This is a genomic window from Citrobacter sp. Ce104, from assembly GCF_030334595.1.
GTDB classification, from domain to species: Bacteria; Pseudomonadota; Gammaproteobacteria; order Enterobacterales; family Enterobacteriaceae; genus Citrobacter; species Citrobacter europaeus.
The window spans coordinates 343,582-401,252 of record NZ_JAOWDP010000064.1 but is presented as its reverse complement, the minus strand read 5'-3'; the positions used below and the strand labels follow the sequence as shown (position 1 = coordinate 401,252).

The 57,671-nt window shown below is 52.2% G+C and carries 51 protein-coding genes and 1 pseudogene (2 of these 52 only partly in view); 31 read left to right on the top strand and 21 right to left on the bottom strand.

Features of this window, described 5'->3' with window-relative positions:
* From glnS to OGW16_RS12570, 3 genes are all read left to right on the top strand, one after another.
* A protein-coding gene (glnS, locus tag OGW16_RS12580; protein WP_043015584.1) for a glutamine--tRNA ligase crosses the window boundary here: on the top strand, positions 1-1,187 show its 3' portion. Its footprint begins 481 nt before the window's first position; 1,187 of the gene's 1,668 nt are visible here — the last part of the coding sequence; its start codon lies off the left edge, out of view; it ends in the stop codon at positions 1,185-1,187.
* A 560-nt stretch (positions 1,188-1,747) separates the two neighbouring features.
* The gene (chiP, locus tag OGW16_RS12575) at positions 1,748-3,154 is read left to right on the top strand and encodes a chitoporin ChiP (protein WP_047412667.1); all 1,407 of its coding nucleotides are present in this window, start codon (positions 1,748-1,750) and stop codon (positions 3,152-3,154) included.
* Positions 3,155-3,203: 49 nt separating this feature from the next.
* Positions 3,204-3,536 carry a ChiQ/YbfN family lipoprotein gene (locus OGW16_RS12570; RefSeq protein WP_047412664.1) on the top strand — a complete coding sequence of 111 codons (333 nt, stop codon included), beginning with the start codon at positions 3,204-3,206 and terminating at the stop codon, positions 3,534-3,536.
* A 51-nt stretch (positions 3,537-3,587) separates the two neighbouring features.
* On the opposite strand, the gene OGW16_RS12565 is transcribed toward OGW16_RS12570, so the two are convergent.
* The 9 genes from OGW16_RS12565 to ybfF form a co-directional block, all read right to left on the bottom strand.
* Positions 3,588-4,883: an MFS transporter gene (locus OGW16_RS12565; protein WP_043015587.1), complete on the bottom strand. Its 1,296-nt coding sequence runs from the start codon at positions 4,881-4,883 to the stop codon at positions 3,588-3,590.
* 53 nt (positions 4,884-4,936) lie between these two features.
* Positions 4,937-6,076 (bottom strand): tricarballylate utilization 4Fe-4S protein TcuB, encoded by a 1,140-nt coding sequence (gene tcuB, locus OGW16_RS12560; protein ID WP_181230637.1) that lies wholly within the window; start codon positions 6,074-6,076, stop codon positions 4,937-4,939.
* Complete coding sequence (gene tcuA, locus OGW16_RS12555) at positions 6,063-7,466, bottom strand: FAD-dependent tricarballylate dehydrogenase TcuA (RefSeq protein WP_075144990.1); 1,404 nt, start codon at positions 7,464-7,466, stop codon at positions 6,063-6,065. The genes tcuB and tcuA overlap by 14 nt, the downstream gene beginning before the upstream one ends.
* 97 nt (positions 7,467-7,563) lie before the next feature.
* Positions 7,564-8,490 (bottom strand): tricarballylate utilization LysR family transcriptional regulator TcuR, encoded by a 927-nt coding sequence (gene tcuR, locus OGW16_RS12550; protein WP_043015590.1) that lies wholly within the window; start codon positions 8,488-8,490, stop codon positions 7,564-7,566.
* Between the two features lie 128 nt (positions 8,491-8,618).
* The gene (gene fur, locus OGW16_RS12545; RefSeq protein WP_003022836.1) at positions 8,619-9,065 is read right to left on the bottom strand and encodes a ferric iron uptake transcriptional regulator; all 447 of its coding nucleotides are present in this window, start codon (positions 9,063-9,065) and stop codon (positions 8,619-8,621) included.
* The gene (locus OGW16_RS12540) at positions 9,058-9,144 is read right to left on the bottom strand and encodes a ryhB-regulated fur leader peptide (protein ID WP_049259739.1); all 87 of its coding nucleotides are present in this window, start codon (positions 9,142-9,144) and stop codon (positions 9,058-9,060) included. Before OGW16_RS12540 ends, fur begins: the two co-directional genes overlap by 8 nt.
* Before the next feature lie 210 nt (positions 9,145-9,354).
* Positions 9,355-9,885: a flavodoxin FldA gene (fldA, locus tag OGW16_RS12535; RefSeq protein WP_003022839.1), complete on the bottom strand. Its 531-nt coding sequence runs from the start codon at positions 9,883-9,885 to the stop codon at positions 9,355-9,357.
* A 155-nt stretch (positions 9,886-10,040) separates the two neighbouring features.
* Positions 10,041-10,328, bottom strand: coding sequence for a LexA regulated protein (gene ybfE, locus OGW16_RS12530; RefSeq protein WP_043015591.1), 288 nt, complete (start codon positions 10,326-10,328; stop codon positions 10,041-10,043).
* 128 nt (positions 10,329-10,456) lie between these two features.
* Complete coding sequence (ybfF, locus tag OGW16_RS12525) at positions 10,457-11,230, bottom strand: esterase (RefSeq protein WP_043017865.1); 774 nt, start codon at positions 11,228-11,230, stop codon at positions 10,457-10,459.
* 193 nt (positions 11,231-11,423) lie between these two features.
* Here ybfF and seqA point away from each other — a divergent pair, with 193 nt between their 5' ends.
* Together seqA and pgm are read left to right on the top strand one after the other, a co-directional pair.
* The gene (gene seqA, locus OGW16_RS12520; RefSeq protein ID WP_016152261.1) at positions 11,424-11,966 is read left to right on the top strand and encodes a replication initiation negative regulator SeqA; all 543 of its coding nucleotides are present in this window, start codon (positions 11,424-11,426) and stop codon (positions 11,964-11,966) included.
* Between the two features lie 24 nt (positions 11,967-11,990).
* Positions 11,991-13,631, top strand: a complete 1,641-nt coding sequence (pgm, locus tag OGW16_RS12515) for a phosphoglucomutase (alpha-D-glucose-1,6-bisphosphate-dependent) (RefSeq protein ID WP_016152262.1) — start codon at positions 11,991-11,993, stop codon at positions 13,629-13,631.
* Positions 13,632-13,730: 99 nt separating this feature from the next.
* Here the strand turns inward: pgm and kdpE are convergent, their stop codons facing one another.
* Genes kdpE through kdpF form a run of 6 tightly spaced genes read right to left on the bottom strand, consistent with a single transcriptional unit; the run spans position 13,731 to position 21,512 of the window.
* Positions 13,731-14,408 carry a two-component system response regulator KdpE gene (kdpE, locus tag OGW16_RS12510; protein WP_043015594.1) on the bottom strand — a complete coding sequence of 226 codons (678 nt, stop codon included), beginning with the start codon at positions 14,406-14,408 and terminating at the stop codon, positions 13,731-13,733.
* Positions 14,405-17,089, bottom strand: coding sequence for a two-component system sensor histidine kinase KdpD (gene kdpD / locus OGW16_RS12505; RefSeq protein ID WP_286518494.1), 2,685 nt, complete (start codon positions 17,087-17,089; stop codon positions 14,405-14,407). The genes kdpE and kdpD overlap by 4 nt, the downstream gene beginning before the upstream one ends.
* A gap of 10 nt (positions 17,090-17,099) precedes the next feature.
* Complete coding sequence (gene kdpC, locus OGW16_RS12500; protein ID WP_075144987.1) at positions 17,100-17,666, bottom strand: potassium-transporting ATPase subunit KdpC; 567 nt, start codon at positions 17,664-17,666, stop codon at positions 17,100-17,102.
* An 8-nt stretch (positions 17,667-17,674) separates the two neighbouring features.
* Positions 17,675-19,723, bottom strand: a complete 2,049-nt coding sequence (gene kdpB, locus OGW16_RS12495; protein ID WP_286518493.1) for a potassium-transporting ATPase subunit KdpB — start codon at positions 19,721-19,723, stop codon at positions 17,675-17,677.
* A gap of 20 nt (positions 19,724-19,743) precedes the next feature.
* Positions 19,744-21,423, bottom strand: a complete 1,680-nt coding sequence (gene kdpA, locus OGW16_RS12490) for a potassium-transporting ATPase subunit KdpA (protein ID WP_043015598.1) — start codon at positions 21,421-21,423, stop codon at positions 19,744-19,746.
* Positions 21,423-21,512, bottom strand: coding sequence for a K(+)-transporting ATPase subunit F (gene kdpF / locus OGW16_RS12485; RefSeq protein ID WP_072033319.1), 90 nt, complete (start codon positions 21,510-21,512; stop codon positions 21,423-21,425). The genes kdpA and kdpF overlap by 1 nt, the downstream gene beginning before the upstream one ends.
* Before the next feature lie 308 nt (positions 21,513-21,820).
* On the opposite strand from kdpF, the gene OGW16_RS12480 reads away from it, so the two are divergent.
* Entirely contained in the window at positions 21,821-22,027 is a 207-nt protein-coding gene (locus tag OGW16_RS12480) for a YbfA family protein (RefSeq protein ID WP_043015600.1), read from the top strand.
* A gap of 55 nt (positions 22,028-22,082) precedes the next feature.
* Here the strand turns inward: OGW16_RS12480 and OGW16_RS12475 are convergent, their stop codons facing one another.
* Positions 22,083-22,745 carry a LuxR C-terminal-related transcriptional regulator gene (locus tag OGW16_RS12475; protein WP_200000313.1) on the bottom strand — a complete coding sequence of 221 codons (663 nt, stop codon included), beginning with the start codon at positions 22,743-22,745 and terminating at the stop codon, positions 22,083-22,085.
* Positions 22,746-23,078: 333 nt separating this feature from the next.
* Here OGW16_RS12475 and OGW16_RS12470 point away from each other — a divergent pair, with 333 nt between their 5' ends.
* The 8 genes and pseudogenes from OGW16_RS12470 (at position 23,079) to OGW16_RS12435 (ending at position 34,021) form a co-directional block, all read left to right on the top strand.
* Positions 23,079-25,679, top strand: coding sequence for a BapA/Bap/LapF family prefix-like domain-containing protein (locus OGW16_RS12470; protein WP_193144658.1), 2,601 nt, complete (start codon positions 23,079-23,081; stop codon positions 25,677-25,679).
* Between the two features lie 83 nt (positions 25,680-25,762).
* Positions 25,763-27,214 (top strand): TolC family protein, encoded by a 1,452-nt coding sequence (locus tag OGW16_RS12465; protein WP_199994150.1) that lies wholly within the window; start codon positions 25,763-25,765, stop codon positions 27,212-27,214.
* Between the two features lie 13 nt (positions 27,215-27,227).
* The gene (locus OGW16_RS12460) at positions 27,228-29,396 is read left to right on the top strand and encodes a type I secretion system permease/ATPase (RefSeq protein ID WP_250134136.1); all 2,169 of its coding nucleotides are present in this window, start codon (positions 27,228-27,230) and stop codon (positions 29,394-29,396) included.
* Positions 29,393-30,679 carry a beta-barrel domain-containing protein gene (locus tag OGW16_RS12455; protein WP_286518492.1) on the top strand — a complete coding sequence of 429 codons (1,287 nt, stop codon included), beginning with the start codon at positions 29,393-29,395 and terminating at the stop codon, positions 30,677-30,679. The genes OGW16_RS12460 and OGW16_RS12455 overlap by 4 nt, the downstream gene beginning before the upstream one ends.
* Before the next feature lie 34 nt (positions 30,680-30,713).
* Positions 30,714-31,175, top strand: coding sequence for a phage tail assembly chaperone (locus OGW16_RS12450; RefSeq protein WP_043015605.1), 462 nt, complete (start codon positions 30,714-30,716; stop codon positions 31,173-31,175).
* A gap of 205 nt (positions 31,176-31,380) precedes the next feature.
* Positions 31,381-31,506 (top strand): annotated as a pseudogene (locus tag OGW16_RS12445) (DUF1722 domain-containing protein); the annotation flags it as partial.
* Positions 31,507-31,527: 21 nt separating this feature from the next.
* Positions 31,528-32,946, top strand: coding sequence for a deoxyribodipyrimidine photo-lyase (gene phrB / locus OGW16_RS12440; protein WP_286518491.1), 1,419 nt, complete (start codon positions 31,528-31,530; stop codon positions 32,944-32,946).
* 160 nt (positions 32,947-33,106) lie between these two features.
* Positions 33,107-34,021, top strand: coding sequence for an Rpn family recombination-promoting nuclease/putative transposase (locus tag OGW16_RS12435; protein WP_286518490.1), 915 nt, complete (start codon positions 33,107-33,109; stop codon positions 34,019-34,021).
* A gap of 50 nt (positions 34,022-34,071) precedes the next feature.
* On the opposite strand, the gene dtpD is transcribed toward OGW16_RS12435, so the two are convergent.
* On the bottom strand, positions 34,072-35,553 hold the full coding sequence (gene dtpD, locus OGW16_RS12430; RefSeq protein ID WP_043015608.1) for a dipeptide permease DtpD: 1,482 nt from the start codon (positions 35,551-35,553) through the stop codon (positions 34,072-34,074).
* Between the two features lie 289 nt (positions 35,554-35,842).
* Between dtpD and ybgI the strand changes: the two genes are divergently transcribed.
* Genes ybgI through nei form a run of 8 tightly spaced genes read left to right on the top strand, consistent with a single transcriptional unit; the run spans position 35,843 to position 42,134 of the window.
* Positions 35,843-36,586, top strand: a complete 744-nt coding sequence (gene ybgI / locus OGW16_RS12425; protein WP_043015609.1) for a radiation resistance protein YbgI — start codon at positions 35,843-35,845, stop codon at positions 36,584-36,586.
* A gap of 15 nt (positions 36,587-36,601) precedes the next feature.
* Positions 36,602-37,258, top strand: coding sequence for a 5-oxoprolinase subunit PxpB (gene pxpB, locus OGW16_RS12420; RefSeq protein ID WP_075144979.1), 657 nt, complete (start codon positions 36,602-36,604; stop codon positions 37,256-37,258).
* Positions 37,252-38,184: a 5-oxoprolinase subunit PxpC gene (pxpC, locus tag OGW16_RS12415; RefSeq protein ID WP_047412630.1), complete on the top strand. Its 933-nt coding sequence runs from the start codon at positions 37,252-37,254 to the stop codon at positions 38,182-38,184. Before pxpB ends, pxpC begins: the two co-directional genes overlap by 7 nt.
* Positions 38,174-38,908: a 5-oxoprolinase subunit PxpA gene (gene pxpA, locus OGW16_RS12410; RefSeq protein ID WP_286518489.1), complete on the top strand. Its 735-nt coding sequence runs from the start codon at positions 38,174-38,176 to the stop codon at positions 38,906-38,908. The genes pxpC and pxpA overlap by 11 nt, the downstream gene beginning before the upstream one ends.
* Positions 38,909-38,959: 51 nt before the next feature.
* Positions 38,960-39,682 (top strand): DUF969 domain-containing protein, encoded by a 723-nt coding sequence (locus tag OGW16_RS12405; protein WP_075144978.1) that lies wholly within the window; start codon positions 38,960-38,962, stop codon positions 39,680-39,682.
* The gene (locus OGW16_RS12400) at positions 39,679-40,674 is read left to right on the top strand and encodes a DUF979 domain-containing protein (RefSeq protein ID WP_043015614.1); all 996 of its coding nucleotides are present in this window, start codon (positions 39,679-39,681) and stop codon (positions 40,672-40,674) included. Before OGW16_RS12405 ends, OGW16_RS12400 begins: the two co-directional genes overlap by 4 nt.
* 9 nt (positions 40,675-40,683) lie before the next feature.
* Positions 40,684-41,328: a pyroglutamyl-peptidase I gene (pcp, locus tag OGW16_RS12395; protein WP_047412626.1), complete on the top strand. Its 645-nt coding sequence runs from the start codon at positions 40,684-40,686 to the stop codon at positions 41,326-41,328.
* A gap of 14 nt (positions 41,329-41,342) precedes the next feature.
* On the top strand, positions 41,343-42,134 hold the full coding sequence (gene nei, locus OGW16_RS12390; protein WP_047412624.1) for an endonuclease VIII: 792 nt from the start codon (positions 41,343-41,345) through the stop codon (positions 42,132-42,134).
* 2 nt (positions 42,135-42,136) lie between these two features.
* Here the strand turns inward: nei and OGW16_RS12385 are convergent, their stop codons facing one another.
* A complete protein-coding gene (locus tag OGW16_RS12385; RefSeq protein ID WP_043015617.1) occupies positions 42,137-42,985 on the bottom strand; it encodes an AraC family transcriptional regulator in 849 nt (282 codons plus the stop codon).
* Positions 42,986-43,176: 191 nt separating this feature from the next.
* On the opposite strand from OGW16_RS12385, the gene OGW16_RS12380 reads away from it, so the two are divergent.
* From OGW16_RS12380 to OGW16_RS12365, 4 genes are all read left to right on the top strand, one after another.
* Complete coding sequence (locus OGW16_RS12380) at positions 43,177-44,958, top strand: DUF2264 domain-containing protein (RefSeq protein ID WP_172862833.1); 1,782 nt, start codon at positions 43,177-43,179, stop codon at positions 44,956-44,958.
* Positions 44,959-44,982: 24 nt separating this feature from the next.
* Positions 44,983-46,248 (top strand): oligosaccharide MFS transporter, encoded by a 1,266-nt coding sequence (locus tag OGW16_RS12375; protein ID WP_047412621.1) that lies wholly within the window; start codon positions 44,983-44,985, stop codon positions 46,246-46,248.
* A gap of 21 nt (positions 46,249-46,269) precedes the next feature.
* Positions 46,270-47,460 carry a glycoside hydrolase family 88 protein gene (locus tag OGW16_RS12370; RefSeq protein WP_043015619.1) on the top strand — a complete coding sequence of 397 codons (1,191 nt, stop codon included), beginning with the start codon at positions 46,270-46,272 and terminating at the stop codon, positions 47,458-47,460.
* Positions 47,461-47,540: 80 nt separating this feature from the next.
* Positions 47,541-48,329: an oligogalacturonate-specific porin KdgM family protein gene (locus tag OGW16_RS12365; protein WP_172862834.1), complete on the top strand. Its 789-nt coding sequence runs from the start codon at positions 47,541-47,543 to the stop codon at positions 48,327-48,329.
* A gap of 7 nt (positions 48,330-48,336) precedes the next feature.
* Here the strand turns inward: OGW16_RS12365 and OGW16_RS12360 are convergent, their stop codons facing one another.
* From OGW16_RS12360 to OGW16_RS26465, 3 genes are all read right to left on the bottom strand, one after another.
* The gene (locus OGW16_RS12360; RefSeq protein WP_172862835.1) at positions 48,337-49,386 is read right to left on the bottom strand and encodes an AbrB family transcriptional regulator; all 1,050 of its coding nucleotides are present in this window, start codon (positions 49,384-49,386) and stop codon (positions 48,337-48,339) included.
* Positions 49,387-49,561: 175 nt separating this feature from the next.
* On the bottom strand, positions 49,562-50,845 hold the full coding sequence (locus tag OGW16_RS12355; protein WP_043015622.1) for a citrate synthase: 1,284 nt from the start codon (positions 50,843-50,845) through the stop codon (positions 49,562-49,564).
* A 206-nt stretch (positions 50,846-51,051) separates the two neighbouring features.
* A complete protein-coding gene (locus tag OGW16_RS26465) occupies positions 51,052-51,105 on the bottom strand; it encodes a hypothetical protein (RefSeq protein WP_418135082.1) in 54 nt (17 codons plus the stop codon).
* A gap of 437 nt (positions 51,106-51,542) precedes the next feature.
* Here OGW16_RS26465 and sdhC point away from each other — a divergent pair, with 437 nt between their 5' ends.
* From sdhC to sucA, 5 genes are all read left to right on the top strand, one after another.
* Positions 51,543-51,947, top strand: coding sequence for a succinate dehydrogenase cytochrome b556 subunit (sdhC, locus tag OGW16_RS12350; RefSeq protein ID WP_047412583.1), 405 nt, complete (start codon positions 51,543-51,545; stop codon positions 51,945-51,947).
* The gene (gene sdhD, locus OGW16_RS12345) at positions 51,941-52,288 is read left to right on the top strand and encodes a succinate dehydrogenase membrane anchor subunit (protein ID WP_005122550.1); all 348 of its coding nucleotides are present in this window, start codon (positions 51,941-51,943) and stop codon (positions 52,286-52,288) included. Before sdhC ends, sdhD begins: the two co-directional genes overlap by 7 nt.
* The gene (sdhA, locus tag OGW16_RS12340; RefSeq protein WP_003831409.1) at positions 52,288-54,054 is read left to right on the top strand and encodes a succinate dehydrogenase flavoprotein subunit; all 1,767 of its coding nucleotides are present in this window, start codon (positions 52,288-52,290) and stop codon (positions 54,052-54,054) included. Before sdhD ends, sdhA begins: the two co-directional genes overlap by 1 nt.
* 15 nt (positions 54,055-54,069) lie before the next feature.
* Positions 54,070-54,786 carry a succinate dehydrogenase iron-sulfur subunit SdhB gene (gene sdhB / locus OGW16_RS12335; protein ID WP_032948848.1) on the top strand — a complete coding sequence of 239 codons (717 nt, stop codon included), beginning with the start codon at positions 54,070-54,072 and terminating at the stop codon, positions 54,784-54,786.
* 388 nt (positions 54,787-55,174) lie between these two features.
* A protein-coding gene (sucA, locus tag OGW16_RS12330) for a 2-oxoglutarate dehydrogenase E1 component (RefSeq protein ID WP_043015623.1) crosses the window boundary here: on the top strand, positions 55,175-57,671 show its 5' portion. The gene runs 305 nt beyond the window's last position; only the first 2,497 of its 2,802 coding nucleotides appear in the window; it begins with the start codon at positions 55,175-55,177; its stop codon lies off the right edge, out of view.

Sequence of the window (57,671 nt, the reverse complement as noted above, 5' to 3'; positions counted from 1 at the left end):
TGCGTACCGGGGGTTTTGAAGAAGGTAAAGCCTGCCTGCGCGCGAAAATCGATATGGCTTCGCCGTTTATCGTAATGCGCGATCCGGTGCTGTATCGTATTAAATTCGCCGAACACCACCAGACCGGCAACAAGTGGTGCATCTACCCGATGTACGACTTTACCCACTGCATCAGCGATGCGCTGGAAGGCATTACGCATTCACTGTGTACGCTGGAGTTCCAGGATAACCGTCGTCTGTACGACTGGGTGCTGGACAACATCACTATTCCGGTTCATCCGCGCCAGTACGAATTCTCGCGCCTGAATCTGGAATACACCGTGATGTCCAAGCGCAAGCTGAATCTGCTGGTGACTGACAAGCACGTTGAAGGCTGGGACGATCCGCGTATGCCAACGATCTCTGGTCTGCGTCGTCGTGGTTACACCGCCGCCGCTATCCGTGAGTTTTGCAAACGTATTGGCGTGACCAAGCAGGACAACACCATTGAGATCGCTTCTCTGGAATCCTGTATTCGCGAAGATCTGAATGAAAACGCCCCGCGCGCGATGGCGGTTATCGATCCGGTGAAACTGGTTATCGAAAACTACCCGCAGGGCGAGAGCGAACTGGTCACCATGCCTAACCATCCGAATAAACCGGAAATGGGCAGCCGTGAAGTGCCGTTCAGCGGTGAAATTTGGATCGATCGCGCAGACTTCCGTGAAGAAGCCAACAAGCAGTACAAGCGTCTGGTGATGGGCAAAGAAGTACGTCTGCGTAACGCTTACGTGATCAAGGCCGAGCGTGTAGAGAAAGATGCGGAAGGGAATATCACCACCATTTTCTGCACTTACGATGCGGACACTCTGAGCAAAGATCCAGCCGATGGTCGTAAAGTAAAAGGCGTTATTCATTGGGTAAGCGCGTCCCATGCGCTGCCGATTGAAATCCGTCTGTACGACCGCCTGTTTAGCGTACCAAATCCAGGTGCGGCGGAAGATTTCCTGTCCGTCATCAACCCGGAGTCGCTGGTCATTAAACACGGCTACGGCGAGCCATCACTGCAGGCCGCGGTTGCAGGCAAGGCGTTCCAGTTTGAACGTGAAGGCTACTTCTGCCTCGACAGCCGCTATGCAACGGCTGACAAGCTGGTGTTTAACCGCACCGTTGGTCTGCGTGATACGTGGGCTAAAGTGGGCGAATAAGCTGCCTCATATCCTGTCTAAACGCCGCTTCATGCGGCGTTTTTTTTCGCAAAAAAACCGTGCGCCAGGCTCCGTTTGCGGAGCGAATTAATTACATGCCTGTAATAATGGATTGGCTGAATGTTTTTGCGTTTAAATAACTTACCTCAATATGAAATGGGCTGAAACCGATTTCATCTCCATGGAAAACAAGCCTTTTTTTCATTTTCTCAACGCTTTTTTATCTCCCAATGAAAATGTAACAGAAAGCAATGAAATATGTGCGGTTGCTCATACTATTACATACTCGTTACAGAAAGAGATTGATAATTCGCGTCGCGAAAAATAGTCTATTCATTGTAGTCACTGAGGTTTTCTTAGCGCTACTTTTTTAATTTTTGTTTTTTCGCTGACCGCTTTTATCGGCAGCATTTAATACCCAATGGATTTCGAGTTGCATCAAGGCGGCGACGCAGCGAATTCCCGGGAGCGTACATCAGTACGTGACTGGGATGAGCGAGGAAAGCCAACGCAGATACGGCTTGAAAGACGAAGGGTTATACGTCAAAGAGGATTAACATATGCGTACGTTTAGTGGCAAACGTAGTACGCTGGCGCTGGCTATCGCCGGTATCACAGCAATGTCGGGTTTTGTTGTTGCTCCCCAGGTACACGCCGAAGGTTTCATTGATGATTCCACTTTAACCGGCGGCATCTATTACTGGCAGCGTGAGCGTGACCGTAAAGATGTGACCGATCATGACAAATACAAAACCAACCTTTCTCACTCCACCTGGAACGCTAACCTCGACTTCCAGTCCGGTTATGCGGCCGATATGTTTGGTATTGATATCGCAGCATTCACCGCTATTGAAATGAACGAAAGTAGCGAAAGCGGCCATCCAAACGAAATCGCATTCTCTTCAAAAAATAAAGGCTATGACGAAGATTACTCCGGCGATAAAAGCGGAATTAGTCTTTATAAAGCAGCAGCCAAATTTAAATACGGCCCAACCTGGGCGCGTGCCGGTTACATTCAACCAACCGGACAGACTCTGTTGGCTCCGCACTGGAGCTTTATGCCAGGGACCTATCAGGGTGCTGAAGCCGGCGCCAACTTCGACTATGGTGATGCGGGTGCACTGAGCTTCTCCTATATGTGGGCCAACGAATATAAAGCACCGTGGCACACCGAAGTCGATAAATTCTATCAGGCTGATAAAAAGACCAGCGTAGATTACCTGCACTCAATCGGCGCGAAATATGACTTCAAAAATAACCTGTTGCTGGAAGCGGCATTTGGTCAGTCTGAAGGCTACGTCGATCAGTACTTCGCAAAAGCCAGCTACAAATTCGATTTAGGCGGTAACCCGTTTACCACCAGCTACCAGTTCTACGGCGCGCGTGACAAAGTTGATGACCGCACCGTGAACGATATTTATGACGGTACGGCCTGGCTGCAGGCGTTGACCTTCGGCTACAAAGTGGCGGAAGTGGTTGACCTGCGTCTGGAAGGGACCTGGGTTAAAGCGGACGGGCAGCAGGGTTACTTCCTGCAACGTATGACGCCGACCTACGCCTCATCCAACGGTCGCCTTGATGTCTGGTGGGATAACCGTTCCGACTTCAACGCCAACGGAGAAAAGGCAGTCTTCTTCGGCGCAATGTATGACCTGAAGAACTGGAACCTGCCGGGCTGGGCAGTGGGCGCGTCCTACGTTTACGCATGGGATGCCAAACCTTCTACCTGGCAGCTCAACCCGGATGCGTACTACGACAAAAACCGGACTATCGAAGAGTCTTCTTACAGCCTGGATGCGGTTTATACCCTGCAGGACGGTCGTGCGAAGGGCACCATGTTTAAACTGCACTTCACCCAGTACGACAACCATTCAGATATTCCGAGCTGGGGCGGTGGTTACGGCAACATCTTCCAGGATGAGCGTGACGTGAAATTCATCGTTATTGCTCCGTTCACCATCTTCTAATGCCAACAGCGGCAGGCCTGGCGCCTGCCGCATCGTTGAGGAAAGTGCTATGAAAAAACTGATACTCATCGCCGTTATGGCATCAGGGCTGGTGGCTTGTGCACAATCCCCTGCGCCGAAAGAAGACAGCCGTCTGAAAGAAGCCTACAGCGCGTGTATTAATACCGCGCAAGGATCGCCGGAGAAAATAGAAGCCTGCCAAAGCGTGTTGAATGTGCTGAAGAAAGAAAAGCAGCACCAGCAGTTTGCCAATGAAGAAAGCGTACGCGTACTGGATTATCAGCAGTGTATCCAGGCCACGCGCACGGGTAACGATCAGTCTGTTAATGCTGATTGCAACAAAGTCTGGCAGGAAATTCGTAGCAAGAATACTGCGCAGTAAATCGAAAAATTAAAATACAACGGGCGGAGAATTTTTCCGCCCGTTTGCTTTTCAGAGCTTATGTTCCACCGGCTGATAACCCCGACTCAGCCGCACAAACAGCATTGCCGTGGCGGCGAGTCCGCAAAGTGCCGCGCACATCAGCCACCATCCCGGTGAGCTTTTATCCCCGGTGAGCTGAACCAGCGCCGTGGATATGACCGGCGTTAGGCCGCCAAAAATCGCCGTGGCAAGACTGAATGCCAGTGAAAAGCCCACCGTACGCACATAGACCGGCATCACCTCGGTGAGTGCGGCTACCATTGCCCCGTTATACATCCCAAAAAAGAACGAGAACCAAAGCAGGACCAACGTCATGCGCGTAAAATCTGGCGCGGCGGTGAGCCAGTGCATTACCGGCCAGGTGGTGATCAGCGCGAGTACGGTAATCCCCATCAACACTGGACGACGACCAATTCGGTCAGAAATTGCCCCGCCAATCGGCAGCCAGATAAAGTTAGAAATACCGACCAGCATGGTGACTACCAGGCTGTCGCGCGCGCTCAGGTGGAGTACAGCCCTGCCGTAGGTCGGGGTGTAGACGGTAATGAAATAGAACGTTGTAGTGGTCATCGCCACCAGCAGCGTACCCGCAGCAATGAGGCGCCAGTTTTTGATGATAGTGGTGAAAATTTCCCTGGTGTCGGGCCGATGTGTTCGTTGTAAAAATGCGTCGGTCTCCTGAAGCGAACGGCGCAGGACGAAGATCAAAGGAATAATCATGCAACCAATAAAGAAAGGAATGCGCCAACCCCATTCAGAGATCTCATCGTGCCCCAGCGTGGCGTTCAGGCCGTAACCAATCAATGCCGCTACCACAATCGCGACCTGTTGGCTGGCGGACTGCCAGCTTGTGTAAAAGCCTTTATTGCCAGGCGTGGCGATTTCAGACAGATAAACCGAGACGCCGCCCAGCTCCACGCCCGCAGAGAAGCCCTGTAATAATCGACCGACTAATACCAGCACAGGAGCCAGCAGGCCAATACTTTGATAACCGGGAACCAGGGCAATCAGCAGGGTACCGCAGCCCATAATCGCCAGCGTCACCATCAGTCCTTTGCGGCGACCAATTCTGTCGATGTAAGCGCCCAGCACGATTGCCCCAACCGGTCGCATTAAGAAACCCGAGCCGAATACCGCAAAGGTCAACATGAGCCCGGCAAATTCACTCTCCGCAGGAAAGAAAGTCCTGGCGATATAGGTGGCGTAAAAACCGAACAGAAAAAAGTCGAACTGTTCGAGAAAATTACCGCTGGTTACCCGCAGTATTGCGCCGAAAGTTCCGGCGCGCGATGGTTGTTGTGTCATTGGGTTTGCTCCACTGTCTTATCATAATATTTATAGAGGTAAGAGTTTGCGGGTTAGTCGCCTGTGACCCCCGCCTGTTTGCCGCGCCGTTTCTCAATCGCCCACTTGAGTAAGGCTGCGCAGCGGTAAAATCCATGGGCAAATTTTCCGTAAGGAATGGTCAGAAAAAGCGCCATGACCACACCAAGATGAATGGCCAGTAAAATAGCCATCCATGAAGTGTCTCTTCCCGCCAGCAGCGCCAGACCGGTCAGACTGGTCAGCAGCAGCAGCAAAATAAAACCGCGATCCATCGGTTTCTGCCTTGCGTCGCCATGTAGCGGTGAGCGCTTGAGATTGAGCCATAGCAAGCCAGCCGGGCCGACAACCAGGCCAATGCCACCCAACGTGCCCAGCATCACCGGAACGCTGAAGAACGGATAGGGCGCTTCTATGCCTGCAAAGTAGTGATAGCCCGTTGCGACCACGGTGGCGGCAAAGCAGAGCATAAAACCGTAGAAGGTGAAGTGATGGAAACGGCGGCGCATCAGGGTGAAGGCATCATCCGCTTCGTTACACCCTTTGCCGTGGCCACCATCGAGATATTTCAGCGTCAGCGCATCGTGTGAGGCTTCAGCAATCTCGGCGGAACGCGGCATACCCGGAGAGATCTCGCGCCAGAAGCGGATCACGCCCGCCATCAGCAAACCGATCGCCAGAATAAAGACCGAACCAAACATCCAGGCCAGCAGGTTATGCGGGAAAATTTGATAGAAATCCCCAGCCAGCGGAGGATGGAATAGTGAACCTTTCAAACCGATGGCGAGGAGTAAAAACAGGATCAGACCGAAAACCAGCGCCAGCGTCACGGTGACGCCTGCGCGACGATAAAGCGCGCCAAAGGAGGCGGGTTGCGCGTAGTGCTGATAGGTTTCGAGCCGGACTTCCGCCATCGCTTTCGGTACGTTGATGGCAAATTCATGAGGTGGGGCATACTGACACGCGTGCAGGCAAGCGCCGCAGTTATGGCACAAGTTTGCCAGATAATTGATATCCGCTTTACCGAATTCCAGGCGTTGCGTCATGGCCGGGAACACGGCGCAAAATCCTTCACAATAGCGACAGGCGTTGCAGACCTGCATCACGCGTTCAACTTCCGCTTCCGGTTCAGTGATAATTTGCGCTTCGATAATCAGTTTCTCAAGCTGCCTCATGACGAGTCTCCTTACGTGCGGCCAGCGCGGCTTCTTTTCCGGCAATACGGCCAAAGGTTGTGCCGATTGACATGCCCACACCTGCGGTGTAGCCCTTGCCCAGCACGTTGCCTGCCATCATCTCTCCGGCGACGAACAGGTTACGGCTTGGCTGCCCGGCAAAGTGAACGGCAGCGCGCTCGTTCACTTTTAACCCGAGATAGGTGAAGGTGATCCCTGGTCGCAGGGCATAGCCGTAGTATGGCGGTTGGTCCAGCGGCCGTGCCCAGTGCGTTTTCGCGGGTAGCAAATCTTTGGTGGCGCAGTTATCCAGAACGGTATGGTCGAACTGGCCGGGCTGGCAGGCGTTGTTGTACTCCGTCACGGTGTGGGTAAAGCGTTCACCATTCAGCCCCAACTGATGAGCCAGTTCTGCCAGCGTATTGGCCTGTGCGCCAGGAAAGACCGGAGGCATGAAGTGGCCGATGGCTTTACTGTCGATGATGGAGTAACCAATCTGCCCTGGCTGTTGAGCGACCAGACGTCCCCAGATGGCGTAGCGTTTCGGCCAGAAATCTTCGCCTTCATCATAAAAACGCTCAGCGTCACGGTTGACGACTATGCCGAGCGAAACACAGTCCACGCGTGTACAAATCCCGCCGTCATATAATGGCGCTCTGGCGTCAATGGCTACGCAGTGTGACTGGGAGGGTTCGCCGATAATGTCGGCTCCGGCATCCATCATAAATTTGAGCAGTACGCCCTGGTTAAAGCGCGTACCGCGAATCAGGAAGTTATCCGCAGGCCACTCGCCGCGCTCGTTCTCTCCCCACGCTTCTCGCAGCCATTCGCGGTTAGACTCAAACCCGCCCGCGGCAAGCACGCAGGATTTCGCTGTGATACGCTCGTTGCCTGACAGCGCCGCCACGAACTCGCCGTTGTGCAGTTCAAGCGCCTGCACCGGTGTGTTATAGCGAATTTGTACGCCCAGCTTTTCTGCGCTGCGATAATAGGCATTCACGAGAGCTTTACCGCCCCCCATAAAAAAAGCGTTGGTTCGCGCCACGTGTAAAGCGCCAGAGAGTGGAGGCTGAAAATTGACGCCGTGCTGGCGCATCCAGTCGCGGCAATGTGATGAGGTACGGATCACCAGACGCGCCAGGGCTTCGTTGGTATTTCCTTCTGTGACGCGCTGCAGGTCTTGCCAGAACTCCTCTTCCGGATAGCTTTCTACCAGCACATCCTGCGGCGCATCATGCATACAGCGCAGATTACGCGTGTGTTGAGAATTTCCCCCACGCCATTCCCGGGGAGCCGCTTCGAGTAGTAAAACGGAAGCGCCTTGCTCCCGGGCGGTAAGGGCAGCGCATAAGGCAGCATTGCCACCGCCAATCACCAGAACATCAACCATCGTATACTCCATTACCATTTAACTAATTGTTAAATTTGTAATTGAAATGTATACGTACGGCTTGTGCGGGCGCTATGACGTAGTGCTAAAGAGGGCTTTAGTTATTGTAAAGGATGGCACCTGGCCAGCTTCCTGCTTCTACCAGTTGATGCATCACTTTCGTCAGTACCACGCGGGCAGCGAGGCCCGCCGGGGTGAGCTCATCGTCAGAGAGGCTCACCAGAAAGTTGGGGCGGCTAAGTATCGGATTATGGACGCCGATCACTCTTAGCGTCTCTTTATCGAGATGGGAAATCGCCGCTCCGGGTTGAAGAGTGGCGCCAATGCCACTGCGCACGGCGCGCATCAGCAGCGCCAGACCATCAATTTCTGTAGCGATCTCAATGTTCAGCGCGTGTTCCTGACTAATTGCCTCCAGCCTGCCGCGCAGACCGTGGCCTGGGCTTGGCATTATCAATGGAATACTCGCCAGTTGGGCAGGCGCAATATTGTCATCGGCAATATCAGCCAGTAGGGCATGGGTCCCAATCAAAAACAGCCGTTCTTCGAGAATCGGTCTGGCACTCCAGCGCAGGATCTTTTCTTTTTGAAACACCACAGCCAGATCAATCTGGCGGGTATTAATCATCCGTTCCAGATTACCAGAGAGACTTTCCACCACGTGCAGGCGAACATCGCTATAGCTTTCCCGCATGGCGTGAATAAAAGGCATACCGAGAACGGAAGCGGTACTGGGAGCCATACCGACGCTGACGTGCCCGGAAAGCCGGGACTCTCGTGCGGCGAGGATCGCATCGTCTGCGTGACGGAGCGCCAGCTGCGCCTGGGAGTAAAAAGCCAGTCCGGCGCTGGTCGGCGTCACGCCTCGCGAGGTGCGCTGCAGCAGGCGAATAGCGAGTTCGTTTTCCAGACGCGACATTTGCTGGCTGAGTGCCGAAACCCCGATATTGAGATCGAGCGCCGCGCTACCCATGCTGCCGGTTTCTACAATGCGCACAAAATAGCGTAGCTGGCGAAGTTCCATTTCGACTCTCCGGAAGGGGCAATTGATTTTTACATTAAAGCAACACAGGAGCGGAGGGAAGGGTAAAAGGGCAGGTAACGCCCATAAAAAAAGCCAACCGGAGGGTTGGCTTTTCAGAAAGCATTACATTATTTGCCGTCGTGGGCGTGCTCATCTTCGCGGCAATCGCCTTCGGCGCAGTGACCGTAAAGATAGAGGCTATGGTTAGTTAAGCGAATGCCATGTTTAGCCGCAATCTCACGCTGGCGGGCTTCGATGGAATCATCGCTGAACTCGACCACTTTGCCGCAGTCAAGGCAGATGAGGTGATCGTGATGATGCTGTTGAGTCAGTTCGAAGACGGATTTACCACCTTCAAAATTATGGCGGGTCACGATACCGGCATCATCAAACTGGTTCAGCACGCGATACACGGTCGCCAGACCAATTTCTTCACCCATATCGATCAGGCGTTTGTATAAGTCTTCCGCACTGACGTGATGGTTATCCGGTTCCTGAAGAACTTCCAGAATTTTTAAACGAGGAAGCGTTACTTTCAGGCCAGCCTTCTTTAATGCGGTATTGTTGTCAGTCATGCGGAATCTGTCCTGTAGCTAAACGATTCACTTCATTAACAGAAGTGACAGAAATTGCACTTGAGATAATGCGATTCATTATAGAACTGCCATGGCTAAATGAAAACTGCAAGTCTCTGGCATATATTGTTAATCAAAACGTGGTATCGCCGACAAACACACTGTGCAACACCCGATTGGCATCCAGCCATTGTACAGGGTCAGACGAAAAAGTTACAAATTTGTAGCAATTATTTTGATTGGTTTTATCTATTGATGCGGCGCAGATGGAAATCTGCGCCGCACGAAATCAGGCATTGATGATTTCGTCGAGGTGCAGCTCTTCAGAGATCTGCTTAACCCATTTTTCTACGCGCTCAGCGGTCAGTTCAGGCTGGCGATCTTCATCGATAGCCAGACCGACAAAGTGGTCGTCGTCAGCCAGACCTTTGGACGCTTCAAAGTGATAACCCGCTGTCGGCCAGTGACCAACGATGGTTGCGCCGCGCGGTTCGATGATGTCGCGAATTGTGCCTAACGCATCGCAGAAATATTCTGCGTAATCTTCCTGGTCGCCGCAGCCGAACAATGCAACCAGTTTGCCGTTAAAATCAATGTCTTCGAGGGTAGGGAAGAAATCGTCCCAGTCACACTGCGCTTCACCGTAGTACCAGGTTGGGATGCCGAGCAGCAGTATGTCATACCCTTCGAGGTCTTCTTTGCTGCTTTTTGCAATGTCATGAACATCGGCAACGTCTTTACCAAGCTGTTTTTGAATCATTTTTGCGATGTTTTCGGTGTTACCGGTGTCGCTGCCGAAAAAGATGCCAGTGATTGCCATGAGTAAAATAACCTCTTGAAACTTATTGAAATGGTGGTGGCGCATTGCCCACGGATAAGGGCAATCATAGCAGAACAGTCTGGCATGCGGAAACAGCAAACACGCAGGACTGCACTCTGTGCTACACGATTTATGATTTAGAGCAGAAATTCAGACTAAGCCTGACCGCGCAATGCGCTGAGTTGGGCCATCAGCATCTCTTCGATGAGTTCACTGCGACTCATATTGCGCGCCTCGGCCAGCTCGTTCAGAGCGTCAACGGCATCAGCGTTCAGTTTCAGTTCGACACGCTTAAGCCCGCGAACTTTATCGCGTTTAAGCTGATTACGTTTGTTAATACGTAACTGTTCATCACGCGAGAGCGGATTAGTTTTGGGTCGTCCCGGGCGACGCTCCTGCGCGAACAGATCTAATGTCGTACGGTCCGTTTGTTCTTTGGCCATGATCTTGGTGACTTCGGGGAAACAATCAGCCAGGCGTCTGCCCGGATGGATAGCGCGCCATAATACATCAGCAGGGGGGACACGCCAACGCCCACGCGCGTAATCGCGCGCAGACGCTGAGTTTTTAATCAGTTAGCCTGCTCGTCCAGATAACGACGGATGGCGCGCAGCACCGCCTCCGGTTTTTCTGCATGCACCCAATGACCCGCGCCAGCAATAACGTGCGCCCGAGCCTGCGGGAATTGCGCCAGCAGCTGTTCGCGATACGCTTCGGTAACATACGGTGAGTTGCCGCCAGGGATAAACAGCGCCGGGTGCTCCCACGGCGGAATGGTCTCCCAACCGACGATATGGGGATATTGATCCCACAGCACGGGAACGTTAAAACGCCACTCGCCGTCGACAAATGATTTCAGCAGAAATTGGATTACGCCTTCTTCTTGCAGATGTTGACGCATGACGCTCGCCGCCTGCTGACGCGAAGTGGCCTGCGCATCGGTTACAGCATTGATTGCCGCAAAAATCTCATCGTGACGGCGCACATGATAGTCAACGGGGGCGATGTCGATAGCGACCAGCCGTTCGACACGCTCTGGAGCCAGCGCGGTTAACGCCATGACGGCTTTTCCCCCCATCGAGTGACCAATAAAGATCGCTTTATCTATCTGCCGATCGTCCAGCGTATCCAGCAGATCTTGCGCCATGGCCGGATAATTCATCTCAGGCGAGCGAGGGGAGAGTCCATGGTTTCGCATATCAACCTGGATGATATCGTGATCGGCTACCAGGGAGCGCGCCAGGATCCCCAGGTTATCCAGACTGCCAAACAGGCCGTGAACCAGGACGATGGGAGAATTATTGTGCAGGTTTTGCGCAGATTGCGCTCGGATATTCAATTTCATGGCAAAGTTCTTTTTTTCACACTCACGGGTTAGGGTATCATGTTGACCATTCTGCCACATGGCTGCAACAACTACGGTTACTCTGAGTTTTGCCCGCCACCAGGCTTGACGCTATCCGCTGTTGGGATTTGCCTTTACACTACGCGTGTTAACCCAACAACTTGTATTCAGCTAAACACTGCACTGGATTAAGATGAAAACGATTGAAGTTGATGATGAACTCTATAGCTATATTGCCAGCCACACCAAGCATATCGGCGAGAGCGCATCCGACATTTTACGGCGTATGTTGAAATTTTCCGCCGCATCACAGCCTGTCACTCCGGTAGTTAAAGAAGTCCGCGCTGTGCAAGCCGTCGTGGAAGCGAAGCCGGTTAACCCCGTAAAAGATAAAGTGCGCGCCATGCGTGAACTGCTGCTGTCCGACGAATACGCGGAGCAGAAGAAAGCAGTAAATCGCTTTATGCTGGTGCTGTCTACACTCTATTCACTGGATCAAAACGCGTTCGCTGAAGCAACGGAATCGTTGCATGGGCGTACGCGCGTTTATTTTGCAGCGGATGAACAGACGCTGCTGAAAAATGGTAATCAAACCAAACCAAAACACGTGCCAGGCACGCCGTACTGGGTGATCACCAATACCAATACCGGCCGTAAATGCAGCATGGTTGAGCACATCATGCAGTCAATGCAATTCCCTGCGGAATTGATTGAAAAGGTTTGCGGAACAATTTAATCCTTGCATTAGAAGGACCAGGCAATGGCAATCCACAACCGTGCAGGTCAACCTGCGCAACAGAGTGATTTGATTAACGTCGCCCAACTGACGGCACAGTACTATGTACTGAAACCAACGGCAGGGAACGCTGAGCACGCCGTCAAGTTCGGTACGTCCGGACATCGCGGTAGTGCAGGTCGTCATAGTTTTAACGAGCCGCATATTCTGGCTATCGCTCAGGCGATTGCTGAAGAACGTGCGAAGAACGGGATTACTGGCCCGTGCTATGTGGGCAAGGATACCCACGCGCTGTCTGAACCGGCTTTTATCTCTGTACTGGAAGTGCTGGCGGCGAACGGCGTTGACGTCATCGTGCAGGAAAATAACGGCTTTACGCCAACCCCTGCCGTGTCGAACGCTATCCTGGTCCACAACAAAAAAGGCGGCCCGCTGGCGGACGGCATTGTGATTACGCCGTCCCACAACCCACCGGAAGATGGCGGCATTAAATACAACCCGCCAAACGGTGGTCCGGCAGATACCAACGTCACCAAAGTGGTGGAAGACAGGGCTAACGCCCTGTTGGCTGACGGTCTGCAAGGCGTGAAGCGTATGTCGCTGGACGCTGCGCTGGCATCGGGTCATGTCAAAGAGCAGGACCTGGTTCAGCCGTTTGTTGAAGGACTGGCTGACATCGTCGACATGGCGGCAATCCAGAAAGCTGGCCTGACCTTGGGTGTCGATCCGCTGGGCGGTTCCGGTATCGAATACTGGAAGCGTATTGCGAAGCACTACAACCTGAATCTGACTATCGTTAACGACCACGTTGATCAGACTTTCCGCTTTATGCATCTCGATAAAGATGGCGCAATCCGTATGGACTGCTCCTCCGAGTGCGCGATGGCGGGCCTGTTGGCGCTGCGCGACAAGTTCGATTTGGCTTTTGCTAACGATCCGGACTACGACCGTCACGGTATCGTCACCCCGGCAGGGCTGATGAACCCGAACCACTACCTGGCGGTGGCGATCAACTACCTGTTCCAGCACCGTCCGCAATGGGGCAAAGACGTTGCCGTCGGTAAGACGCTGGTGTCATCGGCGATGATTGACCGCGTGGTGAATGATTTAGGGCGTAAACTGGTCGAAGTTCCGGTTGGCTTTAAATGGTTCGTTGATGGTCTGTTTGACGGCAGCTTTGGCTTTGGTGGTGAAGAGAGCGCGGGGGCTTCTTTCCTGCGCTTCGACGGTACACCGTGGTCGACCGACAAAGACGGTATCATCATGTGCCTGCTGGCGGCAGAAATTACCGCTGTGACCGGTAAGAACCCGCAGGAGCACTACAATGAGCTGGCTGCTCGCTTTGGCGCGCCAAGCTACAACCGCCTGCAGGCGAGCGCGACCTCCGCGCAGAAAGCGGCGCTGTCTAAGCTGTCTCCGGAAATGGTGAGCGCCAGCACGCTGGCGGGCGATCCTATCACTGCGCGTCTGACGGCGGCACCGGGCAACGGTGCTTCTATCGGTGGTCTGAAAGTGATGACTGACAACGGCTGGTTTGCCGCGCGTCCGTCAGGTACGGAAGACGCTTATAAAATCTACTGCGAGAGCTTCCTGGGTGAAGAACACCGCAAGCAGATCGAAAAAGAAGCCGTTGAGATCGTCAGTGAAGTGTTGAAGAACGCGTAAACCGCAGGCCGGATAAGACGTAAGCGTCGTGATCCGGTATGAATGATGAAAAAGCCGGATCGCGCATAAGCTGATCCGGCTTTTTTATTCGGCTTAGATTCACGGCATAAACCGATAACCGATCCCGGTTTCGGTCAGAAAATGACGCGGGCGGGCCGGATCCAGTTCCAGCTTCTGGCGCAAGTGTCCCATGTAAATTCGCAGATAATGACTGTGTTCGACGGCGTTTGGCCCCCAAACCTGATTTAACAACTGGCGTTGCGTTAGTACCTTCCCGGCATTATTCAGCAGTACCGCTAACAGACGAAACTCAATCGGCGTCAAATGAATTTCCTCGTCATCTCGGTGTACGAGGCGGGCGGCGAGATCCACTTTTACATTGGCAAAATGCACTACCGGTTCGGGAGATGCGCCGCTGGCGTGACGACGCAATGCTACGCGTAATCGTGCCTGTAGCTCGCCAATACCAAAGGGTTTACTGAGATAGTCATCGGCACCGGCATCCAGGGCGGCGATTTTATCGCTCTCTTCGCTGCGGGCAGAGAGCACAATTACCGGGATTGCGCTCCATTGTCGCAGGTCGCGAATAAAATCAATACCGTCGCCGTCCGGCAGGCCGAGATCGAGAATGATGAGATCGGGTTTTCGCGTGGCAGCTTCCAGCAGACCACGTTGCAGCGTTTCCGCTTCATATACACGCAGGCCATCAGCTTCCAGCGCGGTGCGCAGAAAACGGCGGATGGCCTGTTCATCTTCAACAATCAGTACGTTCGTCACATATCCTCATGAAAATCTTCAAGTTCAGGGGGGATTTCCTGGGGCAGTTTAACACGAAAACTCGCCCCTCCCTGCACGCGATTGTGGACGGAAATCGTACCGCCGTGCACGTCCACAATCGCCTGGCAAATTGCCAGTCCCAGTCCAACGCCCGGTACCGATGACTCCTTGTTTCCCCGGGAAAATTTGTCAAAAACTTGTTGTTCCATACCCGACGGAATACCCGGCCCATTATCCCAGACGTCCAGCTGCAGGTGTTCACCATCGACGCTGGCATCAATACCGATTTGCGCCTGTGGACCTGCATATTTGACGGCGTTTTCCAACAGGTTAATCAGCACCCGTTCAAAGAGCGGGCCATCGACGTGGATAAGCGTCAGCGGTTCAGGTAACGACAGATTAATCGGGGCAGAAAGTCCAGGCTCCAGCATCTGCAGGGCGCTGCCGACCACTTCTTCCAGCGTTAACCACTCTTTCTTAAGATTAAAGCCGCCAGACTGAATTCGCGCCATATCGAGCAGGTTATTAACCAGTCGGGTTGTATTCAGGACGTGCTGGCGAATCTCACTGGCCTGGCGTGCGTGCGGCGATCCTTCGCTGGCCAGATCCAGCGTTAAGATCTCTGCCTGACCGAACAGCACCGTCAGCGGCGTGCGTAAATCGTGGGAGAGGGCAGCGAGCAGGGCATTGCGAATACTTTCGCGCTCGCTGGCAAACCGGGCCTGCTCTTCGCTGGCGGTTAGCGTCAGGCGCTCCAGCGCGCTGGCAACAAGCAAGGTGAAGGTTTCCAGCAGGCGTTGCTGTTCGGGGATCATTAGCTGGCGTAAATTTCCCGGTTCCACCACCAGCAGCCCATGCGTTTTATCAGCACTTTTTAGCGGTAAAATTTGATAGGGCACGCCCGGTAAGGTGTCAGTACCTGCGCCAGCCGGTTGCCCTTTATCAAAGCTCCATTGGGCAATGGCATCATCCCACGGCGTCATGCCCTGTTGGTGGGTGAGAGGGGCCAGCTTTCCATTCTCGCCGGGCAGTAAAACCTGGCTGCGGGCCTGAAACGTTGACGCAATAAACTGTTCGCTGGTGGCGGCGATATCTGTTTGACTCCGCCCGACAGCCAGCGCTTTCGACATCTCATATAAATGACGCGTACGCTGTTCACGATAACGCGCCACCCGTGCCTGATAACGCACTCCGGCGGTGAGATTACCGATAACCAGCCCTACCGTGAGCATCACGGCAAAAGTGAGCAGGTACTGAACGTCGGAAACGGCCAGCGTTCCGCGTGGCGCTATAAAGAAGAGATCGAAGCTGGCGACATTAATAAAGGTTGCCAGCACTGACGGCCAGCGTCCGTAAAAGAGGGCGATAACCACCACGCCCAATAAGTAGAGCATCACCAGGTTGGCGGCGTCAAAGGCCATCAGCCATTGCATGGCAATCACTGTAATAATGGCGCACAGCGCGACGGCAACCACGCAACCCTGAATTTGTACCCGCCATTTATCCTTAAATGTGCGGCTATCTGCAGTTTGCGGCACAGAGCGCGAAGGTGGCTCATTGAGCGCAACAATCATCAGGTCGAGATCCGGTGCGCGATGGGCCAGTTTGTCGGCAAAAGAGTCGCTGCGCCACCAGCGACGCGTAGTTGGACGTCCGAGGACAATTTTTCCCAGATTATGCTCACGGGCGTAGCGGATCACTGCTTTGTCTTCGGTAGGGTCGGAAAGGGTGGCGGTTTCTGCGCCTAACTCCTGGGCCAGCCGCAGGGCGCTTAAAATTGCGCGGCGCTGTTTTTCCGGCAACCGGTGCAGCGCGGGCGTTTCGACATACACCGCATGCCATACGCTGCCAAGACGCGCCGCCAGACGTGCGGCGGCACGTACCAGTTTTTCGCTGCCGGTATTGTGTCCTATGCACAGTAAAATGGCGTCGCGGGTATGCCAGACTTTCACCTCTCCCGGACGTCCACGCCAGGCGCGCATCTGATCGTCTACCCGATCGGCCGTGCGGCGCAAGGCCAGTTCACGGAGCGCGATCAGATTACCTTTGCGAAAGAAATGCTCGATGGCTCTTTCTGCCTGACCGGCGATATAGACCTTGCCTTCATTCAAGCGCTGACGCAAATCATCGGGGGGAAGATCGACCAGCACGACATCGTCGGCGGCATCGAAAAAAGGATCGGGGACGGTTTCGCGCACCTGAATGCCGGTAACGCCGCTGACCACATCATTGAGACTTTCCAGATGCTGGACGTTGACGGTAGTAAAAACGTCAATACCGGCTTCCAGCAGCTCTTCAATGTCCTGCCAGCGTTTTGGATGACGCGAGCCTGGCGCATTACTGTGCGCCAGTTCATCCATTAAAATGAGCGCCGGACGGCGGGCCAGCGCCGCGTCGAGATCGAACTCGCTGATATGACGACCATGGCGCGCCTGTCGCTTTAGCGGCAGGATGCTGAGACCGTCCAGTAGCGCGGCGGTCTCTTTACGTCCGTGGGTTTCCACCACGCCAATCAGCACATCTAACCCCTGCGCCCGCAGCCGCTGGGCCTCTGCCAGCATGGCCCAGGTTTTGCCGACGCCCGCGCAGGCGCCGAAGAAAATTTTCAGTTTTCCGCGGTGCGGGGCGGTAGTCTGCTCCAGCAGGCGATCGGGATCGGGGCGTAAGGGTTCGCTATGCATGTCCTTTTTCTCAGTGCTTATCCAGCGCTAAATTAAGTTCCACCAGGTTCACCACCGGCTGGCCGATAAAACTGACCAACGGCTTTTGCGTATATTGTGCAACCAGGCGCGTGACCTCTTCAACGCTGAGGTTGCGAGCCTGCGCCACGCGGGGGATTTGCCAAGCTACCGCGGCTGGCGTCAGGTTGTTGTCCAGCCCGCTGGAAGATGCCGTTACCAGCTCTACCGGAACGGCAGGATTTGCCTGCGGGTTGGCGGCACGCAGCGCGGCTATCCGGCTTTGCAGCTGTTTATCCAGTTCCGGGTTGCTGGCTGCCAGGTTACTGCCGCCTGAAGCCATTGGATTATAGGGCATTTCTGCCGTGGCAGACGGGCGTCCCTGAAAATAACCGGCCGCGGTAAAATGTTGCCCAATGAGCGCAGAGCCGCGGACTATCTGACCTTCACGCAGAAGCGAACCGTTAGCCTGGTGGGGAAACCACCATTGCCCCAGCGCGGTGGTCAACAGCGGGTATGCCCCGCCGGTGATAAGCATCAGGAAAATCAAAGTTGATAATGCAGGACGTAATCCACTCATCAGAAACCTCACACCAGACCCAGCAGGGTCAGCAGTAAATCAATTGCTTTGATACCGATAAACGGCACAACCAGACCACCCAGACCATAGATCCACAAATTGCGGCGCAGCATCGCCGAGGCGGATAATGGTTTGTAGCTCACGCCCTTAAGCGCCAGTGGGATCAGAAAGACGATAACCAGTGCGTTAAAGATAACCGCGCTGAGGATCGCCGAGTCCGGCGAATGCAGACTCATCACGTTAAGCGCATTGAGCTGCGGGTAGGTGGCGGCGAACGCGGCCGGGATAGTGGCGAAATACTTCGCCACGTCGTTGGCGATACTGAAGGTGGTCAGCGAACCGCGCGTCATCAGCATCTGTTTACCAATGTGCACCACTTCAATCAGTTTGGTGGGATTGGAGTCAAGATCCACCATATTGCCTGCTTCTTTCGCCGCCTGGGTTCCTGAGTTCATGGCGACTGCCACGTCGGCTTGCGCCAGCGCCGGGGCGTCGTTGGTTCCATCGCCGGTCATCGCCACCAGACGACCTTCCGACTGATACTGACGAATCAGCGCCAGCTTGGCTTCCGGCGTGGCTTCAGCTAAGAAGTCATCCACCCCGGCTTCTGCGGCAATTGCCGCGGCGGTCAGGCGGTTGTCGCCGGTGATCATCACCGTTTTAATCCCCATTTTGCGCAGTTGGGCAAAACGTTCTTTAATGCCGCCTTTAACGATATCTTTCAGGGCAATCACGCCCAGTACACGGGAGCCTTCGGCCACCACCAGCGGCGTAGCGCCAAGGCGGGCAACGTTCTCGACCTTCTGCTCCACGTCGGCGGGGAAATGGCCGCCGTTGGCTTCAACGTGACGACGGATGGCATCAACCGACCCTTTGCGGATCATTCGGTTGTCGATGTTGATCCCGCTCATCCGGCTTTGGGCGGTAAATGGAACAAAGGTAGCGTGCAGCGATTGCACGTCGCGAATACGCAGATTGAAGCGCTGTTTAGCCAGGATAACGATGCTGCGGCCTTCCGGCGTTTCATCGGCCAGCGATGAAAGCTGAGCGGCGTCGGCCAGCGTTTTTTCGTCCACGCCGTGGGCAGGCAGAAAATCCGAAGCCTGGCGATTACCCAGCGTAATGGTGCCGGTTTTATCCAGCAGCAGTACGTCCACGTCACCCGCGGCCTCTACTGCGCGTCCGCTGGTGGCGATAACGTTCGCACCCAGCATGCGGCTCATCCCGGCGACACCAATCGCAGAGAGCAGCCCGCCTATCGTGGTAGGAATCAAACACACTAACAGGGCAACCAGAACCGTGACGCTGACCGCGCTCCCGCCCCAGGCGGAGAACGGCCACAGGGTGGCGGTCGCCAGTAAAAAGATAATGGTCAGGGCAATCAGCAGGATCGTCAGGGCGATCTCATTGGGCGTTTTACGCCGCTGCGCGCCTTCAACCATGGCGATCATCCGGTCGAGGAACGTTTCGCCGGGGTTTACGCTGCATTCGATAACCAGCCAGTCGGAGAGGATGCGGGTCCCGCCGGTGACGGAGGCGAAATCGCCACCGGATTCACGAATCACCGGCGCGGACTCACCGGTAATGGCGCTTTCATCTACCGACGCGCCACCTTCGATCACCTCGCCGTCACACGGGATAATATCGCCCGCTTCCACCAGCACGATATCGCCTTTACGTAAATCATCGGCAGGAACGTGATCCATGGCCGAGCCGTATTTAGGTTCGCGAAGTTTGCGGGCAAAGGCGGTTTTTTTAACACCTTTCAGACTGTTAGCCTGCGCCTTACTGCGTCCTTCCGCCAGCGCCTCAGCAAAGTTGGCGAACAGAACGGTAATCCACAGCCACAGACTTATCGCCCCGGTAAACCACGGATTGCCCTTCATATGGCCCGTTGCCATCGCCACTGTTAACAAGGTCGTTAACAGACTACCCAGCCAGACGATAAACATCACCGGATTACGCCATTGGGTATGGGGGCTTAATTTTTTTACGGCGTCCATCAGCGCCTGTGCGACCAGAGAGGGTTCGAACAGCGCCAGTTGCTTGCGACTCATAGTAATGTGCTCCGCATCACTCAGTGTAATGACAGGTATTCTGCGACCGGGCCAAGCGCCAGGGCAGGAACAAAGGTGAGAGCGCCAACCAGTAACACCGTACCGATTAACAACCCGACAAACAGTGCGCCGTGGGTAGGTAGCGTGCCCGGGCTTGCTGGCTGGATCTTTTTACTGACCAGCGACCCGGCGATAGCCATCACGGGAACGATCACGCCAAAGCGACCGAAGAACATGCACAGAGCCAGCAGGCAGTTCCAGAACGGGCTATTGGCGCTTAATCCGGCAAAGGCGCTACCGTTGTTGTTGGAAGCAGACGACACGGCATACAACACTTCACTAAAGCCGTGTGGACCTGGGTTAAGCATGGCGCTGCGCCCGGCATCGCTCATCATGGCGATCGCCGTACCGAGCAGTACCAGCGCAGGGGTGACCAGAATCGCCAGCGCGGTCATTTTCATTTCGCGCACGTCGATTTTCTTACCCAGATACTCCGGCGTACGACCAATCATCAGCCCGGCGATAAATACCGCCAGTAGCACAAACAGCAGCATGCCATACAGACCTGATCCGACTCCGCCGAAGACGACTTCGCCAATCTGCATTAGCCACATCGGCACCATCCCGCCCAGTGCGGTAAAGGAGTCATGCATCGCATCGACAGCGCCGCAGGAGGCGGCTGTCGTGACGACGGCAAACAGACTCGTGGCCAGCACGCCAAAGCGGCTCTCTTTGCCTTCCATGTTGATATTGCTGTCTGCACCGAATGCCATCAGGTGCGGGTTGCCCTGAACTTCAGCCCACATTACCACGGCCACACAGACCACAAAAATCAGCGACATAGCCCACAGCAGGGTCCGGCCCTGGCGACGATCGCCCACCACATCACCAAAGGCAAAACACAGCGCGGTGGGAATTAAGAAAATAGCCAGCATCTGCACCAGGTTGGTCAATGCGGTAGGGTTTTCAAACGGATGCGATGAGTTGGCATTAAAGAAACCGCCCCCGTTAGTGCCAAGCATCTTAATAGCTTCCTGGGAAGCGACAGGCCCCATCGGCAGCAGTTGTTTTACCCCTTCGAGAGTGGTGATGGGCTGATAGGGCAATACGTTTTGCAACGTGCCTTGCTGAATGAAGAACAGCGCAATGAGTAACGCAACAGGGACCAGGATCCACAGCGTAATGCGAACCAGATCGACCCAGGCGTTGCCCAGCGTGTTGATACTCTGACGCGAAAAGGCGCGGGTCAGGGCAAAAATCACCGCTATCCCGGTCGCCGCTGACAGGAAGTTCTGCACGGTCAACCCGGCCATCTGGCTGAAATAGCTTAAGGTAGTTTCGCCAGCATAGGATTGCCAGTTGGTATTAGTGACAAAACTCACCGCCGTGTTGAGCGCCAGATCCCATGAAAGCCCCGGTAGCTGCTGAGGGTTGAGCGGCAGCAGATTTTGCGCCATCAGCATCGAAAACAGGACCAGCAGACCCAGCACATTGAGCGCGAGGATTGCCAGCAGATACTGCCGCCAGTTCATCTCCTGCTGCGAGATGCCCAGACCACGCCAGAGCCAACTCTCCACGCCAGCGAGGCCCGGCAGGGACGTATTATTGATGAGTCGAGCCAGCCCAAACCCCAGCGGTCTGGCAATGACAAACAGCACCAGCAAGAAACTGGCAATGAGTAAAAATCCTTGTGCCGCCATCAGAACGCCTCCGCATTAATCAGGGCATACACCAGGTAACCTAATAAGAAAATGACCAGCACAATGCCGGTTATCACGCCTGCACTCACAGTGCACCTCCAGTGGCATAAATGTGATAACCAGAGCGTAGATTTTTGCTTGCAAAGATTTCGCAAAAATCAGCGGGCGGGGTGTAAAAAAAGTATAAAAATGGCAAAGACCATTATTTAACTAATGGTTAGTATTAATTTAACTTTTATGTAACTTAATTACGATTTTAAGCTAAACGGAGCATCAATAGACAAAAATAAGTGGTCGGATGAGTAGCAAAATTACACACAAGGCGGTATTATTTTCATCAGTTAACCAAGTTTATTTTTCTGGTGCCATTCACCGAACAGATATATGGGAGAGGATTATGGACCTTTATAAAGAGTATCCAGCACACATTGTTTTCTTACGCCGTACCTTTGCCGTTGTGGCGGGTGTGCTGGCGCTACCGGTCATGCTGTTCTGGAAAGACCGCGCCCGTTTTTACAGCTATCTGCACCGCGTCTGGTCCAAAACCAGTGATAAACCGGTGTGGATGGAACAGGCTGAAAAAGTTAGCTGCGATTTCTACTGACAGTTTGCGAAGCCCAAAAAGCCGCTGATATCAGCGGCTTTTTTGTGCACTGAAACTAGAGATAGCCGCTGCGACGTTCTGTGGACGAAAGGGGAGAAGCCGTTGGTTGTCTGCTGTCCGGCATGCGGATGGACTTCAGATACAGTGAAAGTACCGAGACGGACTTTGGGGTATTAGGCATTCCCATTTTCTTCATCAGGTTACATTTGTGACTACTGATGGTTTTGCAGTTTTTATTTTTAATTTTCGAGATTTCTGAAACCGTAAAGCCCTCGGAAAGCATCATCAGAATTTGCGACTCGAGTCCGGTTAGCTGAGGTTTCAACCCATAGCTTTCTTCATCATTATTGTGCAGTAACGTGTTTACGATTACCGGATGAAGTTCCTTTAAAGTTATATTTCGTGGCAGGTATAAGCATGAGATGTTAAACACAGAATAAAGGACATTCATCATTATCAGATCGCTGAGGATGATTAAGTTTTTAGCGCCACTTTTCAACATTCTATTCTTCAGATAAAAAATGTCATCATAGATGATATCTTTCTCATCTATCGCAGCAATCGTGAGTAACTCATTGCTGTTTTCTTTGATCTCACTGAAACGTCGATAAAAAACAATTTTACTGTAAAAGAAACAGTCAAGAAGCGAGGCAATGCCCAGCGATGTATATTGGCATGTTCCAACTATTATAATTGTGTTTGTAGTCTTTTTATTCATAAATTACCCCATCCATAGATAAATTTTATCAGCATTTGCAGATTACAATAAACCTACTAAATTATTCCAGTGATAAGCATGTTGAGATAATCCAGGCGTAGACTTTTGGTGGTTGATTTTGCAGTGAATCCAGGATTAGTCTTAAAAGGATGTTTATGTAACTCTTTGAAAAATAATGGTGCCTGTTGAGATTTGTTTCGTATTTTGAATGATTTCTTATTTAATAATTCACGTATATTATTTATCGATTTATTACGTTAACATTTTTATCGGTCTTTAATCGGGCCATTTTTGCTTTTTACGAAATTAAAAATGGATAAAGGGAGGCTGCATATGCAGAAAATGGCAATCATTACCGCATCTGGGAAAAGTACGTCTGTGCCTGCTGGGGGAAATCACGTTAAAATTATTCAACCAGGAACGACGGTTAAAATTACTGTGGCAAAGGAGATGATTAGCGGGTCACAGAAAGAGGGTAACAATCTTGTTTTGGTGGAGAAAAACGGGTCGAAGATAACAATTGAAGATTTCTTTAAAACGGACGGCACTTTAAAAAATAAGCTGATTCTTGAGGATGGTGGAAAAGCGTATGAAGCAAAATATAATGCCGAAAATTTTGCTGGGCTGGCTTTCTTCCCGGTAAAACAAGCAACAGAAGAAAATACTGATAGTGGGGAAATGAATACAGCCGTCTGGCTGGTGCCACTGCTGGTCGCTGCCGCCGCAGGTATTGGTATCGCCATTTATAACAACAAGGATGATGGTAATTCGCACGATAACAAATCCAGTGACAGCAAAGAAAAGCAGGCATTAAGCGATGCGCAAAAAGATGTTGTGAATAAAGACAACACGTTTATCAATGCGCAAAAGACGCTGGCTGAAGCGGTGAAAGCGATGCAGGCTAATCCATCAACTGCAACCATCAAAGCGGTTGAGGAGGCAAGCGCGGCGGTGAAAACCGCGATGGATGCAATGAATAAGGCCATTACAACGCTGAAAACGGCGGTTGATGCGGCAAAAGCCAAAGGGATTGATACTACTGCGGCAGAAAAAATCCAAAAACAGGCGGCAGAGGATGCGACCAGTGCGAAAAACGCCATCGACAAAGCGGCTGAACTGGTCAAAACGGCGATCGCCTTAATCGATGAAAGTGCGCAAGCTATTGCCGGACAGGTCAAACTTGACTATCAATCTGCCAGTGATGCAGCCACGATTGCCAACAAACAGCCAGCTCAGAGCGCCATAGAAGTATCGAAAGCTAAGTTGACCGCTGCCGATGCCATGCTGGGTAAACTGTATACACAGATTGAGCAATTATCGCAGCTAATTGCGAACGCGAAAGAGCAAGGGTTTAACGTTGATAATGCCGCTGCGCGTCTGAAGGATTTACAGGAACAATACGCTTCGTTCAGGAAGGAGAGTACAGCGCTGGCTGACTCTGTTGCTCAGGCGGAGCAAAGTCTGCTGGATCTGAATGCGGCGCGTATGACCGTTGACGCGGCAAACGAAGCGCTGAAACAGGCGGTAGCGCAGAAGTCGCAGGCCGCAGAGAAACTGGCCTCTGCGCTGGCGTTGAAAGAAGAAGTCCTGAAAAACAATCAGCTTGATCGCGTTGATGAAGTGAATAAGGCTATCGCTGCGGCAAATAAAAGCCTGGAGGCGGCGCGTCAGGCTACAGAAGCAGCTAATGCCGCAGCGACAAAGGCGAATGCGGATATTAATAAGCTCAATCCTGCGATTGATCCTGCGATAAAACCGCAGAACGTTACGCCGCTTGATATGCCTGATGTGAAACCGATTGATAAAGGCCTGCAGGTTGACGATAACAAAACGTTTGTTGAGTCCGTACAGGCCTTTATCAAGAGCCTGGTTGATTCGGTTAACAGCGTCTGGACGACAATTGCGAATTCAAAATCACTGGCATTTCTCAGTAATGTCATTTCTGAGATTACCGCCGGATTTAAAACCGTTAGTGAAGTCCTGGGTGAAAAAGTTGTCTCTGCCGTAAAAGCGATCAAAACAATAGAAAAAGCTTTAGTCGAAATCTTCATCAATAAACCAATTGAATTTATTAAAGATATACTGAAAGTTACCGGGCAGAAGATTGCTGAGGCTATCGGTGAAACGGTCTCGGCGATTAAAACAGGGTTCGAGAACCTCGTTTCGAATGTGGGTAAAAATATCGCCGATGCTTTAAAAGGTATGAGCCTGACTGATTGGGTCAATCCGCTCAAATGGAACGCTCTGGTTGGTGAAGTGATTTCTAAGACCGCAGGCAATATCGTAAAAAGCATAGCCGATTTGGTGATGTCGTTACCGACAAAAATTATTGATTTCTTTACTGATGCCATCACTAAATATGCCGGGATCATTAGTGATAAAATTAAGAGTGAACTCAGTATCGCTAAAGAAGCGATAACTAATGTTCTGAAAACGTTATTTGATGGATTTATTAAAAATCCAATCGATAAACTGCTCACGCCAGTCCTTGATAAAATTAAGGAATTCATCAGTCATCCCGTTGAGTCGATTCAAAAATTGCTGTCAACGATTACCGATCTGGCGAAGGATGCTTTTAATATTATCAAAGATATCATTAAATTACCTGGTGAGTGGCTTAAGGATTCCTTCCAGTTGATTAAGGATATCTATAACTCATTTAAAGGCGATAGCGTTAAAAATGGCGATGGCAGTGAATTGCATAAATTAATGGACAAGATACTTCACGATCAACAATCTGACGCTGCAAAGGTTGTCAGCGCATTACTGAAATCTGACGCCAGCAGCGGCGACATTAACTTAAGCAAACTGCTCCCGGAATCTTTAACGAATAAGATCCAGTCCGCACCAGAGTCCAGTTCGTCTTCAGTAACTCATTATCACACAGCCTCAGCAATGGATGACATGCACTCGTCACTTCCTGTCGCTGCGTAATAAAAGGTATGCGTGTTTCAACTAATGGAACACGCAATACCTTGCGGTTACTCAATTCGTACTGAATAAGGGAAACAACATTCATGGAAACTCGCCATTTACCGCGAGCGGCATTGCTGTTGGCGATCGTCACGTCATGTGTATTCAAAAGTCATAGTGCGCAGGTGGCGACATGGCCCGTTATATTTGAGGATGCTGCAGAACCCAATACGTCAGAAACCCAACCTGAGCCTCTCTCTCGCCCTGCGGTAGGGGTCATGGAAAAACGTAGTGGTGAAAGACAAAAAAACGCAGTGGCTTCTTCCGGTGTACCGGTTAAAGGGCATGACATAACGCTTGCCGAGGCGGTGCAACTGGCAATGGGCTGGCATCCGGTGATTAAACGTGCAGAGCGCGAATATGTGCAGAGTAAAGAGTCAGTCAATGAAGCGAAGGCCGGGTGGTATCCCTCTCTTAGCGCCAGAGTTAAATCCGGCCGCGAGCAGGATAATTACAGGCGAGAAGATAGCAAATCGAATACGTTAGCGCTGAACGCCAGCCAGACGCTGTTTGATTTTGGGAAAATCGCCAGCAAAGTCGATCTCGCGGATGCGACGACACAGCGTTCGGGGTCTAACCTTGAGAAAAGTATTAATGATATTGCTTATGAGACGGCGACCAGTTTTACCCAGGCAATTCGTTATCAGCAGTTAACTGAAATTGCCCAGGGACAGGTTGCAGGTCTCCAGCTTATTAACCGTCTGGCTGAAAAAAGAGCCTCATTAGGGGCTAGCGCGGAATCTGACTATTCCCAGTCGAAGGTCCGGCTGGCAGCCGCTATTGCCCTGCAACATGATTATGAGGCGCAAGCCCGGCGTTGGAATGCGAACCTGGATATCGTCACCAACGCTTCTGTTTCTACTGCCCTGAATATGCACATGCCGCAGACGATGGACACAGCTTGCCATCGTGTTGATATCGAAGAGTTAACCTCGCCTGCTATCGAACTGGCGCAGGCGCAAATTAAGATGGCGAAACAGCAGGTTAATACCTTTAAAGCGGAATATTATCCGACGATTTCACTTAACCCAGTCTGGGAATATGAGCTGGAAAACCAGAACGATAATCGTGGGAATCGGGCTAAAAAGGGCGAGTGGGGGATCTTTGTTAACGTGAGTGCGCCATTGTATGAAGGCGGGGCACGTATATCGCGTACTCAACAGGCGGAACAGGCGTTGCTCGCGTCACAATTTAATCTGGATACCGAAAAGACGGAGGCCCGGCGTAAAATTGTCGAGTCGACCAGCCAGATTTCCAGCCTGTATGAAAGTATGAAGGCTAAGCAAGTACGGGAGAAAGAGGCTATCCGCACGCGTGACCTCTATAAATTACAATATCTGGAACTGGGTAATCGTTCATTTTCCGATTTACTTAGCGCCGAATCTGAAATTCATCAAACCAGAATGGATATATTAAACAGCCAATTTACCGTGTCGTCGCTGTCAATTGAATGTCTCTATTATTCCGGAAATCTGGTGCGTTATTTTTCTCAATAAGAGGCTCAATGGAATGACATCATCCAGTACCGTTGATATGTCTTGTACAAGTAAAGACAAAGACGTTGAATATTATTATTTCCAGTTGTGGCAAGAAGCCATTGTACAGATTGCCCATCATTATCGTCTTGATATTTCAGAACAGAATATTTTAGTTGCCTCGCAGTGGTACCAGGAGTGTAAGAAAGAAGATGTATTAAAAACGATGGCCAGACAAGCTGGACTGATGATGAAGTGCACGCCAGTGACGCAATTCCAGTTCAGCACCTGGCTGTTGCCTGTGGTTATCGAAATGCGTGATGGACGCTTTGCGTTGGTTAAAAATATTGAAGATAACCAAAATGTTACTTGCGCATACGTTGACGAACAAGGGTTGTTGACGACCTTCACACGTGAGGAGTTTCTCGAGGCCGGCCTGCGTGTGATATTGCTGCGACCGTTAACAAATTCGGCCGATCCGCGCGTCGATGACTATATCCGCCCTGTGGAAAAACATTGGGCGTGGCAGATTATTTTTCAGGACATGCGTCCCTATTATTACGTTATTCTGGGGTCACTTTTTATAAATATTCTAGGTCTGGCTGGGATTACCTACTCAATGCAGACCTATGACCGTATTATTCCAGCGCAGTCCTGGCCTACGCTGTGGGTGCTTTTTTCTGGCGTTATATTAGCGTTTGTTTTTGATCTGATATTACGCCTGATGCGCTATAGCATTATTGATATCGTGGGTAAACGAGCAGACCTGCGTATTGCCGATCGGGTGTTTGGTCGCGTATTGCGTATTCATTCCGCCCATCGTCCGCAGTCTACCGGAACATTTATTTCGCAGGTGCGTGAATTGGATCAGATCCGGGAGATGATTACCTCCACGACCGTGGTTGCGATGGCCGATCTACCCTTTTTCTTTCTGTTCTTAGTGGTGATCTATCTGTTGGGAGGCATTCTGTTTCTGGTCCCGTTGGCTGGAATGATCCTGATGGTGCTGCCGGGTTTTTTATGTCAGAAAAAACTCGCATTGCTGGCGCGTAGTGCAATGCGTGAATCAAACCTGCGTAGCGCGATGCTAGTCGAAAGCATTCAAGGGCTGGATGATGTGAAGTCCCTGCAGGCGGAATATCGTTTTCAGCAGCAATGGTTGAATTATACCGCAACCACGGCCAGCAGCAGTCTGGAACTCAAACACCTGACGCACAAACTTACCTCGTGGTCTTATCTGATTCAAAACGCTGTGTTTGTTTGTGTTGTTGCTGTGGGGACGCCTTTGGCGATGAATGGTGAATTGTCTACCGGTGCGCTGGTTGCCGCGTCAATCCTCAGTTCACGGATGATGGCGCCTGTCGCACAGGTCGCCAATATCCTGACGCGCTGGCAGCAAACAAAGGTCGCCATTGTCGGATTAGACAGCATCATGAAATTACCAACGGATGACGCCCGTGGCGGCAGGCGGGTACACAAACCCTATTTACGTGGCCATTTTGTGCTAAAGGATACGGCGTTTCGTCATCACACCACTAGTCGTCAGAACGCGATCGCTATTGACGATCTGGAGATTAAGGCTGGCGAGAAGATTGCTCTGTTGGGACGAAATGGTTCCGGAAAATCTTCACTATTGAATGCGCTGGCAGGAAATATGTTGTGTGTTAACGGCGTAACGACGCTGGACAACATTCGGCTTGATAACCTCGATCCCGGAGATTTACACCGTGACATCGGTTTGTTGTCCCAACGCTCACGCTTGTTTCACGGTTCAATTCGGGAAAATCTGGCGCTCGGAATGCCGCTTGCCAGCGATGAAGAGCTTGAAGCGGCGCTGGAGAAAACAGGGGCGCTCGCTTTTATCAATCAGCTTGCGGATGGGCTGGATCATCTGATAGCCGAAGGCGGAATAGGTTTGTCCGGAGGACAGCAGCAGGCGCTGTTGCTCAGTCGTCTGATTCTCCGCGATCCGCAGATCGTATTATTGGATGAACCCACAGCCGCAATGGATGAAGAGACCGAAGCCGAGTTTATCCGTCGAATGAAACCGTGGATGGCCGGGAAGACGGTTATCATCGCCACACATCGAAAAAGAGTGCTTGAACTGATTGAGCGCACCATCGTTATGTCGCAAGGAAGCATAGTAATAGACGCCCCTCGCGAGCAGTTTTTTGGTGAGTATTCCCAGGAGGCTGAAGCATGAACAAGGGTAACAAGAGAGGGATCCGTGGTTTGTGGCGACAGGTTGCTGACGGTGTTGTCTTCACCCGGCGCATTCTTCTGCAACATAAATCAGATCCTTCGGATGCTGTAATTGACAATGCTCTCTCGCTGGGACATGAGAACGAACTGACGCTCAGTGGCGCGAAGTGGATAGTATTTTGCGTAGTATTTTTTTTGCTGCTTTTTGCATTGTGGGCCTCATTTTTCAGCATTGAAGAAGTCACCAAAGGCAATGGAAAAGTTATTCCCAGTTCTCGAGAGCAGATTATTCAGTCGCTGGATGGCGGTATTCTGCAACGCATTCATGTTAAAGAGGGGCAAATTATCCAGCCGGGGGAAGTATTGGCGCAACTGGATAGCGTGCGGACCGCCTCCAGCCTGAAAGAATTTGAAGCTAAATACCGCGCAATGCTGGCCCAGCAGGCGCGACTGAGTGCGGAAGTGAATGACAATGAACTGGTCTTTTCTGACGAGCTGGATCTGTATCCTGAGTTAATGAAGGCGGAAACCCGCTTGTTTGCCTCACGTAAAACACAGTTTGCTGATGCGATTAAAAATATTCAGGATGCGCGTCGATTAATTAACAATGAGTTGTCGATTAATTCCCGCCTGGCTCAAGAAGGCGCTTCCAGCACCGTTGATGTTATTCGTTTGAAACGTCAATTGGTGGATTTGAATATGAAAGAGGAAGAGCTGCGCGGTAACTATTATTTGCGGTCACGTGAAGAACTGGCAAAAGTGTCAGCGGAGATTACCTCGCTAAAGCATGCTCTGCGTGGTCGCTCCGACTTAGTGGCTAAATCAACGCTGCGTTCACCCGTTCGTGGCATCGTGAAAGATATTCAAAATAATACTGTTGGTGGAGTTATTCCGCCTAACGGTGTTTTGATGCATATCGTTCCACTGGATGACACATTACTTATTGAGGCGCAAATATTGCCGCGTGACATTGCGTTTATTCATCCAGACCAGAAGGCGAAAGTTAAAATCACCGCTTATGACTATGCCATTTATGGTGGTCTGGATGGCAAGGTAGTGACTATTTCTCCCGATACTATTAAGGATGAACGCAAGCCGGATTTAGTTTACTACCGGGTTTTAATTAGAACCGACCGCGATCATCTTCTTAATAAACGTCAGCAGAAATTGTTTATTTCTCCAGGTATGGTGGCTTCCGTTGACATTGTTACCGGTAGTAAAACGGTCGCCCGCTATTTAATTAAACCATTCAATAAAGTAAATGAAGCTTTGCGGGAAAGATAATTGACCTGCAGATATTAATATAAGGATGACTAAAATGACGACAACAGCAAAAGAGGTGATGGTTGGTGATAAGACGCTTACCGTTGTGCAACTGGAGCCCTGGCAGCGTCTGGCGTTTATTGCTGATTTACAGAAAGATTTCCTGGCACCTCTGCTTAAAAATGCAGAAACAAATGATCTGAATATGCTTTTTTCTGGTGGTAAAAATGGCGATTTTGACGTGATGGCATTGATTTCAGCGTTTTCTGGTTCTCTTGACGGTCAGCGTATTGAGAAATGGACCCGCCGTGTGCTGACGGAGGGCATGGTCATCTATACGCGCCCTGACGGCCAGCGGGCAAAGCTCAGCTTTGGCGAACTGAATAAGTTTTTCACCCACCCCAGCCATATTATTCTGCTACTAAAAGAGGTTATCGTCTGGAATCTGGCCGATTTCAACCAATTGATGGGCACCTTCACACCGAAAGCGACCACGGTGGTGAAAGAGAGGGAATAACCGTTAAAAACCCTTTTTGCTCATGATAGCTACACTTAACTCAGTAATGAGAGAAGAGTTGTCATGAGCGAGACAATCCCTGTTGGCATCAGGGATTGTTTGTCGTGGGGTGATTTTGAACCTGCATTGCCTGAAATGGGAAGAAGGTGACAGATATCCCCCCGACAAGAGGAGTGACTTTCAGTCTGCGCTAGTAACTGTGGTCCAACCGCTGCTTGCACCATTAACATTACTCAAACACTATATGGCGCAATAGCCGGGTGCTTATCTTTCAGGACTGCGCTATTTCAATCCCTGGCCAGAGGTAATGGGTCTGCGCTACGGGCGTTAAGTCTTTTTCTTCAGGAGTATTATGACCACGCATCTGGTCTGGTTTCGACGTGATTTACGTCTGCATGACAACCTCGCGCTGGCGGCGGCTTGTCGGGATCGTTCTGCACAGGTTTTGGCGCTATATATCTCGACGCCTGAACAGTGGAAGGCACATGAAATGGCCCCACGTCAGGCGGCATTTATCAGCGCCCAGCTAAATGCGTTGCAAACGGCGCTGGCAGAAAAAGGCATTCCGCTTTTGTTTCATGAAGTCGCCGATTTTGCGGCCAGCGTGGAAATCGTCAAAAACGTCTGCGCAGAGCATGGCGTTAGCCGATTATTTTATAACTATCAGTACGAAATTAACGAACGCCAGCGTGATGCTGCCGTCGAGAAGTCATTACCTTATGCGGTGTGTGAAGGGTTTGACGACAGCGTGATCCTGCCTCCAGGGGCGGTCATGACCGGCAATCACGAGATGTATAAAGTTTTTACGCCGTTTAAAAATGCCTGGCTGAAGCGGATTAAAGACGGTGTTCCAGAATGCGTTAGCGCGCCGACGGTGAGAGAAAAAGGCGCTCTTGATGCTCCGTTAACACCTATAACACTGGGCTACCCGCAGCAAGATTTTGATGCGCAGCTGTTTGCGGCGGAAGAAAAATTGGCTATCGCGCAATTACGCCAGTTTTGCCTGCAGGCTGCGGGAGAATATGAGCAGTTGCGTGATTTCCCGGCGGTTGAGGGCACCAGTCGATTATCTGCGAGCCTGGCGACGGGAGGATTGTCGCCGCGCCAGTGTCTGAATCGACTGCTTACAGAGCAGCCTCAGGCGCTTGAGAGCGGGGCTGGCAGCGTCTGGCTGAACGAGCTTATCTGGCGTGAATTTTATCGTCATCTGATGACTTACCATCCGGCGTTGTGTCGGCATCAACCCTTTATCCGCTGGACCGAACGCGTGCAATGGCAAAATAACCCCGCGCATTTGCAGGCCTGGCAAACGGGAAAAACGGGGTATCCGATTGTGGATGCGGCGATGCGCCAGCTCAACGCCACGGGCTGGATGCATAATCGTTTACGCATGATTGCGGCCAGTTTTTTGGTGAAAGACCTGCTGATCGACTGGCGTAAAGGCGAACAGTATTTTATGTCGCAACTGATAGATGGTGACCTGGCGGCCAATAACGGCGGCTGGCAGTGGGCTGCCTCAACCGGAACCGACGCTGCGCCGTATTTCCGTATCTTTAACCCCACAACTCAGGGCGAAAAATTTGATCGTGACGGTGAGTTTATCCGCCAGTGGCTGCCGGAACTGCGCGACGTGCCGGGTAAAGCTATTCATGACCCGTGGACGTGGGCTGAAAAAACGCAGGTGACGCTTAACTATCCTCGTCAGATTGTCGATCATAAACAAGCCAGACTGGCGACGCTGGCGGCATATGAGGCGGCGCGTAAAGAGTAAAGGAATGGTGGATTTTGCGTAATGCCTTCCAGCAGAATGAATGTGTTGCGGTCTGGGGCTTTTAGCGCTGAAGCGTGCGCGCAAGGTTGATAATGCCCTGATGCAGATGCTTTTATCTGGCAGTAAAGTTCCGTCATCTTCATTCAGGTGATGGAACTTGATGACAATGCCAACAACCTCCACACCGCACGATGCGGTGTTTAAAACGTTTTTACATCATCCCGAAACCGCGCGGGATTTTCTCGACATTCACCTGCCAGCTGAACTGCGGACGCTTTGCGATTTGAATTCGCTGAAGCTGGAGTCAGAAAGCTTTATTGAAGCGGATTTACGTTCGCGCTACTCCGACGTGCTCTGGTCTTTGCACACACGCAACGGCGACGGTTATGTCTATGTGGTGATAGAGCATCAAAGTTCAGCCGAGCCGCATATGGCTTTTCGTCTGTTGCGTTATGCGATGGCGGCGATGCAGCGCCATCTGGACGCAGGGCATAAGGAACTGCCACTAGTGATACCGATGCTCTTTTATCATGGCTGCCGAAGCCCCTATCCGTACTCATTGTGCTGGCTGGATGCCTTTGCCGACCCCGTGGCGGCAAGACAGCTTTATTCCAGCGCATTTCCGTTGGTAGACATAACGGTGGTACCCGATGATGAGATCATGGCTCACAGACGAATGGCGCTGCTGGAACTAATGCAAAAACATATCCGTCAGCGGAATTTGCTGGGGCTGGTAGAGCAACTGGCCACGCTGCTCCTTACTGGATGCGCTAATGACACGCAATTACAGTCGATGTTTAATTACATCCTACAATCTGGCGACGAATCTCGTTTTAATGAATTTATGCAGGAGATAGCGCAACGGATCCCCCAACATAAGGAGAGGCTGATGACTATTGCAGAGCGGTTACGGTTAGATGGATTACAGGAAGGGTTACAGCAGGGATTACAGCAGGGTAAACAAGAAGCCGCATTACGTATAGCGCAAACAATGTTGGAGCAGAAAATAGATCGCGAAATGGTGCTACTGGTTACAGGTCTTACTGAAGAGGAACTCGCAGCCATTCATGCATAATTACCTGAAAAAACAGGCCCGAATCTTATCACATCATCGGGCCTGTACACTCAGGACTCTACCGCTAACGCACGGTTTCTGAATTTCAGCGACTGGTACAGCCAAATCAGCAGCACCAGCACCACGCAGGCCAGTGCGCCCCAGGTAATTTCGCTAAAGACGTCAATATAGGCATTGATGGAATAGTTGATGGCTCCGGCAGCGTCAAACGAACCTTGCGAGGTCTGATCGGCGATAACGCCTGCCAGGTAGTTGGCGATGGCGCCGGAAAGCAGCATATAAATGCCGGTTAACACGCCGGTTACACCAGGGATCTCGATACGCGTAATTTGCGACATTGCCACCGGGTCAATAAACAGTTCGGCAAAGCCCATGACCGCCAGTCCCAGTACCATCAACGGCATGGAAGAGTGGCCGTAAGCCGCGGACCAGCGAGCGCTCAAGGTCAGAATACAGAAGCCTGCGCTCATTAAACCGAGCCCGAGAGCAAATTTACCCCAGATTCGTACGGTACGATTGCCGCCAACGCTTTCTTTGACCACCCAGGCCAGCACGATACCGCAGAGCATCACGGCAAAAGCGTTAACCGACTGGAACATCGCGGTAGGGACGGAATACCCTAGAATATCGCGGTTAACGAAGCGGTCGATATACAGGCTGATCGAGCTTCCGCCCTGTTGAGCAAAGGCCCAGAACAACAGGCTGAAGAAGGTCAGTGTGACGATAAGCCCCAGCTCTTTGCGCTGCTTCTGAGTCTGCGCCTGGCGATAAATCTTTGCCAGAACAGCGAGGCCAATAACAGTGGCAACGATCAGTGCGTAAACGGACCACTCTTTCCAGAACAGGACAGTAATCAGCAGCGGTGCTGCAACCAGCAGAACTAACAGCCAGGCCCAGTTTGGCAGCACATATTTTTTCGCACACAGGACGGCCTTGTTGACACCGGTAGTATGGGCGAAATGGCGATTACCGCATAAGAAAATCACCAGGCCCGCCAGCATACCAATTGCGGCCAGCGCAAAACCCATCGCCCAACTGTACTCTTCCTGCACGTAGCCGCAGGCAATGGGCGCGATGATTGAACCAATATTCCCGGCAGCGTAGAGCAGAGAGAATCCACCGTCGCGACGCGGATCTTCAGGCTGGTACAGCTCACCCAACAGGCAACTGATGTTGGATTTAAACAGACCATAGCCGCAGACAATTATCGCCAGAGACAAATAGAGGAACGCTGGAGCCATTTCGCTGGCGCCCAATACCAGATGCCCCACCGCCATTAAAAATGCGCCTATCATTACCGCCATCCGGTTGCCGAGCACTTTATCGGCCAGGTATCCCCCAAGAATCGGCGTGACGTAGACCAGCGAGCAGTAGGCGCTGAACAGTTCATAAGCGTGATTATCGTCGTACTTAAGCTGGTTAGTGAGATACAGGATCAGTAGCGCACGCATACCGTAAAAACTGAAGTATTCCCAAATTTGTAGCGCGACGACGTAATAAATCGCCCGTGGTTGAGATGCTTGTTTATTCATTATTTTCTCGAAGTAAATGCCTCACGACAGGCTGAACGTGCTGCGCGAGTGTGTTTCCTTAAAGTTGTAACTTTGATACAGATCTGATTATTTTTGCAATATGCTGTCTGATTGCATAAATATACATGAATTAGATCGCGTAGTGGTAAGCAAATCACGTTCAAAGCAGGTGTGATTGTTTCTTGATGTGTCAGTGAAATGGCTATCGACGAACGCAGGCGAGGACGCTATTTTAACCTAAGCTGTGTAGCTGATTGAGCAAGCAGAATTTATGACTACGAGGACGATGATGAAAAACACCGAACTGGAACAACTGATCAACGACAAACTGAACAGCGCCGCCATTAGCGACTACGCGCCGAATGGTTTGCAGGTTGAGGGCAAAGAGACGGTGCATAAAATCGTGACCGGCGTGACCGCAAGTCAGGCGTTGCTGGACGAGGCAGTGCGCCTGGAGGCGGATGCGGTCATCGTTCATCACGGTTATTTCTGGAAAGGTGAATCTCCGGTAATTCGCGGCATGAAGCGGCATCGTCTGAAAACGCTGTTGGAAAATGATATCAACCTGTATGGCTGGCACCTGCCGCTGGATGCCCACCCGGAACTGGGGAATAACGCGCAGTTGGCCGCGCTGTTAGGGATTACCGTAATGGGTGAAATCGAGCCGTTGGTGCCATGGGGGGAACTCTCCATGCCGGTTCCGGGACTGGAGCTGGCATCGTGGATTGAAGCGCGTTTAGGCCGTAAACCGTTATGGTGTGGTGATACCGGGCCGGAGAAAGTTCAGCGCGTCGCCTGGTGTACAGGTGGCGGTCAAAGTTTTATTGATAGCGCAGCCCGATTTGGCGTCGATGCCTTTATCACCGGTGAAGTCTCAGAGCAAACCATTCACTCGGCCCGCGAGCAGGGGCTGCATTTTTATGCTGCCGGTCACCATGCGACCGAACGCGGCGGCATTCGCGCTTTAAGCGAGTGGCTGAATGAAAACACCGATCTGGACGTAACATTTATCGATATTCCTAATCCAGCCTAATAAAGAGGGACGAAAGTGCAGCGAGCGCGTTGTTATCTGTTAGGTGAAACGGCGGTGGTTCTTGAGCTGGAACCGCCCATTACGCTGGCGACTCAGAAACGCATCTGGCGTCTGGCCCAGCGTCTGGTTGATGCCCCGAATGTGCTTGAAGCTATTCCGGGCATGAACAATATCACGGTGACCTTGCGCGACCCGCAAACGCTGGCGCTGGATGCGATTGAACGCCTGCAGCGCTGGTGGGAAGAGAGTGAGGCGTTGGAACCGGATTCGCGCTTTATAGAAATTCCCGTGACCTATGGCGGTGAGTTTGGCCCCGATCTGGCTGAGGTCGCCCGGCACAGCGGATTAAGCGACAAGCAGGTTGTGGAACTTCATGCATCGGTTGATTACGTGGTGTGGTTTATCGGCTTTCAGCCGGGATTTCCCTATCTTGGGAGCTTACCTGAACAACTCCATACCCCAAGGCGTGCGGAACCTCGCCTGATTGTTCCGGCAGGTTCAGTGGGTATTGGCGGATCCCAAACGGGCGTTTATCCGCTTTCCACGCCAGGCGGATGGCAACTGATTGGTCGTACCCCCGTTGCGTTATTTGATCCAAAACGAGAGGAACCAATTCTGTTACGGGCTGGCGATACCGTGCGTTTTGTCCCGCAGAAGGAGGGGATATGTTAAACATTATTCGCGCGGGCATGTATACCTCAGTACAGGACGGGGGACGCCATAGTTTTCGTCAATCCGGAATCAGTCACTGTGGCGCACTGGATAAACCGGCGCTGAACGTCGCTAACCTGCTGGTGGGTAATGATGCGAATGCTGCAGCGCTGGAAATTACGCTGGGGCAACTGGTGGTGGAATTTGAAACCGATGGCTGGTTTGCCCTGACCGGTGCGGGATGCGAAGCGCATCTGGATCATACTCCCGTGTGGAGCGGATGGCGGCTACCGATGAAAGCCGGCCAGCGCCTGACGCTAAAACGGCCGCATCACGGTATGCGCAGCTACCTGGCGGTTGCGGGCGGCTTTGATGTCCCCGAAGTCATGGGCTCGCGCAGTACCGATCTTAAAGTTGGCATTGGCGGGCTGGAAGGACGTTTGCTGCGCGATGGCGATCGGCTGGCAATTGGCGTATCTACCCGGCAATTCAGCGGACCGCAGGGTGTAAAACAGCTGATGTGGGGCAACCATATTCGTGCGCTTCCCGGACCTGAATATCAGGAGTTTGACGAGGTATCACAGGCTTCTTTCTGGCGCTCGCCGTGGCAGCTTAGCCCACAAAGTAACCGTATGGGGTACCGCCTGCAGGGGCAGCCGCTGACGCGCATGACCGATCGTGAACTGCTGTCACATGGTTTGCTCCCCGGCGTGGTACAGGTTCCGCACAATGGTCAGCCGATCGTGCTGATGAACGATGCCCAGACGACGGGCGGCTATCCGCGCATCGCCTGTATCATTGAAGCGGATATGTATCATCTGGCGCAGATCCCGCTCGGCCAGCCGATTCATTTTGTGCAGTGTTCGCTGGAGGAAGCGCTTAAGGCGCGACAGGAACGGCAGCGTTACCTGGAACAATTAACATGGCGACTTAACAATGAAAATTGATCTCAACGCGGACCTCGGTGAGGGATGCGCTAACGATGCGGCGCTGCTGCAACTGGTGTCTTCAGCCAATATTGCCTGTGGGTTTCACGCCGGAGATGCGCAAACCATGCTCTTAAGCGTGCGCGAAGCGCTAAAAAATGGCGTGGCGATAGGCGCGCATCCGAGCTTTCCGGATCGGGAAAATTTTGGCCGTAGCGCCATGACCCTGCCCGCACAAACGGTGTATGCGCAGACGCTGTATCAAATTGGCGCCCTGGCTGCCATCACGCAGGCGGAGGGCGGCGTAATGCGTCATGTCAAACCGCACGGTATGCTTTATAACCAGGCGGCGAAAGATCCTCAGTTGGCTGATGCGATTGCGAAAGCGGTTCATGCCTGCGATCCATCGCTGGTTCTGGTAGGGCTGGCAGGAAGCGAACTGATTCGTGCCGCAGAACACAATGGCCTGGTAACGCGTCAGGAAGTTTTTGCCGATCGGGGTTATCAGGCCGATGGCAGTCTGGTGCCGCGTAACCAGCCGGGCGCACTGATTGAGGATGAAGAGCAGGCGCTGGCGCAAACGTTAGAAATGGTGCAATCCGGCAGAGTAAAAAGCCAGAGTGGAACATGGGCGAGCGTGACGGCCCAGACGGTATGCATTCATGGGGATGGCGAGCACGCACTCGCTTTTGCCCGTCGCTTGCGTAGCGCCTTTAATGCATGCAATATTCAAATTAGCGCATAAATTTTTATATAAAACAATAATATATTACACAACAACATAAGGGATTTAATTATGGGAGAGGCTATTTCTCTCTGGCCATTGACGGGGATCGCCGTCATTGTGGTCGGATTTCTTTTACGTTTTAACCCGGTATTGGTGGTCATTATTGCCGGGATCGTCACGGGACTGGCGGCGCATATGCCGGTAGCCACCATCCTTGAGAAACTGGGTGAAGGTTTTCTTAACACCCGCAACCTGCCGTTTATCCTGCTGATCCCGCTGGCGGTTATTGGCCTGCTGGAACGTCACGGACTCAAAGAGCGCGCTCAGGCGTGGATTGCAAAAATCCGCAGCGCCACCAGTGGCCGTCTGCTTATTGTCTATCTGTTCATACGCGAAGCGACCGCCGCGTTAGGACTGACCAGTTTGGGGGGGCATCCACAGATGGTGCGTCCGCTGCTGGCGCCGATGGCGGAAGGGGCCGCTGAAAAAAATCATGGTGAGATACCGGGCGCGGTACGCTATCGCCTGCGCGCAATGTCAGCTGCGACCGATAACGTCGGGCTGTTTTTCGGGGAAGATATCTTTGTTGCCTTCGGTGCCATCATATTCATGCATAACTTTATGCTGGAGTCTGGTGGGATCCAGACCGAACCGTTGCATATCGCCTTGTGGGGGATCCCAACGGCAATTTGTGCCTTCCTGATCCACGGCACGCGTCTGTGGCGTCTGGATAGCTATTTGCAACGTGAGGTGGCCAAAGCGAATGCCGCAGCGAAAGGAGAAGCGAAATGAATTTTCAACAAAGCTATCTCTATTGGCTGGCGGGAGCGGTATTACTGATTGTGGCGCTGATGTCGTGGCAGGACAAGGCGAACCCGCGCCGCTTCACGACAGGCCTGTTTTGGGGCATATACGGCGTATTGTTTTTGCTTGGCGACTGGACATACTCGCTGTTTGGCGACAAACGCGCGGTGCATATTGCCGTTGGTGTTGCGGTGGTCGTTCTGGCCCTGATCGCCGGTTTTGGCGGCGTGAAGCTGGGAAGCTACCATCAACGGACGCCGCAACAGCGCGAAGAAAGCGCCAGTCGCCTGGGCAACCGCCTGTTTTTCCCGGCGCTGGCGATTCCGGTAGTAACGGTGATCGGCGTGCTGATGTTCAACCATATTCCTGGCTTACAGGATGCGCTGTTTGGGCCGGGTAATCACGCCACGCTGGTGACGCTTTTTTCCATGACAGCGGGCTCGTTGATTGGTCTGGCGATGGCGATAAAAATGACCCATGAGCGGGTGCATCAGCCGATTCAGGAGGCGCGCCGTCTGCTGGATTCCATCGGCTGGGCGTTCATCCTGCCGCAAATCCTCGCCACGCTCGGGCTGTTGTTTACGGCGGCTGGCGTAGGCAGCGGCATTTCATATCTGACGCAGGAATATCTGGCGGTAGACAGTCGCTTTATCGCGGTGGCGGTCTACACCATCGGCATGGCATTGCTGACCATGGTGATGGGCAATGCATTTGCTGCTTTCCCTATTGTGACCGCTGGGATTGGTATTCCGATCCTCGTACTGCAACACGGCGGCAATCCAGCGGTAATGGCGGCGATTGGTATGTTCTCCGGCTATTGCGGGACACTGATGACGCCGATGGCGGCGAACTTTAACATTGTCCCTGCTGCGCTGCTGGAGCTGCCGGATAAAAACGCGGTGATTAAAGCGCAGGTGCCAACCGGCATACTGCTGCTGTTGGTCAACGTGTTCCTGATGTATTTCCTGATGTTCTTGTAAGGTGACAGGATGAAAACAGTACTCATCACGGGATTTGAACCCTTTGGCGGCGAGTCAGTTAACCCTTCCTGGGAAGTGGTCTCGGGACTCGACAATGCTATTATCGGTGGATGCCGCGTCGTTGCCCGCCAGCTGCCGTGCGTCTTTGGCGAATCTCTTGCCGTACTCAATGGCGCGATTGATGCGCTGTCGCCATCGTTGGTGCTGGCTGTGGGGCAGGCGGGCGGGCGCTCGGATATCACCGTGGAGCGCGTGGCGATCAACGTTGATGATGCACGTATTGCGGATAACCAGGGACAACAGCCGGTAGATGTGCCGATTGTCGTCGATGGTCCTGCGGCATGGTTTAGTACGTTGCCGATCAAAGCGATGGTTGTGGCTATGCGCAACGCGGGAATTCCGGCCTCGGTTTCCCAGACCGCAGGTACCTTTGTGTGTAACCACGTAATGTATGGTCTGCTGCATAAATTACGCGACGTGCCGGCGGTGAAGGGCGGTTTTATTCATATCCCTTATCTGCCGCAACAAGCTGCACAGCATCCCGGAGCGCCAAGTATGGCGGCTGAAACCGTTCGCCGTGCGCTGGAAGTCGCCATTGCCACCGCCTTGCAGGTGGAAAGCGATATCACAGTGACGGGCGGCGCAACACATTAACAAAGGACAGTATTATGCCTGAAGGCCCGGAGATCCGCCGCGCGGCGGATAACCTGGAGGCGGCAGTCAAAGGCAAACCCCTGACGGATGTCTGGTTTGCCTTTGAGCAGTTAAAACCGTATCAATCTCAACTAATTGGGCAGAGTGTTACTCAGCTTGAAACGCGAGGGAAAGCACTGCTGACTCATTTTTCTAATGGTCTGACGCTGTACAGTCACAATCAGCTCTACGGCGTGTGGCGAGTCGTGGATACTGGCAAAATCCCGCAGACTTCGCGGGTTCTGCGTGTCAGGCTGCAAACAGCCGATAAAACCATCCTGCTCTATAGTGCGTCTGATATCGAAATGCTGACGCCAGAGCAGCTTACCACTCATCCGTTCCTGCAACGAGTTGGGCCGGATGTGCTGGATTTACGTTTAACGCCCGATGAGGTTAAAGCGCGTCTGTTATCTCCGCGTTTTCGTAATCGCCAGTTTTCTGGCCTGCTACTGGACCAGGCGTTTCTGGCGGGATTAGGTAACTACCTGCGGGTAGAGATCCTTTGGCAGGTAGGGTTGACCGGGCAGCATAAAGCGTCTCAGCTTAGTGACGAACAGTTGGATACGCTGGCGCGTGCGCTGCTTGATATTCCTCGTCTGTCCTATAATACCCGCGGGCTGGTGGATGAGAACAAACACCATGGCGCGTTGTTTCGCTTTAAGGTCTTTCACCGGGACGGTGAAGCCTGCGAGCGCTGTGGTGGAATCATCGAAAAAACGACGCTCTCTTCGCGCCCTTTTTACTGGTGTCCGGGATGTCAGAAGTAGATCTATACCGAAGCATACGTTTTGCGATATTGCAGCGGGGTTTTACCCATGTTTTTGCGAAAACAGGTAATAAACCAGGCGTATTCGGAGAAACCAACCTGAGCAGCAATATCGCGTACCGAGCTATTGGTATGTAACAGCAGTTCGCAGGCCTGACGAATGCGGCGCATCATCAGGTATTCCTGAATCGTACCGCCGGTCTCTTCGTGAAAACGGCGGGAGGCATGGCCCCGCGAGCACCCCATCTCGCTGGCGATATCTTCCAGCGAGCAGCGCTGGTGAAAGTGTGTTTCGATCCAGCGGATAATGCTGACCGAAAATGTATTTTGTCCCGTGGCCTGCGCCTGATGTGGCAGCAGGCTAATGAGCTGCATCACCAGAAATGCGCTGTCGCTGATGCTGAAGGTCTGACTTTTGAGCTGTTCTTCAAAACGGCTCAGCAACGTTTCAATCACCGGTTGAACGTCACCGACGTCAAACACCCGTGCTTTCTCTCCCCTGGCGCACAGCTGACGCAGTAGCATTTGCTGCCGAGGAAAATCCCGCAGGTACTGCTCAATTTGTGGAGCATTAAAGTGCAGCGTTGTGCGGTGATAAATATTACGTGCATCCTGTTCGACAAACACTTTATGCAACTTTCCCGGCGGGAAAATAAAAATACGCCCGGGTTTGACGGTGTACTGTTGGTGCTCCATAAGCGCGATGCCTACTCCCTGAGAAACCGACAATATCTCCACACACTGGTGCCAGTGATAGTAGTTGGCTGGCATATCCTTCATACGATTAAAGTAAATCGACTTGTCGTTGAGGTTTATATGCTCAAGATAACTACTGTCTTCCGTCCGCTGCATTTATGTCTCGCCTGTTCATGTGAACATACTTAAGTTTTTATCACTGTAATCGAATTTTCTCCGCAAAATGCAGATGAATGTTGTACTTCATCACCAGCGTTGTGTGGAAATACGACGATTATCACATTTGTATGTCAGCTCAAATCCTTATTATGCGCCCAATACTTCATCAAATGAAACGAGGTTTCATTATGCGAGCAAGGCAAGAGTATGCAGAAAAGGCGCGGCAATGGTTGGCATCAGCCATTCCTCATCTCTCATGTGATAATACGCGTTTGGACGTGGGCGAAACGTCCGCACAATATCCAATGGACATCGCCGGTATGGAGGGGTTTGCACGTCTGTTATGGATCCTTTCACCGCTGTTAAGCGCAGGAGACGCGGGTGAGTATCGTGAGGCTTTTATTCGCGGTATTCGCCATGGCAGTGACCCCGAACATCCAAACTATTGGGGTAATCTGGTCGATAACGATCAGCGCTGCGTGGAAATGGCTGCCTTTGGCGTAGCGCTGGCGCTGCCGAATACCGGATTATGGGATGCGTTAACCGCCGATGAGCAGGACAATCTGGAGCGCTGGTTACGACAAAGTGCTGATATCCAAATCCCGGATAATAACTGGCACTTCTTCCCGGTATTGGTGCAGGTCGGTCTTAAATGTGTCGGACGCCACTATGACATGATGGTCATTGATAAGCATCTGAACGCGATTGAGCCATTCTGGCTTGGTAACGGCTGGTATTCCGACGGTGCAGGTAAACCGCGCGATTACTATATCTCCAGCGGGTTTCATTTTTACAGTTTGCTGTACAGCCATCTTATGCAGGACGCTGATCCTGAACGTTGCCTGCGCTATCGCCAGCGCGCGCGTCAATTTGCCAGGGATTACATCTATTACTTTACCTGTGACGGGGATGCAATTCCGTTTGGCCGCAGCCTGACTTACCGTTTTGTTCAGGTTGCGTTCTGGAGCGCCGTCGTCTGGACAGGATTGGATGTCTTTACGATCCCTGTCGTCAAAGGCGTGATTTTACGCCACCTCGACTGGTGGTTAGCGCAGCCTTTCATTGGCCCGGATGGTTTATTCACGCTGGGATATACCTACCCGAATCTGGTGATGACCGAAGACTACAACAGCCCATGCTCACCCTGGTGGGCATGTAAGGCGTTGCTGATTCTGGCGCTGCCGGAACAGAGCGCATTCTGGCAAGCCGAGTCAGCCCCGTTGCCTGAACCTGAGCCGATTCATCCGATAAAGGAAGCCGGACAATTTATCGTTCATGATGATGCAAACCGACACGCCTGGATGCTGATGTCCGGGCAGTACGACCGCAATAACTTTGTCAATTTCGATGCCAAATACGGCAAATTTGCTTACTCCAGCCACTTCGGTTTTACCCTGGAGCGCGGTCATTATGGTCTGAACCATGCTGCCTGTGATTCGATGCTGGTGTTCAGCGAACAGGATAACTACTGGCGTGGACGTCGTGAGTGCGACGCTGTTGAAATGACGGATGCGTTAATCCGAAGCCGTTGGCACCCGTGGTCAAACGTCGTCGTCACGACCTGGCTAATCCCGTTTCAGCAAGGACATATTCGCATTCATCGCGTTGAAACTGCGCGCCAGCTTGACTGTGTCGAGGGGGGATTCGCGCTTAACCGGCATCAACTCATCGATACCAAAACTGCACCGCACGGGGTCACACTTCGTGCCAGCTCCGGCGTATGCCAGATAACCGATCTGTTGGCAGAGCGTCAACCGGAGGTCGTCACAACGCCACCCAACAGCAACATTCTCTATGCATCACCGGGGGAGATCCCTTGTCTTCGTAGCACGCTTACGCCGGGCACGCACTGGCTGGCCTGCGCCGTCAACGCCACATCGTTTTCCTCGCTGTCACCTGCGGCAGCAATGGCGTTCGACCGTGAGAATCAGGTGCTAACGCTGGGTGTGAAAACGCTGGAAATCATATAACTGACGCATGTGCGGAGAAAAATAATGACTAACCCTGTTCAGTCGACGCGCTCGGCTTACATCAAACTGAGTCTGTTTGTATTTCTGTTTACCTTTACCTGGGCGGCCAGTTTTGGCCTGTACGCTATCTGGCTGGGAGATAAAGCCGGGTTGGATGGTGTGGAGATCGGCACGGTATTTGCCGTGAACGGCGTTTTTGCGGTAGTTATCAAACCTGTTTACGGTTACATCATGGACAAAATGGGCATGAAAAAACATCTGCTCTATTTTGTCTGCCTCGTTTCGGCCCTGATGGCGCCATTTTTCATCTGGTGTTACCTGCCGCTATTACAAACGCATTTTATCAGCGGGATGATCGTCGGTGCGCTTTTTTTCAGCCTCGGCTGGTATGCGGGGGTGGCGGCGGAAGAGTCCTATGTTGACCGTTTCAGCCGTTTGTACGCGATGGAGTTTGGCCGGATCCGCATGTGGGCCGCGCTGGGATGGGCAACGGCGTCTTCATTCTCTGGGTATCTCTACAATATTTCGCCCAAAATCAACTTTGTAATCAGTAGCGTTTCCGCGCTGTGCATGTTTGCGGTTCTGCTGACGCTGAAAGTTGATCACTTTGGCCAGGAAGAGAATGACGTCCTGTCGAAAGAGAAGATTGTCATTGGCGATGTGTTCGAGTTGCTGCGCAATAAGAAATTCTGGACCTTTGCGCTGTATATCGCGGGAGTGGCATGGATGATGTTTATTGCCGAACAGCAGTTCTCTCGCTATTTCGTCACCTTCTTTAGCACTAAAGAAGAAGGCAACGCCATGTTTGGCTACATGAGTACCGCGCAGTCAGCCGCAGAGTTTTTCGGCATGATGCTGGTGCCTGCCATTATTAACCGCATAGGCGCTAAGCAGGGGATGATCCTGACCGGTCTTGTGATCAGTCTGCGTTTGATTATTTCCGGATTAACTAACGATCCGCTGATCATCTGCCTGGTGAAGCCTTTGTATGGGATTGAAATCGCCCTGATTCTGGTGTCGGTCTTCAAATACATTGCCGAACATTTCGACAAACGCGTTAACGCCACGATGTACCTGCTGGGCTATCAGGCCATGATTTACGTCGGTTCTATTGTCGTGGCACCGCCTGCCGGCTATGCCTACCAAAAAATTGGTTTTGAGCATACCTATCTGATTATGGGCGTGGTTGCTCTGGTATTTACCGGGATCTCCGCCATCACGCTTTCTACTTGCTATCAGCACAAAAAAACCATTGCAGCCCCTGTCCATGGGCAAGAAGCCACCCATTAAAGTGAAGAAAACGAGAGAATTATGTCTGTGACTATCCGTAAAGAACCGATCGTTCCTGTTGTCCTGCGAAGCGGCGAGCGCGCTGCTATTGCGCAGAAGATTCGCCGCGCTTTACCGGTCATTTTATCTGCTATCGATCGTAACAGCGATTATTTTGGCACGCGTTTTCCGGATGCGGCATGTGAAAATGGTCGCTACCCAATTATCGATAATCAGGAATGGACCACCAGTTTCTGGACTGGTCAGCTGTGGCTGGCATGGGAATGGACGCGTAATGATGCGTATCGTACGTTGGCCGAACAACATGTCCGTTCTTTTGGCGAACGTATTGCCAGTAGGGATCATACCAATCACCACGATCTGGGTTTTCTGTACAGCCTTTCATGTATAGCGGCCAATAAACTAACCGGCAATCGCGAGGCGACTTATATCGCGCAGCAGGCGGCAGAAGTGCTAATGGAACGCTATCACGAGAAATGCGGCATTATTCAGGCGTGGGGCGAACTGGATAATCCGGAGCAGCAGGGCAGGATGATTATAGACTGCAATATGAATCTGCCCTTGCTGTATCAGGCAAGCGCCAGCACCGGCGATCCACGCTATGCTGAAGCGGCGAAAAATCATATAGAGCAGGCGCGACGTTATATTGTGCGCGAGGACGGCTCAACGTTTCATACGTACTATATGGATGTGCGCACCGGGGAACCGCGGTTTGGCAATACGCATCAGGGTTTTTCCGATGATTCCTGCTGGTCGCGCGGGCAGGCATGGGGTGTTTATGGCTTTCTGCTGAATTATCTCTATACCGGAGATGAGCGGCTTCTGGAACTGAGCCAGACGCTGGCAAATTACTTTATTAATCGTTTACCGGAAGATCTTATCTGTTATTGGGATTTGGCGCTTACCGATCCCAACAGTGAAAGGGATAGCTCTGCCAGCGCGATTCTCGCCTGCGCGCTGCTGGAGCTGGTAAAACAGCTACCGGCAACCCATCCGGAACGTGAAAGTTATGAAGCGTTGGCATTAAGGATGATTGCGCGAATGCTTGATGATTATCTAAATGCTGCGCATGAAGCAGGCGAAGGATTATTAAAACACTCTGTTTATTATTTTAAAGGTAACGTCGGTGTGGATGAGTGCTGCGCGTGGGGGGATTATTTCCTGATGGAAGCGATGACCCGTGCAATATCCTGCTGGAAAAGTTACTGGTAATATTCTGCTCCCTCGGTTAAATATTCAGGCTATTGATTTAGCAGGGGGAGATTTTATCTCTGTACGGCGAGGAAAATATAATGAAAAGCAATAATATTAATACAGCCATATTAATGGCTGCACTGGTCATGCCTGTAACTGGCGCTATGGCTGCGGAAAATAATACGACTACTGCCCCTCAGGCGAAATCGACACCCTTTACTACCGTATATTTTGCACCGCGTACGCAGTACCGTACGGCCAGCAAAGGTTTTTTGCAGCGATTAATGTTAACCGGGGTGGTACAGGACTCAGACAGTATATTTAAAAGCATGTACTGGAGTTTTGAAACCGATGCCGATCTTGGCAAAAATATGGACCAGTGGAAAAGCAGCTATCAGGAAGCCGAGTTTAACAAGCCTTTTGCTCTGGGTGATAGTGACTTCTGGCTTGAGCCCGGCGTGGTGTTTCACTGGGAGTCTGCAGGTTCACGTGTCGACCCTTATATTGGTATTGGCTATCATTTTGACCCAACGCTGGGGGCTGTACTACGCTACCGATATAACCATCAAAACCATGACAGCGAAACGCTGCAAGGCGACTGGGATGACTCTTCAGAGCACCGCGTTGATATTTATTTAACCAAGTTTTTTACGCCAAACTTCTGGGTGCAATATAATCCAACGTATTACACTAAAACCCATGGCGATAAATTTGAGTATGCTAACGGCAAGAATCATACTCTGCAGCATAACTTTGTATTTAATTTCCATGCCACACCGCGGTTTTATCCATTTTTTGAATTAGGCTATCTTGATAAATACAAAGATGGTGATGATACAAAAAATGAATATCAAATCAGGGTAGGGTTTAAATATAACTTAAACTAATTCCGGCTTACGATGATAATTGCTTTGGCGCGTGCACTGAAATAAACCGCGCCACCGCCGGGCCGGTTAATAAAATGCTGAACAGCCGCAGGGTTTGCATCGCCATGATCAACGCCATATCGGTGTGACTCCCTGCGGCAATCACCGCAACAGAATCCACCCCACCGGGACTGGTCGCCAGATAGGCGGTGAGAAAATCTATCTGCATGTAATGCGCCAGCCCCCAGGCCATAGCGGCGCAGATCGCCATCAGTGAAAAAATGGACAACAGGATCTGCGGTAAGGGGCGCAACGCCGTTAAGAAAATCTGCTTGTCAAAGCCAAGGCCGATTTGCCAGCCGATGGCCATATAAGCTATTGCCAGCAGCCATTCCGGCAGTTCAATCACTATTACGCCACTGGCATTCAGCAGTGCGCCTGCCAGCATAGGCAGCAACATCGCGCCTGAGGGGATGCGCAGTAAGCGCCCGGCTATACCGGCAACGGCGGCCAGCGCCAGGGTACTCAACAGATTACCGCTCAGTGGCGGAAACCAGACGATTTGTTCACTGACCGCCTGCGCCTGATCGCCCATCATCAATCGGGTGACCAGTGCTGCTGCCCCGACCACCAATAGCACACGCAGATACTGCATAAACGCCACCAGCCGGATGTCGGCGCCAAATTCCTGGGCCATCGCGACCATCGCCGCCGCGCCGCCAGGCGAAGAACCCCACGCGCCGGTGTTCCCCGGTAGATTACTGTAGCGCACCAGCAGCCAGCCGATTACCGCGCTGCTGATAAGGGTCGCCAGCAGGACAACAATCACCATCGGCCAGTGGGCCGCAAGGGTTGTGAAGATTGAACCGGTCAGATTTTGGGCAATCATACAGCCGAGAATCGCCTGCGCACCAAGAAATGTGCAGCGGGGAGGGTGCAGCGAAATGCCGCGCATACTGAAGATGATGCCGACGATCATCGAACCGAGCAGCAATGGTCCTGGAAGATGGATAAACAGAAAGAGCAGGGAAAGAAGGAGCGATAGCAGAAACAACAGGCTCCACTGCAAAACAGGCATCCCATGCTCCTGAGTGAAATGACGGAAATCTCAGTAAATCATAGAGAAAGCGCGATGAGAATAAAATAATGTGGATCAAGAAAAAACAGGTCGGATTCTGGCGTTACTGCCTTATCCGACCCGGGAGAATTAATAGCTGAAAGCCGGACAGGCGCAAGCGCCATCCGGCAGACAATTAACGCTTAATATCAGACTTAAAATCACGCTTGTCGTAGCCGGTGTACAGCTGACGCGGACGAGCGATTTTCATGCCGTCGGTGTGCATTTCGTTCCAGTGCGCAATCCAGCCAACGGTACGCGCCATGGCGAAGATAACGGTGAACATGGAGGACGGAATACCCATCGCTTTCAGGATGATGCCGGAGTAGAAGTCTACGTTCGGGTAGAGTTTCTTCTCGATGAAGTACGGGTCGTTGAGCGCAATGTGCTCAAGTTCCATCGCCACTTCCAGCAGATCGTCTTTGGTGCCCAATTCTTTCAGCACTTCGTGGCAGGTTTCACGCATGACGGTAGCGCGTGGGTCATAGTTTTTGTAAACACGGTGACCAAAGCCCATCAGGCGGAAGGAATCATTCTTGTCTTTCGCGCGGCGAACAAATTCCGGAATGTGTTTAACAGAGCTGATTTCTTCCAGCATTTTCAGCGCAGCTTCGTTTGCGCCGCCGTGTGCCGGTCCCCACAGGGAAGCAATACCGGCCGCGATGCAGGCAAACGGGTTAGCGCCAGAAGAACCCGCGGTACGTACGGTAGAGGTTGAGGCGTTCTGTTCGTGGTCAGCGTGCAGGATTAAGATACGGTCCATTGCGCGTTCCAGAATCGGATTGACTTCGTATTTTTCGCACGGCGTGGAGAACATCATGTTCAGGAAGTTACCGGCGTAAGAGAGGTCATTACGCGGGTACACGAACGGCTGTCCAATGGAATATTTATAACACATTGCTGCCATGGTTGGCATTTTGGACAGCAGACGGAAAGCGGCGATTTCACGGTGACGTGGATTATTCACATCCAGCGAGTCGTGGTAGAACGCAGCCAGCGCCCCGGTAACACCGCACATAACGGCCATCGGGTGAGAGTCGCGGCGGAAACCGTGGAACAGACGGGTGATCTGCTCGTGGATCATGGTATGGCGAGTGACTGTGGTTTTGAACTCGTCGTACTCTTCCTGCGTCGGTTTTTCACCGTACAGCAGGATGTAACACACTTCCAGATAGTTAGACTCGGTCGCCAACTGATCAATCGGGAAGCCGCGATGCAGCAAAATACCTTCGTCACCATCAATGAAAGTAATTTTGGATTCGCAGGATGCGGTAGAGGTGAAACCTGGGTCAAAAGTAAACATCCCTTTTGAGCCAAGGCTACGAATATCAATAACATCTTGACCGAGCGTACCTTTCAGCACATCCAGTTCAATAGCAGCGTCACCATTTAGAGTGAGTTTTGCTTTAGTATCAGCCATTTACGGTCTCCTTAGCGCCTTATTGCTTAAGACTGCCGGAACTTAAATCTGCCTTCGTACATCAATAAACCGTTACCAGTTTGTTATTTGGCTCGCCGCTCTGCGAAAGAGGGGATGACCTGGGTACAGAGCTATGGGCGCTTGCAGGTAAAACGGTCTTTTCATGGCGAATAAACTGCAAATCAAGAACTTAGCAATCCGAATTATTAAACCTGTCTATCACTAATAACTGTCCTGACGGTATTGGTCAATACTTCCACACTGTTACATAACTAAATCTCCGGTGAAAGAGTGACCCCATAACTTTTACGCATTATATGCTTTTTCTGGTGTCGTTTGTAACAACTTTGTTTAATGATTGTCAAATCAGATGATTAAAAATTAAAATAATGTTGTTATCGTGACCTATGTCACTGTTCGGGATAAAACCCGACAAACTATATGTAGGTTAATTGTAATGATTTTGTGAACGTCCTATACTGCCGCCAGGTCTCCGGAATACCCTGCAATCCCGAGCCAACCAGCGTTGTATCGTGTCGTTTTAGCATCTGGAAGCAGTGTTTTATATGACGCGTAGTTATAGTAAGGACGCTGTCTGACCCGCACGCAGACCGGAGGAAGGAAATCCCGTCGTCTTTCAGGCTACAGGTGTCTTCATCTTCTGTACCCGAAGTCCAAAGGGAATAATAAGAACAGCATGTGGGCGTTATTCATGATAAGAAATGTGAAAAAACAAAGACCTGTCAATCTGGATCTGCAAACGATCCGGTTCCCAATCACGGCGATAGCGTCCATTCTCCATCGCGTATCCGGAGTGATCACCTTCGTGGCGGTCGGGATTCTGTTGTGGTTATTGGGTACCAGCCTTTCCTCCCCTGAAGGTTTCCTCATCGCGTCATCCATTATGAATAACTTCTTTGTGGAGTTAATTCTGTGGGGGATCCTGATTGCGCTGGCATATCACGCCGTAATGGGCATTCGCCATCTGTTGATGGATTTTGGCTATATCGAAGAAACCCTCGAAGCAGGGACACGCTCCGCCAAAATTTGTTTCGTTATCATTGTCGTGCTTTCACTTCTCGCAGGAGTCCTCGTATGGTAAGCAACGCCTCCGCATTAGGACGCAACGGCGTACATGACTTCATTCTGGTCCGTGCTACCGCTATCGTTCTGACGTTATACATCATCTATATGGTCGGCTTCTTCGCCACCAGCGGCGAGCTGACGTTTGAAGTCTGGACCGGTTTCTTCTCATCGGCATTCACCAAAGTCTTCACCCTGCTGGCACTTTTCTCCATCTTGATTCATGCCTGGATCGGCATGTGGCAGGTGTTGACCGACTACGTTAAACCTCTGGCTGTGCGCCTGATTCTGCAACTGGCTATCGTCGTTGCGCTGGTGGTTTACGTCATTTATGGATTTGTTGTGGTGTGGGGTGTGTAATGAAACTGCCAGTCAGAGAATTTGATGCTGTTGTGATTGGTGCCGGCGGAGCAGGTATGCGCGCGGCGCTGCAAATTTCCCAGAGCGGTCAGACCTGTGCGCTGCTCTCCAAAGTGTTCCCAACCCGTTCCCATACCGTATCCGCACAAGGTGGCATCACCGTTGCGCTCGGTAATACCCATGAAGATAACTGGGAATGGCACATGTACGACACCGTTAAAGGGTCGGACTACATTGGTGACCAGGACGCTATTGAATATATGTGTAAAACCGGTCCGGAAGCGATTCTGGAGCTGGACCACATGGGGCTGCCGTTCTCTCGCCTCGACAATGGCACAATTTATCAACGTCCGTTTGGCGGCCAGTCGAAGAACTTCGGCGGCGAGCAGGCGGCACGTACCGCGGCAGCGGCAGACCGTACCGGTCATGCGCTGTTGCACACGCTGTATCAGCAGAACCTGAAAAACCACACCACAATTTTCTCCGAGTGGTATGCGCTGGACCTGGTGAAAAACGCCGATGGCGCCGTTGTCGGTTGTACCGCGCTGTGTATCGAAACCGGTGAAGTGGTTTACTTCAAAGCCCGCGCAACCGTGCTGGCGACCGGCGGTGCTGGCCGTATTTATCAGTCCACCACCAATGCCCACATCAACACCGGTGACGGCGTGGGTATGGCTATCCGCGCTGGCGTGCCGGTGCAGGATATGGAGATGTGGCAGTTTCACCCAACCGGCATCGCCGGCGCAGGCGTTCTGGTAACAGAAGGCTGCCGTGGTGAAGGTGGCTACCTGCTGAACAAACACGGCGAGCGCTTTATGGAGCGTTATGCCCCGAACGCGAAAGACCTGGCGGGTCGTGACGTGGTGGCGCGTTCCATCATGATCGAAATCCGTGAAGGTCGCGGCTGCGACGGCCCGTGGGGTCCGCATGCCAAATTGAAACTCGACCACCTGGGTAAAGAAGTGCTGGAATCCCGTCTGCCGGGCATTCTCGAACTGTCTCGTACCTTTGCTCACGTTGACCCGGTCAAAGAGCCGATTCCGGTTATCCCAACCTGCCACTATATGATGGGCGGTATTCCGACCAAAGTGACTGGCCAGGCGCTGACCGTAAACGAACAGGGCGAAGATGTGGTGATCCCGGGGCTGTTTGCTGTCGGCGAAATCGCGTGCGTGTCGGTTCACGGCGCCAACCGTCTGGGCGGCAACTCGCTGCTGGACCTGGTGGTATTTGGTCGTGCGGTGGGGCTGCATCTGCAGGAATCTATCGCTGAGCAGGGTGACCTGCTGGATGCGACCGAAGATGAAATCGATGCTTCTCTGGCGCGTCTGAATCGCTGGAACGGTAACCGCAACGGTGAAGACCCGGTGGCAATTCGCAAAGCGCTGCAGGAATGTATGCAGCACAACTTCTCGGTATTCCGCGAAGGCGATGCGATGGCGAAAGGTCTGGAAGAGCTGAAAGCGATCCGCGAACGTCTGAAAAATGCCCGCCTGGACGATACCTCCAGCGAGTTCAACACCCAGCGCGTTGAGTGTCTGGAGCTGGATAACCTGATGGAGACCGCGTACGCCACTGCAGTATCTGCAAACTTCCGTACCGAAAGCCGTGGCGCGCATAGCCGCTTCGACTTCCCGGAACGTGATGATGAAAACTGGCTGTGCCATTCCCTGTACCTGCCAGAGTCGGAATCCATGACGCGACGTCAAGTCAATATGGAACCGAAGCTGCGCCCGGCATTCCCGCCGAAGATTCGTACTTATTAATGCGGAGACAGGACAATGAAACTCGAGTTTTCAGTTTATCGCTATAACCCGGATGTTGACGACGCTCCGCACATGCAGGATTACACCCTGGAGGCGGAAGAAGGGCGCGACATGATGCTGCTGGATGCATTGATGCAGCTGAAAGAAAAAGATCCGTCGCTGTCGTTTCGTCGCTCCTGCCGTGAAGGGGTTTGTGGCTCCGACGGTCTGAACATGAACGGCAAAAATGGACTGGCCTGTATCACACCTATTTCTGCGCTGAATCAGCCGGGCAAGAAAATTGTCATTCGCCCGCTGCCAGGTTTACCGGTTGTGCGCGATTTGGTGGTAGACATGGGGCAATTCTACGCACAGTATGAGAAGATTAAGCCTTACTTGTTGAATAATGGGAAAAATCCGCCGGCTCGTGAGCATTTACAAATGCCTGAGCAGCGTGAGAAGCTCGATGGGCTGTATGAATGTATTTTGTGTGCATGCTGCTCAACGTCCTGCCCATCATTCTGGTGGAACCCGGACAAGTTTATTGGCCCGGCAGGCCTGCTGGCAGCGTATCGCTTCTTAATTGATAGCCGCGATACCGAGACCGACAGCCGCCTGGAAGGTTTAAGTGACGCTTTCAGCGTATTCCGCTGCCATAGCATCATGAACTGCGTCAGTGTATGTCCGAAAGGGCTGAACCCGACGCGCGCCATCGGCCATATTAAGTCGATGCTGCTCAAACGTAGTGCGTAAGTTGTTGTAGTGGTTGCCGGATGGCGACGTAGCGTCTTATCCGGCCTACAGGTGAAATCCCGTAGGCCTGATAAGCTAAGCGCCATCAGGCAATATAAGTGCAGGAAACCTCTAAAAACTGCCTCTTATCTCTGACAGTTTTTAAAGGTTCCTTCGCGAGCCAAATAAAAAGAGCTCGCAAGTGAACCCCGGCACGCACATCGGTGTGCGTGGTAGTATCCACGGCGAAATACTCGTCATAGATCACGTTGCATGTGCGTTGGCTGCACTTGCTCACCCCGGTCACTTACTGGATGTAAGCTCCCGGGGATTCGCAAGCTTGCCGCCTTCCTGAAACGTGATCTATTTAGAGTATTAAATAAGCAGAAAAGATGCTTAAGGGATCACGATGCAGAACAGCGCTTTGAAAGCCTGGTTGGACTCTTCTTACCTCTCTGGTTCTAACCAGAGCTGGATAGAACAGCTCTATGAAGACTTCTTAACCGACCCTGACTCGGTAGATGCTAACTGGCGTTCGACGTTCCAGCAGTTACCTGGTACCGGAGTCAAACCGGATCAACTCCACTCAAAAACACGTGATTATTTCCGTCGACAGGCGTTGATTACCCCACGTTACTCTTCTTCTATTTCCGACCCTGATGCCAATGTGAAGCAGGTTAAAGTCCTGCAGCTCATTAACGCCTATCGTTTCCGCGGTCATCAGCATGCGAATCTCGATCCGCTGGGACTGTGGCAACAAGAAAATGTGGCCGATCTGGACCCGTCTTTCCACGATCTGACCGATGCGGATTTCCAGGAAAGCTTTAACGTAGGTTCTTTTGCCGGCGGCAAAGACACGATGAAGCTGAGCGACCTGGTTGTCGCGCTGAAACAAACCTACTGCGGCCCGATTGGCGCCGAGTATATGCACATCACCAGCACCGAAGAAAAACGCTGGCTTCAGCAGCGTATCGAGTCTGGCCGTGCCGCGTTCAGTAGTGAAGAGAAAAAACGCTTCCTTAGCGAACTGACCGCAGCAGAAGGTCTGGAACGCTACCTGGGCGCTAAGTTCCCGGGCGCAAAACGCTTCTCGCTGGAAGGCGGTGATGCGTTAATCCCAATGCTCAAAGAGATGATCCGCCACGCTGGTAACAGCGGTACCCGTGAAGTGGTGCTGGGCATGGCGCACCGTGGTCGTCTGAACGTTCTGGTTAACGTACTGGGCAAACGCCCGCAGGAACTGTTCGACGAATTTGCGGGCAAACATAAAGAACACCTCGGCACTGGCGACGTGAAGTACCACATGGGCTTCTCATCGGATATCGAAACCGAAGGCGGTCTGGTGCATTTGGCGCTGGCGTTTAACCCATCGCACCTGGAAATCGTTAGCCCGGTGGTTATCGGTTCCGTACGCGCACGTCTGGACAGGCTGGACGAGCCGAGCAGCAATAAAGTCCTGCCAATCACCATTCACGGTGACGCGGCAGTTACCGGGCAGGGCGTAGTTCAGGAAACCCTGAACATGTCGAAAGCGCGTGGTTACGAAGTGGGCGGTACCGTTCGCATCGTCATCAACAACCAGGTGGGCTTTACTACCTCTAACCCGCTGGATGCGCGTTCCACACCATACTGCACCGACATCGGTAAGATGGTTCAGGCGCCGATTTTCCACGTCAACGCGGATGACCCGGAAGCGGTCGCTTTCGTGACGCGTCTGGCGCTGGATTTCCGTAATACCTTTAAACGCGATGTCTTCATCGATCTGGTGTGCTACCGCCGTCACGGCCACAACGAAGCTGACGAGCCGAGCGCAACCCAGCCGCTGATGTATCAGAAAATCAAAAAGCATCCGACTCCGCGTAAAATCTACGCTGACAAGCTGGAAGCGGACAACGTCGCCACGCTGGAAGATGCGACCGAAATGGTCAATCTGTACCGTGACGCGCTGGATGCTGGTGAATGCGTGGTGAAAGAGTGGCGTCCAATGAATATGCACTCCTTCACCTGGTCGCCGTACCTCAACCATGAGTGGGATGAAAACTACCCGAACAAAGTTGAGATGAAGCGTCTGCAGGAGCTGGCAAAACGCATCAGCACCGTGCCTGAAGCGGTTGAAATGCAGTCGCGTGTTGCCAAAATTTACGGCGACCGTCAGGCCATGGCCGCAGGCGAGAAGCTGTTCGACTGGGGCGGCGCAGAGAATCTGGCCTACGCCACGCTGGTCGACGAAGGCATTCCGGTTCGTCTGTCGGGTGAAGATTCCGGTCGCGGAACCTTCTTCCACCGTCACGCGGTGATTCACAACCAGGCGAACGGTTCAACCTACACGCCGCTGCAGCATGTGCATAACGGACAGGGCACGTTCCGCGTATGGGACTCAGTACTGTCTGAAGAAGCCGTGTTAGCGTTCGAGTACGGTTATGCCACCGCAGAACCGCGTACGCTGACCATCTGGGAAGCGCAGTTTGGCGACTTCGCCAACGGTGCGCAGGTGGTTATCGACCAGTTCATCTCTTCCGGCGAGCAGAAATGGGGCCGTATGTGTGGTCTGGTTATGCTGCTGCCGCACGGCTATGAAGGTCAGGGTCCGGAGCACTCCTCCGCGCGTCTGGAACGTTATCTGCAACTTTGCGCTGAGCAAAACATGCAGGTTTGCGTCCCGTCTACCCCTGCACAGGTTTACCACATGTTGCGTCGTCAGGCGCTGCGCGGTATGCGCCGTCCGCTGGTGGTGATGTCACCGAAGTCGCTGCTGCGTCATCCGCTGGCGGTGTCTACGCTGGACGAACTGGCAAATGGCGCCTTCCTGCCAGCCATTGGCGAAGTCGATGAACTTGACCCTAAAGGCGTGAAGCGTGTCGTGATGTGTTCTGGTAAGGTTTATTACGACCTGCTGGAGCAACGCC

Coding starts and splice junctions, on each gene's coding strand:
- chiP (WP_047412667.1), top strand. CDS start 1,748: ATGCGTACGTTTAGTGGCAAACGTAGTACGCTGGCGCTGGCTATCGCC.
- OGW16_RS12570 (WP_047412664.1), top strand. CDS start 3,204: ATGAAAAAACTGATACTCATCGCCGTTATGGCATCAGGGCTGGTGGCT.
- OGW16_RS12565 (WP_043015587.1), bottom strand. CDS start 4,883: ATGACACAACAACCATCGCGCGCCGGAACTTTCGGCGCAATACTGCGG.
- tcuB (WP_181230637.1), bottom strand. CDS start 6,076: ATGAGGCAGCTTGAGAAACTGATTATCGAAGCGCAAATTATCACTGAA.
- tcuA (WP_075144990.1), bottom strand. CDS start 7,466: ATGGTTGATGTTCTGGTGATTGGCGGTGGCAATGCTGCCTTATGCGCT.
- tcuR (WP_043015590.1), bottom strand. CDS start 8,490: ATGGAACTTCGCCAGCTACGCTATTTTGTGCGCATTGTAGAAACCGGC.
- fur (WP_003022836.1), bottom strand. CDS start 9,065: ATGACTGACAACAATACCGCATTAAAGAAGGCTGGCCTGAAAGTAACG.
- OGW16_RS12540 (WP_049259739.1), bottom strand. CDS start 9,144: ATGAATCGCATTATCTCAAGTGCAATTTCTGTCACTTCTGTTAATGAA.
- fldA (WP_003022839.1), bottom strand. CDS start 9,885: ATGGCAATCACTGGCATCTTTTTCGGCAGCGACACCGGTAACACCGAA.
- ybfE (WP_043015591.1), bottom strand. CDS start 10,328: ATGGCCAAAGAACAAACGGACCGTACGACATTAGATCTGTTCGCGCAG.
- ybfF (WP_043017865.1), bottom strand. CDS start 11,230: ATGAAATTGAATATCCGAGCGCAATCTGCGCAAAACCTGCACAATAAT.
- seqA (WP_016152261.1), top strand. CDS start 11,424: ATGAAAACGATTGAAGTTGATGATGAACTCTATAGCTATATTGCCAGC.
- pgm (WP_016152262.1), top strand. CDS start 11,991: ATGGCAATCCACAACCGTGCAGGTCAACCTGCGCAACAGAGTGATTTG.
- kdpD (WP_286518494.1), bottom strand. CDS start 17,089: ATGCATAGCGAACCCTTACGCCCCGATCCCGATCGCCTGCTGGAGCAG.
- kdpC (WP_075144987.1), bottom strand. CDS start 17,666: ATGAGTGGATTACGTCCTGCATTATCAACTTTGATTTTCCTGATGCTT.
- kdpB (WP_286518493.1), bottom strand. CDS start 19,723: ATGAGTCGCAAGCAACTGGCGCTGTTCGAACCCTCTCTGGTCGCACAG.
- kdpA (WP_043015598.1), bottom strand. CDS start 21,423: ATGGCGGCACAAGGATTTTTACTCATTGCCAGTTTCTTGCTGGTGCTG.
- OGW16_RS12480 (WP_043015600.1), top strand. CDS start 21,821: ATGGACCTTTATAAAGAGTATCCAGCACACATTGTTTTCTTACGCCGT.
- OGW16_RS12475 (WP_200000313.1), bottom strand. CDS start 22,745: ATGAATAAAAAGACTACAAACACAATTATAATAGTTGGAACATGCCAA.
- OGW16_RS12470 (WP_193144658.1), top strand. CDS start 23,079: ATGCAGAAAATGGCAATCATTACCGCATCTGGGAAAAGTACGTCTGTG.
- OGW16_RS12465 (WP_199994150.1), top strand. CDS start 25,763: ATGGAAACTCGCCATTTACCGCGAGCGGCATTGCTGTTGGCGATCGTC.
- OGW16_RS12460 (WP_250134136.1), top strand. CDS start 27,228: ATGACATCATCCAGTACCGTTGATATGTCTTGTACAAGTAAAGACAAA.
- OGW16_RS12455 (WP_286518492.1), top strand. CDS start 29,393: ATGAACAAGGGTAACAAGAGAGGGATCCGTGGTTTGTGGCGACAGGTT.
- OGW16_RS12450 (WP_043015605.1), top strand. CDS start 30,714: ATGACGACAACAGCAAAAGAGGTGATGGTTGGTGATAAGACGCTTACC.
- phrB (WP_286518491.1), top strand. CDS start 31,528: ATGACCACGCATCTGGTCTGGTTTCGACGTGATTTACGTCTGCATGAC.
- OGW16_RS12435 (WP_286518490.1), top strand. CDS start 33,107: ATGACAATGCCAACAACCTCCACACCGCACGATGCGGTGTTTAAAACG.
- dtpD (WP_043015608.1), bottom strand. CDS start 35,553: ATGAATAAACAAGCATCTCAACCACGGGCGATTTATTACGTCGTCGCG.
- ybgI (WP_043015609.1), top strand. CDS start 35,843: ATGAAAAACACCGAACTGGAACAACTGATCAACGACAAACTGAACAGC.
- pxpC (WP_047412630.1), top strand. CDS start 37,252: ATGTTAAACATTATTCGCGCGGGCATGTATACCTCAGTACAGGACGGG.
- pxpA (WP_286518489.1), top strand. CDS start 38,174: ATGAAAATTGATCTCAACGCGGACCTCGGTGAGGGATGCGCTAACGAT.
- OGW16_RS12405 (WP_075144978.1), top strand. CDS start 38,960: ATGGGAGAGGCTATTTCTCTCTGGCCATTGACGGGGATCGCCGTCATT.
- OGW16_RS12400 (WP_043015614.1), top strand. CDS start 39,679: ATGAATTTTCAACAAAGCTATCTCTATTGGCTGGCGGGAGCGGTATTA.
- pcp (WP_047412626.1), top strand. CDS start 40,684: ATGAAAACAGTACTCATCACGGGATTTGAACCCTTTGGCGGCGAGTCA.
- nei (WP_047412624.1), top strand. CDS start 41,343: ATGCCTGAAGGCCCGGAGATCCGCCGCGCGGCGGATAACCTGGAGGCG.
- OGW16_RS12385 (WP_043015617.1), bottom strand. CDS start 42,985: ATGCAGCGGACGGAAGACAGTAGTTATCTTGAGCATATAAACCTCAAC.
- OGW16_RS12380 (WP_172862833.1), top strand. CDS start 43,177: ATGCGAGCAAGGCAAGAGTATGCAGAAAAGGCGCGGCAATGGTTGGCA.
- OGW16_RS12375 (WP_047412621.1), top strand. CDS start 44,983: ATGACTAACCCTGTTCAGTCGACGCGCTCGGCTTACATCAAACTGAGT.
- OGW16_RS12370 (WP_043015619.1), top strand. CDS start 46,270: ATGTCTGTGACTATCCGTAAAGAACCGATCGTTCCTGTTGTCCTGCGA.
- OGW16_RS12365 (WP_172862834.1), top strand. CDS start 47,541: ATGAAAAGCAATAATATTAATACAGCCATATTAATGGCTGCACTGGTC.
- OGW16_RS12360 (WP_172862835.1), bottom strand. CDS start 49,386: ATGCCTGTTTTGCAGTGGAGCCTGTTGTTTCTGCTATCGCTCCTTCTT.
- OGW16_RS12355 (WP_043015622.1), bottom strand. CDS start 50,845: ATGGCTGATACTAAAGCAAAACTCACTCTAAATGGTGACGCTGCTATT.
- sdhC (WP_047412583.1), top strand. CDS start 51,543: ATGTGGGCGTTATTCATGATAAGAAATGTGAAAAAACAAAGACCTGTC.
- sdhD (WP_005122550.1), top strand. CDS start 51,941: ATGGTAAGCAACGCCTCCGCATTAGGACGCAACGGCGTACATGACTTC.
- sdhA (WP_003831409.1), top strand. CDS start 52,288: ATGAAACTGCCAGTCAGAGAATTTGATGCTGTTGTGATTGGTGCCGGC.
- sdhB (WP_032948848.1), top strand. CDS start 54,070: ATGAAACTCGAGTTTTCAGTTTATCGCTATAACCCGGATGTTGACGAC.